The sequence below is a fragment of the Hafnia paralvei ATCC 29927 genome, assembly GCF_001655005.1.
GTDB classification, from domain to species: domain Bacteria; phylum Pseudomonadota; class Gammaproteobacteria; order Enterobacterales; family Enterobacteriaceae; genus Hafnia; species Hafnia paralvei.
Window position 1 is genome coordinate 1 of sequence record NZ_LXET01000054.1, and the last position, 57,671, is coordinate 57,671.

Sequence of the window (57,671 nt, forward strand, 5' to 3'; positions counted from 1 at the left end):
GCTAGCCCCGTGTATCTCGATCTCTTAATCGATCAGCATTACGCACTCCCCCTCCATTTTTGGTTAGGGGAATTGATCATTAATCAGCTAAATGGCTTGTCGCGGCCATGCGGAGCCTCTAAATCTTGCTTTGGCCCAATCGAAATGATCCCCGTTGGATTGATGGTTTTGTGGCTGCGGTAATAATGGTGACGAATGTGCTCCAGATTGACCGTCTCTTTCACTCCCAGTATCTGATAAATATCGCGCAGGAAACCGTATAAGTTTGGATAATCGCTGATGCGCTGCCAATCACATTTAAAGTGGGTGACATAGACCGGATCAAAACGGACTAAAGTCGTCCATAATCGAAGATCGGCCTCGGTCAAACGTGTCCCGGTTAAATAGCGCTGACGGGAGAGAATGTTCTCCAGTTTATCCAGCGAGGTAAATACCGCACTGACCGCTTCATCATAGGCATCCTGAGCGGTAGCAAATCCGGCTTTATATACACCATTATTAACAGTGTCATAGATCCAGCTATTTAGCTCATCGATATCAGTACGTAGTTCCTGCGGATAAAAATCACCAGGTTTAGCGCCAATTTCGTCAAACGCGGTATTAAACATGCGGATAATGTCTGAAGATTCATTACTCACAATAGTTTGCGTTTGCTTATCCCAAAGCACCGGTACCGTCACACGTCCGGTATAGTGAGGGTCAGCCTGTAGATAGAGCTGGTAGAGAAAATCGTGGTGATAAAGCTCATCGCCGGTCGCCGCAGGAAAATTGGTTTCAAACGTCCAGCCGTTCTCCAGCATCAGAGGACTGACAACAGAAACCGGAATCAGGCTTTCCAATCCTTTGAGTTTGCGAACCAGTAGCGTGCGATGAGCCCATGGGCAAGCCAAGGAGACATAGAGATGGTAGCGATCTTTTTCAGCGGCAAAACCTGACTCACCGTTTGGGCCTAAAGAGCCATCAGGAGTGATCCAATTACGGAATTGCGCGTTCGAACGCTTAAAACGTCCGCCGGTAGATTTAGTGTCATACCAGACATCTTGCCAGATGCCTTCAACGAGTTGTCCCATAAATCCTCCAGATGGATACTCGGCTCAATAAGCTCAAGTATGTTGTCATTTAAAAGCATAAAGGGGCATGTTTGCCCCTTTATCGTATTTCTAAATCATAACGCCATTTACTCTAAACAATTCGAGTGGCGGGTATTACCATTTTTTATTGAGCAAACGGTCAATACTAAATGCGCCAGGACCAGACACAGCCAGAACCAAATAGCCACCAGCGATGGTCAGGTTTTTCATGAACATCAGTTGGTTAACGCCGTCGGCAAAGTTCGAGTGGAACAGGAATGCGGTCAGCAAGGTAAAGCCCGCGGTAAACAGCGCCGTAGTTCGAGTCAAGAAACCAAACAAAATGGCTAAACCACCGCCCAGCTCTAACAAAATAGTTAACGGCAGAAGTGCCCCTGGGACGCCCATCGCTTCCATATATTGCTGAGTCCCTGCGTATCCCGTGATTTTGCCCCAACCGGCGGTGATAAACAGGATTGGCATCAAGATGCGGGCAGCCAGTAGTGCGATATTTTCTAGTTTGTTGCTCATTTTTAACTCCAGACAATTTTAAGGTGCCGCTTTAGCAGCTTTGTTCGGTATGAGGCGTGCATTCCATCTGGCTTAAAACCAAATCGTGGAGCCCGTGTCTCTCGATGGAGCTAATACTAGGACAAAGACTGAAAGAGTGTTAGCGAGTAAAATTGCTGGATTTCTTCAAAAAAACTGAAGCTAAAAAATTATAAGAAAATAACTAAATACAATAAGTTAAAATGTAGCAAGCAAGTAATTTCTCTAGTTACTAGTTGTTGGTGGGATAAAAGCACAGATATTTTGTGGGAAACTGCGGAGATTAAGCCTTGGGGTAAAAGGCGTTACGTATCACTTTCACTATGCCCCACACGCTAAATGCACGGCGAGTCCAGCGCGCCGTTTTAGCAGGATGGCGAGCGCCATAGAGTGCTAATAGACTCGATCCTAACAGCATGAACTTGCGTAACCGCATCACGGCGGAAACACGATGGTCAAATTTCGCAGTGAGCTGTAACCACGAACGACGTTCACCGGCCAAATCAAGACGCTGCTGCTGAATTTGACGCAGCAAGCGTGCTTTCTCCAAGGCGAGTTCCTGACGATTACGGCTCACTTGCGATCCTCTTCCAGTAGCTCTCTATCAATCTCAAGCTGGCGGCGAGTCGCCCCTAACAGCGTTGAGCGTCGAGCTTTGGTGATTGTCCAGATTGCCCCGATCAATGCCAGCCCCAGCAAAACTGCGGTGGTGATCCCCAACGCCATCAGACGATGGACAGGATCAATGGCTAAGAAGAGCAACACCAACAACGTCATTAAGCCAAAGGCGGTAAACAGCAGTGTGACGCCCGCCATCATCAGAAGTTGAATAACGTTCGCTTTCTCTTCTTCCAGCTCAACCACAGCTAAACGCAGCCGTGTTTCAACCATGCCAACAATAATGGTGACAATACGCTGAGCGGTACTCAGAACCCCGCGAGCGGGGCCCTGAGAAGTTGTGTTATCGGCAGGCATTAGCGACGAGCCAATAAAACGCCTAACACCACACCAACGGCAGCGCCGATGCCAACACCAGTCCAAGGATTATCATGAACATAGCTATCTGCACGATCTGCGATTTCTTTGGTTTGTGCAGCAACTTTCTCACCTGCCGCATTCAAGCGAGCGCGGCTACCTTGTAACGCACTTTCAGCTTTCGCACGGATTTTTTCCAGCTCCGCCTTCGGTTTGTCGGTGGAAGAATTCAGAACCTCTTCCAAGGTATCGGCGAGGGACTTCAGTTCGGCACGTAATTGCTCGGAAGTTGAATCGTTAGCCATTCCTAGACTCCTTAACTTTACTGATATGGTCTTTTAACATAGCGAGCTTTTTCCATGAGCGCAAAGGTAATTGCCACATATCCTTCTGCATCTGCCGTATTTGGTATGAAAAAACTCGGCGATTAGACACAGTAAATTACTGTCCCAGCGCCTGCTGTGCCTCTTTTAGCTCAGCACGAGCTTCGTCTAGTTTTTTCTCTTTTTTAGAAATTTTATCGGCTTTGCCAGTTTGTTGCGCTTCAACGAGTTCCTGTTGGCGTTCAGCGACTTTCTGCTGCTTTTCTTTCACGTTATTTTGCAGTTCAGAACGTAGCCCCGCTTCAGTACAGTGGCTCTTCACTTCGCTTAGCGCTTTCTGTAAACCAGCCACACGATGTGTGTTGTTGTGCTGCTGAGCATACTGGATCTGCTCTTCAATACTCTGCTGCTTGCTAGCACAGGTTACTGCCGAGGCGTTAGCCGCTGTACTCAGCAGGCCAAAAGTAGCAACGGTAATAGCCAAAATTGCAGTTTTTTTGAATGTCATGAAAAGTCCTTATTGAGTAGTGAACTGTCCCGCTCCGGGGACATATCCTTTCATCGTTAAAACAAATACTCGGATATAAATGAACCATTGAATGAGCGAAAACAGTGCTCGCTCGTTCACAACTATAACCCGTAATTATTAACGATTACTTATCACTTAGTTTAAATAATAGGTGCGTTACATCAAGATAGGAGCCCAAAAAATGGAAAAATCAGACAATACTGATAAATAAAAACAGAGCCATACGGCTCTGCTTTTATTGCTTAGCTGTTAAGTCTCGCTTGCCTGGGAGGATCCTTGACATCACTTTCGCTTGATTGAAACAGCGAGCGTCGATGGGTTTTATAGGCAATACTGTAGCCACGCGGCAGCACACTTTGCAGTACCTGCATCGCCTCTTCCTGCTGCTCTGGCTTCGCTAAATGAACCAGCAAACCGTTCGAGTCAGGCGTAATACTTTTGATACTAATGCCGTGCTCATCTAGTTTCTGATAAACAAAAAAACCATCCGGTGTCGCAAGCCCAGCCTGAGTCGCGCTAATTTGTAACGTTGTTTCTTTATGAGTTAGATGCGGGGCTATCCACCACGCAAATACGCCAATAATCAACGCTAAGAGCAATAAGGCACGTTTCCAGCCAAGCCGCTGAATAAGTAGCAGAGTCACGTTATTTCCTCTGCTCTGGCTGAGTCGTTGAATGTTTTTTACGCCATAGAACGACCAACGAGCCAACTAGACCAAACACCAACAGAACCAGTGGCAACATCATCAGTAGGAACATCAGTTGATCTTCATAGCGCAAGAACAGCGGTGTTTTACCCAACACATAACCCAATGTCGTCAAAATCATGACCCACAGGAAACCGCTCATCCAGTTAAAGAACTGGAAACGCGTACTGCTTAAACCAGATAGGCCAGCAATCAACGGCAGCAAAGTACGCACGAATGCCAGAAAGCGACCGACTAGCAGAGCCGATAAACCGTGTTTGTGGAACAAATGATGAGAACGCTGATGATAATGGGCGGGCAAATGGGAAAGCCACTTTTGCACTAATCGTGTATTTCCCAGCCATCGTCCCTGTATATACCCAACCCAGCAACCAAGACTGGCCGCGGTGGTTAACACACAGACCGTCATGGCAAAGCCCATGGTGCCTTTCGCAATCAGTACACCAACCAAAATCAGTAAACTGTCACCCGGTAAAAAGGCTGCGGGCAGCAAACCATTTTCCAGAAATAAAATGACAAATAAAATGCCGTAAATCGTCCACACTAGCGACGGGTTCGCCAGCGTCTCATAGTCCTGCTGCCACAGGGCATGTATTAATTCGTTAATCATATCCATCGAGTATTCCTAACTGAAAATTCGGAGGGTCCATCCGCCAGCTCATCTCATGGACGTCACAAAGGACGATGGAATTAGGGAGCTAGCTAAGTTTAACCAACGTACGCTTCGGCGTCAGGTTGGTCATACGTCAGCTTGCCTCTGTATAAAATATTACTCTCTTTCCAGCCACCCAGCCGATTTTGATGAGGGGGAAGTTGTAACGTTCGCAGCAGCGCCAAAGAAATTCCCTTGTCGCGATACTGGCGAGTCACATCAAAAAAGGCGGTGTCCGAATGTGCGGGTAGGGAGGCATCCGGAAGTGTAGGAGCAATCCGGCCCTGTTCTGAACAGGACTTCAAGTGAACCCGTAGCAGCGCGGTCAGCTTACGCGTATTGGATTTACGCGAAAGGCTACGTTCACTTTCACCAGTGAGTTGCATCACTGATATGGATGAGACATCTGTTAGCGATTGAGCAAAGTAGCTATCTACTTGAGAGAAATAGCAATTAGCGCTGTGCGAATGCCAAGCCGTTTGCTTGCCAGAGGCCATACTGGCCCAGCATAACAATAGGAACATCGTGGTGGCAGACGAAAGACGCTTCAATATTTTGTTGCTTCCAGATACATGCAGAAAAAAACTCGGCTAACTGTAGCAAAATCACCGTCAGGGAAACAGCAGAAAATGAGCAATTTCCACGACCAATTTTACCTTAATGATGGTCGTTAACAGTTGGTTTCAGTTGGGTTGAACAAATAGGTGCCGCCAAACACAGGAAGAAAAACAAGGTGGGGAATAAAAGGTAAAATGAAATTTGCCGTGTTTACATCAAAATACTGGGTCAACACGGCATTATTAGGTTTTTCACCCCGGCATTGAGCCACGAGTTAATAGTGCATATCCCGCCGCAACCGCGAGCATGCATAGCACTAAATTCAAGATCACGTTCAAAGCGGCGCGTAACCAGAATCCCTCAGTGAAGAGTGCGAACGTATCAAATGAAAAAGTGGAGAACGTCGTCAATGCCCCAAGAAACCCGACGGCAATCAACGGACGCCAATGTGGCGCAATCAGTGTTCCTGTGTTTAAAGCAGCCACCAGCACTCCCATGATAAAACAGCCAACAACGTTGACCGTCAGCGTTGCATAGGGAAACGATGTACCGAACCAACCACTGAACCAAGTGGTAATTTGAAAACGTGTAATAGCTCCCACTGCGCCACCAAAGGCAACAATTAATAACGTTAAGCCATAGCTCATAGCGAACTCCTCAAAAATAACGGATAAGGCGATTAACGAAGGCAACTTGATTAGCTACAGGGGAAAAATGCTTGCCCGGCAACCAAGCGCTATCGCACTGTAATATACCCGTCATACTTCAAGTTGCCTTTTTGTTGGCTGCGCTCGCTTGCCGCCTCAATGCCACTTGAATTACTTAAGGTATAACAGAGAAATAAAACTCAGACTTCTGCCAGGCGTCATCAGCGGAAAAGAGAGGACTCTTTCGGCGGTTTTTAGCTATGTAAGAGTTCAAATAGAAATCTTACAGCCAAAGGTGGAACACCATCACCTTACTAAAGTATAAGTTAAGCTCGTGACTCGACACAACCGCTTAACCCTACGGCTTATTTGCCGTTGGTAACGCCGTCCAAATGCACGACAGGATTTTCGGCGAACAGATAGCGATCGACGTTAAACTCGAAATCGTCCGTTGTCGCCTGAAAAAGCATTTGCTTGGTATTTTCTAAATGCTGCCACATCGCCACTTTTGCGCCGTAAGGATCTTTACGCATCAATGCCTTGAGGATCTTATCGTGATCCTCACACCAGCTGTCGATCGAGACATCATCGATGTGTTCATGCAATTTCAACCAGTATGGGTTGTGGATACGCTGACTCCACATTTGCTCAACTATTGTCGCCATTGCTGAGTTCTGCGTCGCCAAAGCGACCTGAACATGGAACTTCAGATCCCATTCCGAATCCCGGAAACGGTCTTCCTGCCGTGCATGCTCCTGAATCTCCATCAACGCCACGATATCTTGTTTGGTTACCTGAGTCGCCGCGAACTCGGCAATATTACTCTCGATAAGCTGACGCGCCTGTAAAAGCTCAAACGGTCCCGCACTCGCAAACTGAATATTGCTATTAGGTTGAATCAACGTTTTTGGTTGATTACTAATAACGTGGATACCTGACCCTTTACGAACCTCCACATACCCTTCCACTTCCAGCATGATGATCGCCTCGCGAACAACTGTTCGACTCACGTTCATCTCTTCAGCGATAAAACGCTCGGCTGGCAGTTTCTCCCCCACAGGATAAACGCCGGACTCGACGCGCTGCTTTAGCTCTGCGGCTAACTGTTGGTACAGTCTTCTGGGTTCTGTGAATTCCATTTAGGGTGCTCTATTAGGGTTGATCGGCAAATGTTGTGATACATACATTTATGAATCTGTTATACCACTTTTCCAATAATCTCACCAGAGACCCCATGCACACTCAAGTGAGAGATAAAACGTTGAGGTAAAAAAAATCCGCCGATAAACGGCGGATTTTTAGTCGGAGGCATCGTCATTAAACGCTATACGGTTGCTTTCTGGCGATTCGCTTCAATTTCAACTTCTTCCGCGGTACGGTTTTGCAATACAGTCCAAATAACTAACGCACCCAGTAGGTCAAATACAGCCAGCGCCGCAAACAGTGGACTAAAGCCGATGGTATCAGCCAAAGCTCCCACGACTAACGCAAACAGAGTACTTGCCGTCCACGCCGCCATACCGGTTAATCCGTTTGCAGTGGCCACTTCGTTGCGTCCAAACACATCAGAAGAGAGCGTAATCAAAGCACCTGACAGTGACTGGTGAGCAAAACCACCGACGCACAGCAGAGCAATAGCCGCATAAGGACTTGTGAACAGACCAATCATACCTGGGCCAATCATCAAGAATGCGCCCATGGTCACCACTAGCTTACGAGAAACAATCAGGTTCACTTTAAAGTACTTCTGGAATAACGGAGGCAGATAACCGCCTAACACGCAGCCAACGTCGGCAAACAGCATTGGCATCCACGCAAACATCGCGATTTCTTTCAGATTAAAACCGTAGGCTTTGAACATGAACAGCGGGATCCAAGCATTGAAAGTCCCCCAAGCTGGTTCGGCCAAAAAACGAGGCAGTGCGATGCCCCAAAACTGACGGTTACGCAGGATTTCCCATGCAGACATACGCTTCGCGTTATTGGTCTGGTGATGAGCTTCCTGACCGCTCAGAATATAGTCACGCTCTTCGTCAGACAGTTTTTTCTGATCTTTTGGATGCTTGTAGAAGATTAACCAGCAAATGGCCCAAATCAGACTCAGCGCACCCGTAATGATGAACGCCATTTCCCAGCTGTGTGCAACGATAGCCCACACCACTAACGGCGGAGCAATCATGCCCCCAATGGATGACCCTACGTTAAAATAACCCACCGCAATGGAACGTTCTTTCGCTGGGAACCATTCGGATGAGGCTTTAAGACCCGCAGGGATCATTGCCGCTTCAGCCATACCCACCGCACCACGCGCAATAGCCAAACCACCCCAGCTGCTAGCTAATGCGGTGCCCATACAGAACACGGCCCACAGGATGGCAAACAGTGCGTAACCCACCTTTGTACCCAACACATCAAGCACATAGCCCGCGACTGGTTGCATAATGGTGTAGCACGCGGAGTACGCAGCAATAATATAAGAGTATTGCTGAGTGGTGATGTGCATCGTGTCTTGTAAGGTCGGAGCAGCAACAGCAATGGCATTACGAGTCAAGTAACCCAGTACAGTTCCTACGGTAACCAAGGCTATCATGTACCAGCGTAAGCCTTTAATTTTACGCATTTAAACTCTCTCCCAGTATATCCCGTCACGTTTCAAGCTACGTCAGCGTTAACCGATGACCTGCATCTTGAAATGGCTTGGGCATAGAACTTTGCCTTGTGGAACGCCTTTGGCGAAATGTGCAAGGCCGCAATGAACCGCGCTTGTGGCTGCGCCGCGTAATAACTCTCCATATTGAAACGGTGATGGCGTTACTTACGTGGTACCCATCTACCTTATTCATCTGTGCTACAGCGCTAAAACTACAGTCTCAGATGGAAAGTTCGGACGTTCCTGTTCCGACTTTGAATTAACTTTTATGACTTGGTTAATCGACATTGGTCAAACCACTGCTCATGATTGGTTAGGGCAATACTCATTTCGCAGCGGTGGCTAAGATAACTTGTCATACAGATTTAAAAGTTGAGAGCCATCACAAAAACCATTTTTGGATTAAGGAATAATAAACCTATGCAGAATCCCTACTAAAAAGTGTCTACATAAGCAAAAGCACCAAGTGATAGTGCCGTTTTATCGCTTTCATTACGTTAAACGCGGAAAAAGTTCTGGACGAGCGCCATAATTGGTGTGATAACTTTAGCCGCAAAGAATAGCTCACTGAAGCTTTATGCTCTCGAGGAACCCGATGATGTCGCAATTTTTAACCGAAGATTTCTTGCTGGATACCGAGTTTGCACGCCGTTTGTACCACGACTATGCGGCAGAGCAGCCAATTTTTGACTATCACTGTCACTTGCCACCTGAGCAGATCGCTCAGGATTATCGGTTCAAAAACCTGTATGACATCTGGTTAAAAGGCGACCATTACAAATGGCGCGCGATGCGTACTAACGGCGTCGCTGAGCGCCTATGCACCGGCGATGCTAGCGATCGTGAGAAGTTTCAGGCATGGGCCGAAACCGTCCCTCATACCATCGGCAATCCGCTCTACCACTGGACTCATCTAGAACTACGCCGTCCATTCGGTATCACAGGCACGCTGCTTTCCGGCAATACGGCTGACGATATCTGGAATCGCTGTAATGCACTGCTGGAGCGCGACGAATTCAGCGCTCGCGGTATCATGAAACAGATGAACGTGAAAATGGTAGGCACCACTGACGACCCTATCGACGATCTAAGCCATCACAAAGCTATCGCGCTAGACCGCAGCTTTGACGTGAAAGTGTTACCGAGCTGGCGTCCAGATAAAGCATTCAATATTGATGCCGCCATTTTCCCTGAATATATGCAGAAACTGAGTGCGGCAGCCGACGTAGACATTCGCAAATTCAGCGATGTATGTGATGCTCTGAAAATTCGGATGGACCACTTTGCGGCTCACGGCTGTAAGGTGTCTGACCACGCGCTTGATGTGGTTATGTATGGCGAAGCAGATGAAACCACGTTAAACGGCATTCTTGCCCGTCGTTTGGAAGGCAAAATGCCAACGGAACAGGAAGTTGCCCAGTTTAAAACGGCGGTACTGCTGTTCCTCGGAGCCGAATACCAAAAACGCGGTTGGGTTCAGCAATACCACATTGGTGCACTGCGTAATAACAATTCACGCATGTTTGAAACGGTTGGGCCAGACATTGGTTTTGACTCAATTCACGATGCGCCAGTTGCCTTCGCGCTCTCGCGTCTATTGGATGCACAAAGCCGCTCTACTGGCTTGCCAAAAACTATTCTTTACTGCCTAAACCCACGTGATAACGAAGTGATCGGCACCATGATCGGCAATTTCCAAGGCGAAGGTATGGCAGGGAAAATGCAGTTCGGTTCAGGTTGGTGGTTCAATGATCAGAAGGACGGTATGCAGCGCCAAATGACCCAGCTTGCACAGCTTGGTTTACTCAGCCGCTTTGTTGGCATGCTGACCGATAGCCGCAGCTTCTTGTCTTATACCCGTCACGAATATTTCCGCCGCATCCTGTGCCAAATGATTGGCCGCTGGGTCGAAGACGGCGAAGCACCAGCAGATATTGAACTGCTGGGAAATATGGTGAAAAACATCAGCTTCGATAATGCGAAAAACTATTTTGCGATTGAGTTGTAAGAATCCTGGGGCGGTTTAGCCGCCCATTTTTTTAAAGACCCCATTCTTGTTTATTTTATATGTTGATGACCGCCATAACATGGCGGTCACGCTCTGAGGTAGCTCCTAAATGCAAACCCTTAATCGTCGTGACTTCCCTGGCCGCCAGCACCCTGACAAAGTTATCCAATTCGGTGAAGGTAATTTCCTGCGCGCGTTTGTGGATTGGCAATTAGATCTACTGAATGAGCATACCGATTTAAATGCTGGCGTAGTCGTTGTACGCCCGCTGAACAGCGATTTCCCCCCCTCACTGAGCACTCAAGATGGACTTTTCACCACCATCATTCGTGGTCTGAACGAGCAAGGTGAAGCGGTGCGTGAATCACGCATCATTCGCAGCGTAAACCGCGAAATCAATATGTATCAGGATTTTGATGCTTATTTGGCGTTGGCTCATGATGCCAATATCCGTTTCGTGTTTTCGAATACCACCGAGGCTGGAATTAGCTATGTGCCTGAAGATAAGCTCACGGATACGCCACCAGCCAGTTTCCCTGCGAAGCTCACTCGTCTGATGTACGAACGTTTCTGCCACTTTGACGGTGCCGCTGACAAAGGCTGGGTATTGCTACCGTGTGAATTGATTGACTATAACGGCGAAGCACTGCGCGAACTGGTACTGCGCTACGCGCAACAATGGGATCTGCCATCGCGCTTTGTTCAGTGGTTAGAGCAAAATAATACCTTCTGCTCTACTCTGGTGGATCGTATTGTGACCGGATACCCACGCGGTGAAGTTGAAGCTTTAACTGAAGAGTTAGGCTATCAGGATGCCTTCTTAGATACGGCTGAACATTTCTATCTGTTCGTGATCCAAGGACCACAATCGCTGGCACAAGAGCTACGTTTAGATGCATTTGCAAAAAATCATAAACCGCTGAATATCCGTATTGTTGACGACATTAAGCCATATAAAGAGCGTAAGGTTGCGATTCTTAATGGCGCCCATACGGCGCTCGTTCCCGTCGCATTTTTGGCAGGCCTGAACACCGTAGGCGAAAGCATGAATGACGTACAGGTGACAGAGTTTGTTGAAAAAGCGATTAGCCAAGAGATCATGCCAGTATTAGATCTTCCTGCCGATGAATTGAAATCATTTGCTGATGCCGTATTGAGCCGTTTCCGTAACCCGTTTATCCAACACCAACTGCTCTCTATCGCTTTGAATGGGATGACTAAATACCGCACCCGTATTCTGCCTCAGGTGATCGCTTATCAGCATAAGACGGGCAAACTACCACAGCGCTTGTGCTTTGCTTTGGCCGCGTTGATTGCTTTCTACCGTGGCGAACGTAACGGTGAAACTTACCCACTGCAAGACGACGCTCACTGGCTTGAACGCTATCGTACGGGCTGGGACGCTGTGCAAGCAGGTTCCCAAAACCTGAATGATCTCGTGCATACGATCCTGAGCGACGCCGATCATTGGGGTCAGGATCTGAATCAGATCCCTGAGATGACACAAACGATTGCTGGTTATTTGCAGCAAATCGATCAGCAAGGCATGCGTTCTGCCGTTTCATCATTGTCCGCAGTTGCCTAAGCAGAGCTGAATTAAATTATGCAAAACATGCAAAGCGTTATCAAAATTCATCCGTTAGATAATGTCGCGGTGGCACTGCGCGATCTGAGCGCGGGTGAAACCATCTGCGTTGAATCCCTTTCTATTGTGCTGCCAGCCGATATCGCTCGTGGCCACAAATTTGCGCTAACGCCGATAGCGCAAGGCGATATGATCGTCAAATATGGCCTGCCAATTGGCCATGCACTTACCGCAATCGCGGCTGGTGAACATATCCATTCGCAAAATGCGAAAACTAATCTCAACGATCTGGATCAGTATCAATATCAGCCGGACTTTGCCAATCTGCCAGCCCAAATGGCCGATCGTGAAGTACAGATCTATCGTCGCAAAAATGGTGACGTTGGGATCCGTAATGAGCTGTGGATCTTACCCACCGTAGGCTGCGTGAACGGTATGGCGCGGCAGATGTTAACCCGCTTTATGAAAGAAACGGGTGATGCTGAAGGCATCGACGGTGCGTATCTGTTCACTCATCCATTTGGTTGCTCACAGTTGGGCGACGACCACATCAATACCCGCACCATGCTACAAAACATGGTGCGCCATCCTAACGCCGGAGCTGTCCTCGTCGTTGGGTTGGGCTGTGAGAATAACCAAATTACCGCATTCCGTGAAACGCTGGGTGAATATGATGCCGAACGCGTGCATTTCATGGTGTGCCAGCAACAGGATGATGAAGTTGAAGCCGGTATTGAGCATTTGCACCAGCTATATCAGGTCATGCGCAACGATCGTCGTGAATCAGGCAAACTGAGCGAGCTCAAGTTTGGTTTGGAATGCGGCGGTTCTGACGGACTATCTGGAATTACCGCTAACCCGCTGCTGGGTCGTTTCTCCGACTATGTGATTGCTAACGGCGGCACTAGCGTGCTGACCGAAGTCCCTGAGATGTTTGGTGCTGAGCGTATTCTGATGAGCCGCTGCCGTGATGAGGCTACGTTTAAAAAAACCGTTGAGATGGTGAATAACTTCAAACAGTACTTTATTGAGCACAATCAGCCGATTTACGAAAATCCCTCGCCGGGCAACAAAGCGGGTGGGATCACCACTTTAGAAGAGAAATCTCTGGGCTGTACGCAAAAAGCTGGGCAGAGCCAAGTGATTGACGTATTGCGTTATGGAGAAAGACTCAAGGCACCAGGGCTGAACCTACTCAGCGCACCGGGTAATGATGCGGTAGCAACGAGCGCACTGGCCGGTGCCGGTTGCCATATGGTGCTGTTTAGTACCGGTCGCGGCACGCCATACGGCGGCTTTGTTCCAACGGTCAAACTGGCAACGAATACCGAAATCGCCACGAAAAAACCACACTGGATCGATTTCGATGCTGGACAATTGTTGCATGGCAAAACCATGGATCAATTGTTGATTTCATTCGTAGATATGATCGTCGATATTGCTAATGGTCATCAAACCCGTAATGAAATTAATGACTTCCGCGAGCTAGCAATATTTAAAAGCGGCGTAACGCTGTAGTGAATGACAAGTAGTGGGCTAAGTTAAACACAAGGTTATATGCGAGACTGAGCTTTGAGCGGCGTTCTTCTGAACGTCGCTTTGTTATTTAATAAAGGGATGAATTCATGAGTAGTTACGAGTGGTTTGCACAAGGCGTAGGCGTTGTGGCTTTTCTGGTTGGCATCACCACATTTTTCAATCGTAACGAACTACGTTTTAAGTATCAGCTCTCTATCTATTCCGCCATTATTGGTCTGCATTTCTTTCTAATGGGCGCCCACTCGGCCAGTGCCGCCGCTGAGCTCAATGCGGTACGAACGGTGATTTCAACCCGCACACGTAGCAACTGGGTCATGTTGGTCTTTATTGCACTCACGTTAGGGTTTGGTGGCTATAGTCTGCAACATGCGATGGAGTTACTGCCGATTATTGGCACTGTCGCCAGTACATGGGCATTATTTCGTACTCGAGGATTAACCACCCGCTGTGTTATGTGGTGCTCTACGGCTTGTTGGGTCACACACAATATCTGGCTAGGATCGATTGGGGGTTCACTGATTGAAGGGAGTTTTTTGCTGATGAACGGATTTAATATCATCCGTTTTCACCGTATGCAACGACGCGGGATCGATCCGTTTAAGGTAGAGAAGAAAGCGTAAGAACCTCCAGCCCGCTCATCGAGCTGGAGATAATTAGACTGGTTAAAGCGCCAAGAAGAAGCCAGCGATAGTTGCACTCATCAGGTTAGACAAGGTACCTGCCGCTACGGCTTTCAGACCAAAGCGAGCGATATCATGACGACGCGTTGGAGCCATGCTACCTAGACCACCCAGCAAAATAGCCACCGATGACAAGTTAGCAAAGCCGCACAGTGCAAAGGAAATAATAGCTTTGGTGTGGTCAGACAGCACCTGTAAGCCCGCCGCTGCAACTTCCGCATCGGCCTTCAGATATTCACCAAAGTTCATGAATGCCACAAACTCATTCACAATAATCTTTTGGCCAATAAAGGATCCGGCAATCTGCGCTTCGTTCCAAGGCACACCGATCAGGTAAGCAATAGGAGAGAATACCCAACCCAGAATGAGTTCCAGTGATAATTGTGGGTAATCAAACCAGCCGCCAATCCCCCCCAGCATGCCGTTGATCAACGCAATCAGCGCGATAAATGCCAACAGCATGGCACCCACATTCAATGCCAACTGCATACCTGACGCCGCACCTGATGCAGCAGCATCAATGACGTTAGCAGGACGATCTTCTTCCGCAATCAACTCCGCGGCATCAGTTTTGTCATGCGTTTTTTCCGTTTCAGGCACGATTAATTTAGCAAACAGCAAGCCCCCCGGAGCCGCCATAAATGATGCGGCAATCAGATACTCTAACGGAACGCCCATTTGCGCGTAACCCGCAAGAACAGAACCTGCCACCGATGCCAAACCACCACACATCACGGCGAACAGCTCTGACTGAGTCATGGTTGAGATATATGGGCGAACCACCAGCGGCGCTTCTGTCTGCCCAACAAAGATATTTGCCGTTGCAGATAGGGATTCAGTACGGGAAGTACCCAGTACTTTCTGTAAGCCGCCGCCCAGCAGGCGAATAACGATTTGCATAATGCCGAGATAGTAGAGCACGGCGATTAATGAAGAAAAGAAGACGATAACAGGCAGTACACGCAATGCGAATACGAAACCACCGCCACCAAAGACTTCAAACATTTTGTCAGACACCAGTCCACCAAAAATAAATGAAATCCCTTGGTTTCCGTAGGCAATAACGTTGGCGACGCCAGAAGACATTGCGCCTAATACATCGCGCCCAGCCGGAACGTAAAGCACGAAAGCGCCGATAACGACCTGAATAAGAAATGCGCCAGCCACGGTGCGTAGGTTAATAGCACGGCGATTGCTTGAAATTAGCACGGCAATCAGAATGAGTACCGCCATCCCCACCACGCTCATAATAAGTTGCATGGAATAGTCCCTGTAACGCGTTAGATTTTAGGTTGAATACCGACGTAAAACTCTCTCGCCGATGAGGGGCGATTATACCGATGGGGGAGGAAATATTGGTCAAGGCTGTCACAGTTTTATACAACTGGAAGCAACTAAAATCACGAAAAAGAGATATGCATCACATTATCACGCACACGTTTTCGTAGTCACCTTTGGGATAGTTAGCAAAGAATCTAAAATGATGCGGAAATGCCGAACAATCTACAGGTGTTTTGCCATATAGTCTCCGCAATCATTGCGGAGGGTTCCGGCCTTAACTCACATAGTGCTTCGAAGACTTTCCGTACACGTTCAGGACGATTTGGCTGACCTTGATAGCCAGAAAGTGGCATATCAGGAGCATCCGTTTCTAACAGCAGCGTACTTAACGGCAGCTCCGCTATGACCTGACGAGTTTTGTGCGCCCGATCGTAAGTGATCGTGCCACCCACGCCAATAAAGTAGCCGAGTTTAATAAAAGCCTGTGCCTGAGAAAGGCTACCAGAAAAACCATGAACAACGCCGCCGCGAGATAAATTCACCGCTCTAAGTTCACGAGACAACTGATCATGCGAGCGACGGGAATGCAATATCACCGGCAAATCATGGTGCTTCGCTAACTTTAATTGTGCCCTCAGTATGGCTAGCTGTCGCTCAAGCTGGGGATTATCCATAAATAAATCGAGCCCGATCTCCCCTACTGCAACCAACCTGTTTGGCTTGCTTGCTAATACATCAGAGAGATGTTCGACGTCCTGTTCGATATGCTGCTCGATATAAAGCGGGTGAAGCCCGACAGCGGCAAATAGCATAGGATGGAGATTCACCAGCGTTAGCACTCTTTGAAAGCGTTCTGCGCTGATGGTAGGTACAATAATATGACGCACTCCCTGTGCGTAGGCTAATGCAATGCTGTCAGACTCGTTCCCGCTGAACGGGGGAAAATCGAAATGGCAGTGGGTATCGATAAACCGAATATGGCGACCCATTTCATCCATACCCTCACTCATGACGTGCTGTCCTGCGACGTTGGCTTATCAGTGTGCTGCTGATTTGCTGGTGTCACGCTACCCTCAGGATCGGCTCCTTTTTGTCGGGTACTCTTATCCAGATGAACGCTATCAGGCAAAATCAGTGATTTCTCAGCGACCATATTTGTTTGTGGTTCCGGCAGTAAAATACCGGCTTTAGCCGCCGAATGGCTGGCTGCAACAATAGGCACCTCAGGCGCGATAGTATCTGAAGGCTGCAACAAACGGCGTGAAGCAAGTTTTTTGCTGGTATTGGGATGATTTTCCCGGGGCAATAACCAATGTCCGACGGTTGCCAAGAAATAGCGGCCGCAACGTCGTCCCAAATGGTAATCAGCATTCAACGCCGCGACCTTACTGCCGAGCGCATGGCTTGCTAATGGTTTCGGTGGATAGATTTCAAAGACTCGCACTTTTCCCGGCGGTTTCTCAATAAAACGTTGAATGCGGCGATAGCTTTTCTCGTGATACTGCAGCATTTTAACCATCTGCTGCAGGCTGCTTTCGCCTAGCATAGCTTCCATGCGTCGCATCCACTTGGGCGTATAAAACATTTGTGACGGAACGGTACGGATCACCACAATAGTATCAGCACCGCGTCGATGCGCTTCGCGTACGGGGATCGCATCACTAATTCCACCATCGTGGTAACTCACACCATCTAGCTCAACGCCCCAACGGTAAAATCCCGGAATGGCGCTGCTGGCCTTAATTACCTCAAGCCAGTTGTCGCGCTTGGCAGGAAAATAGGTTGGCGCGAAATCTTCACTGCGACTGGCACACATCAGCAATTGGCGATCGTCACCTAAGTGCTGCTCTGCGTAATCCATCGCCAGCGGGAGATCGTTGGCCGTCGCTTCGATCAACCAATCAAGATCGATCAAATGTCCCCCACGCACAAATCGCAGCGGATTAAAGAAATCAATGGAAGTGGTGTAACGTGTGATAACGCGTCGAGCATAGCCTGGCTGGCCACAGACAAACGCAGAAAGGTTTTGTGCCCCAGCAGAAGTGCCGAGATAGAGATCGAAGGGGTTAAAGCGCGCGCGTAGGAATTCATCCAGCACGCCAGCGGTAAATATTCCACGCTGTCCGCCGCCTTCACATACCAGCGCTATTTTTCCCGGCTGGTAGGGCTTGTACGCTAATGGCTCAATATTACCCAGCGTAATCGGTATTCTATATCCCAACCATCCATCCTCAATGAATCTTTACATCCTCCGAGGATACCCTGTCTTGCGCGATTCCGTAATCCTCTTGCAACAATCCGAGGAGGCAATCATTGTTGCCAGCAAGCCATTCACCGTCATGACCAAGCCATTCAGCCAGAGTAGACCTGACTTGACCGCGAATTTGCTTCCACTTACCAACAACAATGTCACCGTTCATATTTACAAACCTATTGCGCTTTCCATCAGACACGGATGGTGGGTTTGGTGTCGATACCCCAATGGCTCTTGTCGAAAAATTCTAACCATGAGCCAACAAGGGTATCCTTACCTAAGGACGACGTCGGCCTGTAAACAAGCTCACCAGGAACAGAATGATACCGACGACAAACACCACTTTAGCGGCCCAAGCTGCCGTACCGGCCAAGCCACCAAAACCTAATGCTGCTGCAATCAATGCAATGATTAAAAAGATAATTCCCCAACGAAACATATGCTCTCCTTACCTTGCCTAAATAAAAATTAAGAGCCTAACTGAAGGCGCTCTGCTCTTTTCTCAGTTATTTCTAAAGGGTAATCACTCCGAACGTACTTGGGTAAGTACGTTCGGGGAAAGCAGATTACTGTTTTACTGTCAGATCATTTTTAACGCTTTTTACACCCTCAATCGCGCTGGCAACGCTTTCGGCACGATCGGATTGGGCTTTAGTTTTCACCGTACCGGAAAGCTGTACCAAGCCATCTTGGGTTTCAACTTTCACGTTACGTGATGGAACCAAATCGTCGGCCAGCAGTTTAGCTTTTACTTCGCTAGTGATCGCCGTGTCGCTGGCATATCCTTTAACGCTGGATTTGGTGCTGTCTTTCACATGCAGCTTGTCGCTGACGGATTTAACACCCTCGACGCCTTTCGCCAGCGTCACAGCGCGCTCAGCCTGATCCTGAGAAGACACAAAACCATTCAGCGTCACTACGCCTTTGCTGGTATTGACGGAGATGTCGTTACTTTTGATGTCTTTGGCATCGACCAGCGCGCTTTTCACCTTGGCGGTAATGCCGCTGTCATCCATATAGCCATCGACTTTCTTCATGGAGCTATCGATTTTCGCACCGGTTGAGTCAGCCGCGCTTTGTGCTTTCTGCATTAAGGTTTCTTCTGCCATAGCACTACCGCTAACCAGTACGGAACCTAAAACAATCGCCATCATTGAACGTGCAAACTTGGTATTTTTCATCGATTTCTTCCTTTTGATTTCAGTAACGGCTGTACGCCGCGGACCGTATTGCTTTCGGCCCTTTTCACATCGTCTCATCGGAGACTCGCTGTGCTAATGCTTTAAAATGCAGCCAGAGACCACCTTGGCAAAGCTAGAAAAATTCCAAATCAGCAATTAACAAACAAACGATTAACAAATCATGTCTGGAAAACCATCAAAAACTTGGTTAATCACTCCTGAAAGTGAAGAGTCAATCGTTAGTCTGCTGATTCAAAATCAATGTGTTATATTTCCAACCTTGTTACCGTGGTGCATTCAATACTTAAGCCAAACTAATAAATTCATTTGGCGTTAGATGTCTTGCGCCGCTGGAATAACTATAGCCCAGTAACAAAAAAATGCAGTTTAGATCACAATAACTGACGTTTTTTTGTGCAAAAAAGCGGCTTATTAAGACGATTCTGCGAATTTCAGGCATAAAAAAACCGCACAAGCGTGCGGTTTTTGAACAAATTCAGCAGAAAAACTATGCGGGAAAAAGATTAATGCTCACGTGTCTTGCGGAATTTCACTTCTGGATAGCGTTCGCTTGCCAGATTGAGATTGACCATCGTTGGTGCGATGTAGGCTAAATTATCGCCACCATCCAGCGCCAGATTAAGCTCGTTCTTACGTTTAAACTCTTCGAATTTCTTCACGTCATCGCATTCAACCCAACGAGCCGTTGAGACGTTGACAGATTCGTAGATAGCTTCAACGTTGTATTCACTCTTCAGACGCGCTACCACCACTTCAAACTGCAGCACGCCGACCGCACCAACGATCAGATCGTTGTTATGAATTGGACGGAACACCTGTACGGCGCCCTCTTCTGACAGCTGAACCAAACCTTTCAACAACTGTTTTTGCTTGAGAGGATCGCGCAGACGAATACGGCGGAACAGTTCAGGGGCAAAGTTAGGAATGCCGGTGAACTTCATATCTTCACCTTGCGTGAAGGTATCGCCAATCTGAATAGTACCGTGGTTGTGCAAACCAATGATGTCACCAGCATAGGCTTCTTCAAGGTGTGAACGGTCACCGGCCATAAAGGTTAACGCATCAGAAATCACAACGTCTTTGCCAGTACGAACCTGACGCAGCTTCATACTTTTCTCATAGCGACCGGACACCACGCGCATGAAGGCCACTCGGTCACGGTGTTTAGGATCCATATTTGCCTGAATCTTAAACACAAAGCCGGTGAATTTCTCTTCGGAAGCGCTAACTTCACGCGTATCGGTTTTACGCGGCATTGGCGCAGGAGCCCACTCAACCAAGCCGTCCAGCATATGATCCACACCAAAGTTACCCAGTGCAGTTCCGAAGAATACCGGTGTCAGCTCGCCGTTCAGGAAGTCATCTTTATCAAACTCCGCGGCAGCACCCTTCACCAGCTCCAATTCGCCACGCAGCTGTTCAGCCAAATCGTCACCAACTGCCGCGTCTAAATCGGGGTTATCCAGACCTTTAACGATGCGCACTTCCTGAATAGTATGGCCTTTACCCGTCTGATACAGATAGGTTTCATCTTTATAGAGGTGATAGACCCCTTTAAATGATTTACCACAGCCGATTGGCCACGTAATCGGAGCGCATACAATACGCAGCTCGTTTTCGACTTCGTCTAACAATTCCATCGGATCGCGGATTTCGCGGTCGACTTTGTTCATGAAAGTCAGGATCGGTGTATCACGCAGACGGGTAACTTCCATCAGCTTACGGGTACGATCTTCGACGCCTTTCGCGGCATCAATTACCATCAGACAACAGTCAACCGCAGTCAGCGTACGGTAGGTATCTTCCGAGAAGTCCTCATGCCCTGGGGTATCAAGCAGGTTAACCAAACAGTCGTGATAGGGGAACTGCATCACGGACGTGGTGATAGAAATACCACGCTGTTTTTCCATCTCCATCCAGTCAGACTTGGCATGTTGATTGGAACCGCGACCTTTAACCGTACCTGCGGTCTGAATAGCCTGTCCGAATAACAGAACTTTTTCAGTAATCGTGGTTTTACCGGCATCGGGGTGAGAAATAATTGCGAAAGTACGGCGTTTAGCCACTTCGCGTGCATATTCACTAGGAGACATGTTTTTCACGTTCTATCGTTAGCCACCCTGCGCCAACGCCCATAATCAAGACGATTTATTGATACGCAAAGTGGGAATAAAAAGGGTTTAGCGCGCTATTTTCCCTGATTTAGACAGGTTAGACAACGCACAATCATGGTAATTATCTGAGGAAGGGGGTCAGCCCAGCGGCAGCGCCATAATGCGCGCATCTTCGCGCCCATCAGCGGTTGGGTAATAATGACGTCGCACCGACACTTCATTGAAACCTAGCGACTCATAAAGCGCTATTGCCGCACGGTTGGAATCCCGCACTTCGAGCCATAATGTCACAATGCCTTTTTCCTCCAGATCGGAAATCAATGCTTCTAGCAACCCGCGCCCCAGCCCTTTACGCTGCTGGGTTGGCGCAACGGCAATATTGAATAATGTCGCTTCATCTAGCACCACCTGCGTAATCGCAAAAGCAGCTAATACGCCATCACACTCTAGTTTCAGATTGTAGTAGCGTTCACCATGGTTACTGAGGAACGTCTTTTCAGTCCATGGAAATGCATGGCTTGCACGCTCAATCTCAAAAGCAGCGTTAAAATCGGCCTCGGTGAGTGGAGAGATCTCACCCTTGAGGGAAGAAATGTTGTTCATCATGACAAATTTGCTGCCATAGGGCGCGTTTCGCACCGGAGTTATGATAAAGCGCGCTGAGCGCCGGAGAGTGCAGCATCACGCCGTCACGTTCTGTGGTCGATGTTTCACCGAGCCACCAGACATGATATTTTTCGCTATCTCTTAGCATGGCGTATTGATCTGGCGTGAGGATCACCGCCTGTTCAGGCGATAACATCAACGCCTTGAGTACGTCACACAGTAATATGTCATCAGGAGAAATCGGCTCAGCCGATACAATTAGCAAGCGAGTCGAGCCAGATATGCTGACCGCAATCTCGCCATGCAGCGCAGTTGGACGCCGCAGCACCCACTGAGTAATACCAAGCTGCTGTAAAAGAAGATCGCGTCGGGAGGCCATACTGTCCTGCTTGTAGATAAAAAGAGACGTTAAGATGACTATCTGCGGCGTTATTCTAGCAAACCTATCGAACCTACGTCATTAAAGCTCTCCCCATCTTTACGTGACACTGCCTCTGCGTCGAATTTCCTCTCTATGCTGCCTTACTGCAACTCCACGTAATTTGGGTATATACTCCCCGCCTAGTTAACCTAAGGAAACACGTTTAATGTCATTATTTACCCCTGCCAGCGAAGTCATTCTGCGCCACAGCGAGGAATTCGAACCACGCCGAGTCCTCTTTGCAGGCGATTTACAAGATACCCTGCCAGCACAGTTTGAAGCGGCAGAGGTTCGCGTTCATACCAATCAATATCATCATTGGCAGCAACTGAGTCGTACCATGGGCGAACGTTGCCAGTTTGGCTTAACGGCAGATGCAGATTTAGTCGCTGATTGCGATACCCTGATTTATTACTGGCCTAAGAGCAAACAGGAAGCACAGTTTCAACTGCAAAACCTCTTCTCTCTAATGCCCGTTGGCACTGAGTTGTTTATCGTTGGCGAAAACCGCGCTGGCGTGCGTAGTGCAGAAGGCATTATCGAAACGTTCGGACCTCTGGTGAAAATTGACAGCGCACGTCGCTGCGGTCTGTACCATGGACGTTTAGAAAAACAGTGCGATTTCAATCTTGAAGACTGGTGGGAAAATTACCAGACAGGCAGCCTCACTATCGCAACCCTTCCGGGTGTTTTCAGCCGTGACGGCTTGGATATCGGCAGCCACCTGTTACTTTCTTCGCTTGAACCACACATGAAAGGCAAAGTGCTGGATGTGGGTTGTGGTGCAGGCGTGTTATCTGCTGCAATGGCCAAAATGTCACCCAAAGTTAAGCTGACGCTTACCGATGTGAGCGCAGCGGCGTTGGAGTCCAGCCGTGCAACGCTGGCTGCTAACGACATTCAGGGTGAAGTGATCGCCAGCAACGTTTATTCAGACGTGAATGGTCGTTTTGATATGATCATTTCCAACCCACCGTTCCACGATGGAGTGCAGACTAGCTTAACTGCGGCTGAAACCTTGATCCGCGGTGCGGCGAAACAGCTGCAAATCGGTGGCGAACTGCGCATCGTGGCTAACGCTTTCTTACCGTATCCACAGTTGCTTGACGATGTCTTTGGCTCACATGAAGTGCTAGCTCAAACAGGTCGTTTCAAAGTCTACTCAGCCCGTCTGGGTCGCACAGCTATTGCCAAGAAAAAACGCTAATGAATTCTACGACTGATATCCCTTGGGCTATCAGTCGTGCTCCCTTCCCCCGCCCAGCCCCATACCACCATTCATCGCAATAATTTCTGGCACTAACGCAATTTACAAAATAAATGTCCACATTTTCACCAAACACGCCCCAAACATACATCGATGGGGAAATAAGTGTTGACGTAACCGCGAAAATCTCTAGAATTCGCCTCCGTGGTTATGTTGCTGCAAAGCAATATAAAACGGTATGCGAAGGTGGCGGAATTGGTAGACGCGCTAGCTTCAGGTGTTAGTGTCCTTACGGACGTGAGGGTTCAAGTCCCTCTCTTCGCACCAAATAACCACGATGATTTATGCTTCACAGCATCTTGCGAAGGTGGCGGAATTGGTAGACGCGCTAGCTTCAGGTGTTAGTGTTCTTACGGACGTGAGGGTTCAAGTCCCTCTCTTCGCACCAAGCTGGTGAGCATATTTCAGCAATGTAATACGAAAAAGTAATCTGATGTGCGAAGGTGGCGGAATTGGTAGACGCGCTAGCTTCAGGTGTTAGTGTTCTTACGGACGTGAGGGTTCAAGTCCCTCTCTTCGCACCAACAGATTGTTTCTTTCTTATCCTGCCTTATCCTTGCATCTCCCAGAGCTTTAACGACTTCCCTCTCCTCTTTGTACACATGTATTTCAGTCGCCTCCCAGTAGTTAAACGCCAAAGTAATTGTAATTTAAAGAAATTGTCGCAAGTCCTCCCGCCAGAGCTAAACCGGACGGCAGTAAAATATAATCGCGCAAGCGTGGATTAAACAGCATAGCCAGCGTTGTTAGCATAGCTAGAACCATCATGCCTTTTAAAAAAGATAAATTCAGATTCGAGACGATTAGCAAGGGTAAAACCAATGTTGGTAGACTAATCCCCCAAATTCCGCTCAATGACCGCCATGCCCATAGACTTATCCCCCACACCACCAGCAACGCTATCGATACTATCAGCATAAATCGCACCATAGATGATAATAATTCCCAATATCATAGGCTGAGATTTTTTAATTTTCATCCATGAATTCTGTATGTGTACCTCACTCTCATCACGTACAAGAGCAAAAATGGTGTTTTTTTATCCACTTTGTCTCCTTGTAACCCACATTAATTACAAGCACATGACTTCTCCGATCAAAACTGTTACTTTTATGGCCGAATAAGAATAATCTCAGAAATTTTTTTTCTAATACTTAGAACATCACGTCATTTCAAATTCCTAATCCGAGCAATATTGACAGCCACGAGCCCATTTTTAATGAACGCAAAAAGTTACGATGAGTTATTAAATAGCAAAAGCCATATGACATTCCTTTTATTTATTCTGTTAAATGGTGCTACATCGTTTTATGCGTTGCTAAATCCATTACAAACAGATCCACCGTACACGATTGCAGGAGTCAGCATTTTTGCTTTTTGCCTACTTTCTGCCATATCTTTGATATGGCATCGTGAAAAATACTTGTTAAAACTCAATATTGCTGCACTGGTATTGGGGATACTGTGGTCATTTCATATTGCGGTAAAATATCGACATGTCGATGTAAGCGGGCATGAATTTTTATTAATCAATTTGTTCAGCGTTTTTTTTATTGCTGCGGTGACTCTTTCTGACAATTTATTGGCCTTTTGCCTAAATGCCATCCCTGTAGCGATTACCGTCATTATTTTAGAAGATTTCCATAATATGACGCGTATCTTATTCGTATTGGCACTGCCCATTATCGCGCTATCCCTTCACCGCGTTATAACTCGCAGGCGCGAGGCTTTCACACGTCAATTAGTAAACCAGCTTGAACGCGATAAGGCCCGTTTCAGCGATCTCAGCATGATTGACCCACTCACTACGTTACTTAATCGTCGTGGTCTAGAATTTCAATTTCATCACATGAGTAACGACTGTGCGACTGAGCACAAAGATTTTGTTGTGATGATAGACATCGATTTTTTTAAACTTTATAACGATCATTATGGACATCAGTATGGTGATACCGCATTGACGGCCATTGCTCAGATTATCAAGGAAGCCGTACGCAGCAGAGATTTAGCGGTTCGCTACGGCGGCGAAGAGTTTTTACTTATTTTACGCGATGCATCTGAGACATTAGCTATCCAAATCTGTGAACATATTCGTTCGCATGTGGAACAATTAGCACTGATAAATGAATATCAGCCAAATGGGTACAGCGTAGTCACCATTTCGGCTGGTCTTTCAGAGATGTACAATAATAATTTAGAGAATGCTATCGCTCGCGCCGATCAGGCACTGTACTTATCTAAGCAAAAAGGTCGTAATAGAGTTTCACTGCAAAAAGTAGCCTAGCTGTTTATATACGCTACGGATATGACCGCAGGTCAATCGCTCAAATATAGACAGCAGCACCGAGTCTTAAATAATTCTATTTTTCATAGTATCAAATAGAATTATTTCCAACTTTTCTATATCCGTAACGCTATGCAGCCAAGGGCACACTCTTAGCGCGCTAACCTTTATCCCTTTCTACCCTCACCGCATTTTTCGCTTCGCATTCTTGCGATTGATAATGGTTATCAGTATTATTGCGTTTTTATCCATGCTTTCTAGGATGCTTTGGTGAAGATAACTGCGCTGACTGAGTTCGATACCTACCTTCCTGCGGTATTTCCCGCTTTTCCGCCAGAAGCGGAAGAGTTAACCGCGCTTTTCAGCCAGCATTATCCTCATTTCCTGACAACGTTTTTGATTGATGAAACTGCGTCTAGCCATGATTTATCCGCTATGCAGTGGTCCGCTACAGGAACATACGCCAAGCTGATGTCGCGCTATCAACATGAACACTACGCCGAGTTTCCGGACAAAAGCCCAGAAGCCAAACCGTTAGAATCACTGTGGGCTCAGTGGTATTTTGGGTTGCTGGTGCCGCCCATGATGCTGCTGTTACTCCAGCATTCTGCGCCTTTAGATCCACATATCCGCCAGTTCAAAGTCCGTTTCCACGATAGTGGACGGCCTGAGGCATTTATCTATTATCCAAAATTGATGTCCGGCGAGACTCGCAATAGCACACCTCTGCAGAGGATCGTGTCACTGGTTGAACGTCATTTGCATCCGGCAGTCAATGCGATTGCACGGCAGGGGGTTTTAAACGCCAAGCTCATGTGGAGCAACATTGGTTATGTGATGCACTGGTATTTGGGGGAACTTCGCCCGCTTCTTGGCGACGCCACCTTTTCTCAGCTAGAACATGCGCTATTCTTCACTGCCGCATTTCCAAATGGGCAAGAGAATCCACTCTATCGTACTGTTCTGATGCGTAATGGTACTATTCAGCGCCGCACCTGCTGCCAACGCTATAAGCTGCCTAAAATGAAAGAGTGCGGTGATTGCCCATTAAATTTAGAGTAATTATTTTTGCGTTAAAAATGCCATTAAAAATAGCTGGCTTATTGATCAAGGTCAGGCTTATTGGTTATCTGTCGAGTATCCTATCCCCTCTTTAAATCAAGGGATTTGATTCGATGAATTGGTATATTAATGTATTGAAGAATTACGCGACGTTTAATGGCCGCGCTCGCCGTAGAGAGTATTGGATGTTTTCACTCTTCCATACGCTTATACTGGTACTCATTCTCTATATCTCCATGACATTTGAAACTGATGTTTCGGGTTTCACCGCTATTCTCTTCATACTGTATATGCTTGTCACGCTAATCCCACATCTAGCCGTTCTCGTCAGAAGGCTACACGATACCAACCAGTCCGGCTGGTTTTATTTTATTTCTTTCGTTCCATTTGTTGGACCTATCGTTCTGCTTATCTTTCTCTGTAAAGAAGGAACAAAAGGAGATAATCACTATGGGCTGGATCCAAAAATAGAACAGCTAAAAAATAATTTTATCATTCAATAACCCAGTTAAACTTAAGCATCACTTCATGTTGAAATAAGAAAAACTTCTTTAAAAAAAAACTATTATAGCCATGTTGTTTCAACTTATTCGCAAGGAAGTTTTAGACATGGAATGGTTTCTCAAAGTAGTAAAAGAAAATTACGCTAATTTCAATGGCCGTGCTCGCCGCAAAGAATATTGGATGTTTACCCTGTTTTCTTCCATTATCAGCATTGTATTATTTGTGTTAATGAGTATATTTTCAGATAGTATGCTGGTTATTATCTTTAGCATATTATCGATACTTTATTCATTAGTCATACTTATCCCAAGTCTGGCTGTCATCGCCAGAAGATTGCATGACACCAACCATTCAGGCTGGTTTTATTTCATTGCCCTGATACCGCTTGTTGGCCCTATCATCATGCTGATTACTCTTTGCAAAGAAGGTACTCGCGGAGACAACCAATATGGTGCCGATCCAAAAGCTGGTGATTTAGTCTAGTCAGTCTTGCATCGCTGAACTCTAGTTCATGCAACGGTTAACTAAGCTTTCTTTGATATAGGTTGATATCTTCAACCTATATCATCGTAACTCGCTCATATTTTGTATCCCCTCTTGTTAGTTTATCTCTTAGCCATGCAACCCCTCAGCTAAAACAGCATTTCCTTAGATTAAAAACACATTAAGATATTGCGTTTTAATGACACTAACTCATTAAATTCAATGATGTTTATAAGGTTAATCATGATAAACAATGATTAATATGTGACAAAGATCACAAAGAAAAATAGTTTTTCCTTTTTTCCCTGAATAAAAGCTACCAAAGCTAACGAGAATAATTATCATTCTGTATCGCATTTAACAAAGCGATGTCATTGACTGGATAACAACCAGCGATGGCCAGAGAGCTCACAATTAATTATTAGATTTTCGTGCTTTTCAAGCAGGGATCATTAGATGAAATACAATGCGTTTATTTGCTCTTCGTTAAAAGCCGCGTTACCCATCGGCTGCTTATTCCTCCCTTTGAGTGCCTTTGCGGCCACAGAAGCTGGTACAGCAACCTCTGGCAATGAAGACAAAATCGTCGTTAGCGCCAAATCCAGTCTTCCTCCTCTAGGAAGCTATGAAAACACCGGGACTAAATCAGATCTGACCGCTCAGGATACTCCTCAGACAATCAATACTGTTGAAGGACAAGAACTGGACGAGCGTGGGATTAGCTCACTCAACGAAGCATTGCGCTATGTGTCTGGTGTCACCACCGAAAACCGTGGCGGTGCAATCACCCGCTTTGACGAATTCACCATTCGCGGTTTTAAAAACAGCGAAAACTACCTCGATGGCTTACAACTGCCTTATAACGAATGGAACATTCAGGGCCAGGTAGATACCTACATGTTGGATCGCATCGAAGTGATGAAAGGCCCAGCATCCGTTTTATACGGTAACGCCTCGCCTGGCGGTATCGTGAATATGATCAGCAAGAAACCGCAGAAAATCCAAAATACCGACGTTGAATTTGATACCGGCAGCGATAATCGCCGTGAGGGAAAAATCGACTCTACCGGACAAATTGGCGACAGCGATGTCAGCTATCGTTTTGTCGGTTTAGCGGGCGCATCTGATGGACAGGCTGAAGGCTCCAAGAATGAACGTTATTTATTAGCGCCCTCGCTACGTTGGGATATCGACGATAATAATAGTCTGTTAGTGCAAGCGTTCCTGCAAAACGATCCTAAGGCGGGTGTATACACGTCCCTGCCGGGCGAAGGCACATTTAAATACTCGCCTTATGGCAAATTGCCTACGGATGTCTATTTAGGTGACCACAATTGGGAAGCGTACAAACGCAAACAAGAGTCTGTTGGCTACCAGTATGACCACCGCTTCAATGATGATTGGTCATTCACCCAGAAAGCCCGCTTCATGCACATCACGGCTTATCAGGAAAATACTTACAGTACTGGATTGGCTGCTGATGGCCGTACTCTAGGCCGTCGTATGTATATGACTGACGAAAGCATGGATTCCTTCAATATTGATAACCAGATTGCCGGTAAGTTTGATACCGCATTCCTGCGCCATAACGTATTGTTGGGCTTCGATTATCAGTGGCAGAACAACAAGACTGAATATCAAGATGCCGTGGCACCAAGCATCGATATCTTTGACCGCGACAACAGTGAAATTAATCGTGGCAATATTGCATGGGATCCCTCTCTGGCAACCAACGTGCGCTACAGCATGCATCAGAATGGTTACTACTGGCAGGATTCAATCGATCTCGACAAGCTAACGATTCTCGCCGGTGGTCGCTATGACCAATACGAAAAACGCACCTACGGCCTGCAATACGGTGCCGATACTGACGAAACCTTCAGCCAGAGTAAGTACACCCAGCGCTATGGCGCGATGTACCACTTTGATAACGGTATTTCTCCGTATGTTGCCTACTCCGAAGGCTTTGAGCCTTTAGCAGGACGTAACAAAAGCGGGGGTTCTTACAAACCTGAAACCAGCAAGATGTGGGAAGGTGGGGTGAAATTTGCAACACCAAGCCAAAACACTATCTTCACGGCTGCCGTGTTTGATATCAAAAAAGAGAATGCGCTAACCTCCAATCCGAACGGCGTTGACCCTTACGAGAAATACCAGAGTGGTGAAATTGAGTCGAAAGGCTATGAATTCGAAATTCGTACCTCGCCGCTAGAAAACCTGCTGTTAACGGCAAACTATGCCTATACCGATGTGAAAATCACCGAGGATGCCAACAAGTCACTGATTGGTAACCGTCCGGTACAAACAGCGAAGGATAACGCCAGCGCATGGGCTAACTACACCATTGACGACACTTTCCTTCGTGGTCTCACCATTGGTGCGGGTATTCGTTACATTGGCCGTATGGAAGCCAACCAGAGCAATACTGAGCAACTGCCAGCCGTGACGCTGTATGACATGGCCGCTTCATATGAGCTTGGTAACCTCACTCCAGCACTGGATAACGCCACGCTCAAAATGGCCGTGAACAACATCACTGACAAACGTTATGTTGCCAGTTGCTATGACAGCAATAACTGCTGGTTCGGCGCAGAACGTTCTGTGGTCGTCGGCGTGAAATATTCCTTCTAAGCACCTTCTAAAACAGGGATGCCGGATATACCGGCACCCTTTTATAAAAACTAAATCTTTTAAATTAACGTCATGGCGTCATTTAACGCCAGCTCCACCGCCCGTATCCGAAATCTAGAACGCTGGAAAAATGCTGAGCATCGATTTTGTACTGTTACCACTCGTGAATACCTAACTAAGGTAAGATCTATGACCCAGTTCTCCTTATCCTCTCAGACCGGCGCGGCAACGCAGCCTTACGATTTTATCGCCATCGGCATTGGGCCATTTAATCTGGGACTAGCCTGTTTGACTCAGCCGCTATCGCAGGTCAATGCGCTTTTTCTCGACCAAAACACGGGCTTTGATTGGCACCCTGGCATGATGCTGGAAAGTGCTCATTTGCAAACGCCGTTTATGGCCGATCTGGTGACGCTGGCAGATCCGACGCACCCATTGAGCTTCCTCAATTACATCAAACAACAGGGACGACTCTACTCATTTTACATCCGCGAAAGCTTCTTCTTGATGCGCAAGGAGTACAACCAGTATTGCCGTTGGGCTACTGAACGCCTGAGCAATCTGCGATTTAATACCAAAGTTGAACGTGTGGAATACGATCAAGATAGTCATTGCTATCACGTTCATTGCAGTGATACTCGCAACGGTCAGAAACTGAAGTTTGAAACTCGCCGCCTAGTTCTCGGCACAGGCCCTTCCCCTGTCATTCCCGACTGCTGCCAGCCAATGGCTGAACGCATGGTGCATTCTGGCCAGTATCTACACCACAAAGAGGAACTGCAAACCCGTCGCTCAATTACGGTGGTCGGCAGCGGGCAAAGCGCGGCCGAGATCTATTACGATCTGCTCTCAGAAATTGATAAATATGGTTATCAGTTAAACTGGGTCACGCGTGCACCTCGCTTCTTCCCGCTGGAATACACCAAACTCACGCTTGAAATGACGTCACCAGAATATGTGGATTACTTCCATCAACTGCCTGCCGAAAAGCGTGACCAGCTCAATATGCAGAGCCAACAGCTCTACAAAGGTATTAACAGCAGTCTGATTAACGACATCTTCGATCTGCTGTATATCAAACGTCTCGATGGGCACGTGAACACCCGCTTGTTTACCAACACGGCACTAACCGGCGTACAGAACACGACCAAGAGTAAAACCTTGAATCTGGCGCTACATCAGCATGAACAGGATCAACACTTCGCCATTAACAGCGAGGCAGTGATCCTGTGCACCGGATATCGCCACCAGCCACCCGCGTTTTTACAACCGATCCACGACCGAATTGCATGGGATGAAAAAGGCCGCTATGACGTGGCTCGAAATTATTCGATCGACACCCAGCACAATGAGATTTTTGTCCAAAACGCCGAGTTACATACGCACGGTTTTGTCACCCCCGATCTCGGCATGGCCTGCTATCGCAATTCATGGATCCTGCGAGAAATAACCGGCACTGAGCACTATCCCATTGAAGAACAGATTGCCTTCCAACAGTTTGCTGCTCCGCAAACCGGAGATTTGTTATGAGTTATGTTTTTGAACATCAGGTGGCTGACGTCGGGGATTTCGCACTTCGCCCGTTGGACGCCATTCAAGATGCCGAGCTTCTACATAGCTGGGTCAGTCAACCTTATGCACGCTATTGGGGCATGATGGAACAATCAGTAGAGCAGGTGCGAGATTTCTATCTGGATCTGCTCAAGCACCACCCTGACGGCGCGTTTATCGGCCTATATCAAGACAAGCCTGCGTTTTTATTAGAGAGATATCAGGCAATCCACGATCCGGTGGGTCAGTGCTATCCAGCACAAAGCAGCGATTATGGTATGCACATTTTAGTCGCTCCGGCGGATAAACCCCTCAGCGGTTTTACCTGGGCGGTCTTCCAGACCATCGTTGCCTTTATGTTCAGCGACGAGCGCGTAGCCCGTATCGTGGTGGAACCCGACGTGCGCAACGAGAAAATCCATCGCCTAAATAAACGTGCCGGATTCGTCTACCAACATCAAATCGAGCTAGCAAACAAAACGGCATGGCTGGCTTTCTGTGACCGTGACCAGCACGCCGCCGCTCTGCGCCATGATGCGCAATATCACTCAGTTTCCCGTCAGGAGACCCACGCATGACCGCTCATACTCAATTTTCTCATTTACCCGTATCTGAACAAAATCGTCACGTTATCGCGCATCTGACCCCAGAACTGTGGAGCAAAGCCAATCGCCTACACGTTCGCAAAGCCATTGCCGAGTTTTCTCACGAGCGTTTGATTACGCCAAAATGCATTCGTCATGAAGCGTCTCCTGAAGAACTTGCCGACTACCAGCTTGCTGCGCCACAGGGCGACGTGGTTTATCACTTCCGCGCACGTCGTCTAGCATTAGAGCATTGGGCCATCGATGCCGAATCTCTGCGTAAGACCCAAGCAGGCGTTGAGCAGGAATTAGACTCTCTGAGCTTTATCATTGAATTCAAAGATGTGCTTGGTATTCCTCAAGAAATGTTACCGACTTACATGGAAGAGATCACCAGCACGCTTTACAGCAGCGCATTTAAACATCTGCGTGAAGGCGTTTTGATTGAACAGCTACTGGACGCTGATTTTCAAACGTTGGAAGGCGCTATGATGGAAGGCCATCCCGCCTTTGTGGCAAACAATGGCCGTATCGGTTTTGACGCTTTTGACTATCAAGCCTACGCACCTGAAGCCGCAGCCCCCATCAATTTCGTCTGGCTCGCCGCGCACAAAAGCAAAGCCCATTTCGCCAGTATTGAAGAACTAAGTTATCAGCAATTGCTGGAAGAAGAGCTCACCCCAAGCGTGGTGGATGATTTCCGCCAACAGCTCATGGCACAAGATTTGGATCCTACCGATTATATATTCATGCCGGTTCATCCATGGCAGTGGCAGAACAAGCTGACAGGGATTTTCGCACCCGATATCGCTAAACGTGAGTTGGTTTATTTAGGTATCGGTGATGATAACTATCAGGCACAGCAATCGATCCGCACCTTCTTTAACACCAGCAATTCCCGCAAGCGTTATGTCAAAACTGCATTATCGATTCTGAATATGGGTTTCATGCGTGGCCTATCGCCGTATTACATGGCAACCACTCCGGGTATCAATGAATGGCTGGCCGAGCTCATCGATAATGACGCTTGCCTGCGCGACTATGGCTTCCGTATGCTGCGCGAAGTGGCCACCATCGGCTATCGCAATCACTATTACGAAAGCGCAGTAAGCGGTGATACGCCATACAAAAAAATGATGGCGGCACTGTGGCGCGAAAGCCCACTGGCGCTGATCCAGCCAAATCAACGCGTTATGACGATGGCGGCGCTGTTGCATCAAGATCGTGAAGGTAACGCTCTACTACCTGCAATGATTCAAGCTTCTGGCCTCGAGACGGGCGAATGGCTGAAACGCTATCTGCAAAGCTACCTTAGCCCGCTGTTGCACTGCTTATACACCTACGATCTCGCCTTTATGCCACACGGTGAAAACCTGATTCTAGTGCTGGAAAACCACACGCCAGTACACGTTTTCATGAAGGATATCGCCGAAGAAATCGTGGTGATGGATCCCGACGCCAATCTGCCGGAAAAAGCCAAACGTGTGGCGGTATTTGTTCCCGATGAGCTGAAGATTCTGTCGATATTCACCGATGTTTTCGACGGTTTCTTCCGCTTCATGGCCGCGATCCTCCACGAACAAGGCAGCTATCCTCAGGAACAATTCTGGCATCGAGTCGCAGAATGTGTGACTGACTATCAGCAAGCGCATCCTGAGTTAGCGGAGCGCTTCGCACGCTACGATATGTTCAGCCCTGCGTTTACTCACTCTTGCCTAAACCGCCTACAGTTAGCGAACAATCGCCAGATGATCAATCTCAGCGATCCATCGCAAAACCTGAAGTTTGCTGGTCAGTTAGATAACCCGCTAGTGGTTTTTAAATAACGGGTTTAAATACTGTAAAGCCCCCAAGCCCATAAAGGACGGGGGCTCGTCTTCTGGAGTCTTATATCCTAACCAATGGATATATATCCAAAATAATGGGAGTTGTATCAAGGTGGCAAGCGAGATAACCCCGAATCACTTATTCTAGTAAGTGATTCGGGGGAGCGGGCGCGGCCAACACATATGCAATTTCAAGTATGACGGATATAAATAACCGAGTAATCACCCGAGATGCCATCCTATATTGCTGCTTCTAAGCTCACTCGCCGTGCCGTGCTGTTCCCTCTCGCACTGGTACTTTTCGAGTTTGCGACCTATATCGCCCACGACATGATTCAACCGGGCATGATCCATGTCGTGCGTGATTTCAATGCTGACGTGAGCTGGGTTCCAACCTCATTAACTGCGTACTTATTTGGCGGCATGATGCTGCAATGGTTGCTTGGGCCGTTATCTGACCGGATTGGCCGTCGACCAGTCATGCTCACGGGTGTCATGCTATTCGTTGTCGCCTGTATCGCGACCCTGTTTACCAGCAACATTGAGCAATTTATCCTGATGCGCTTCATTCAAGGAATCAGTCTGTGCTTTATCGGTGCAGTAGGCTATGCCGCGGTGCAAGAGGCCTTCGACCAAACGCTCAGCATTAAGCTAATGGCGCTAATGGCAAACGTGGCTCTGATTGCACCGCTGATTGGCCCATTGGCAGGCGCTGCCTTCATCCAATTTGCGCCATGGAAAAGCATGTTTGCCGTATTCGCGCTAGTTGCTTTTGTCGCATGGTTGGGTCTGTGGAAAGGCATGCCGGAAACCGCGCAGTCTCAGGGAGAAAAACTACGTCTAAAGTCTCTCTTGGCTGATTACCGTCAGGTATTTGGTAATTTACGCTTTGTCTGCGGCGCCGCATCAATTGGCTTCTCTGCTCTGCCGCTATTGGCCTGGGTAGCTATTTCGCCCGTCATTCTTATCGATGGGGAAGGTCTGACGCCAGTCGCTTACGGCTGGCTACAGGTGCCGATTTTCATGGCGCTCATTGCCGGAAATTTAGTGCTGGCACGCATTGCCGGCAAAATGCCGATTGAAAAACCGCTTTGGCTTGGCGCTCCCCCCATCATTGCAGGACTAGCGCTAGCGGCTTTTGGCTCCGTGTTTACGCCGCATGCCTATCTTTGGACCATCGCTGGCTTAAGTCTTTACGCGTTCGGTACGGGTCTTATCAACGCAGGGCTTTATCGCCTAACACTGTTTGCCAGCAATATGCGCAAAGGTACCGTCGCGGCGGCACTGGGTATGACAACCATCGGTATCTACGCATTGGGAATCGAGCTAGCAAAACGTATTTATCTTTGGGCAGGAAGCGGCGTGTTTAATGTGTATGGGCTTATCAGCGGGTTGGTTTGGTTGGGACTGATGTGGATATTCCTGAGAAAAAAGCCTGATGCGCCAGCATAAAGTTAACATTCAATAACGCACAACTCCGTCGTTCTAGCCTTCGGGCAAATTTCTTCGAATGCCATTATTACAATATATGGGCGCGCACCTCGCGCGCCCAAACGATAAACAGGGTTCACTCACCGACGACGACGGATAGCATACTCAGCGACGCCATAACGATGCCGTCAACGGGGACACGGATTGGCTCTTCACCGTCCCAAGCACCTAGGACATAAAGCAGCGGCAGAAAGTGTTCTGGCGAAGGGTTGGATAATTCAGCTCCCTCATGCTGCATAAAGTTAACCAGTGGATGATCCTCACCTTTATACGCAAGGTTCTCACGCACAAAATTATCAAAGCTGAATGCCCACGGATAAGGTTCAGCGTCGCCTTGCCATTTCACCATACGCAGGTTGTGCACCACGTTTCCGCTCGCCACAATCATCACCCCCTCATCGCGTAAAGCCGATAATTTTTTACCTAAGGCAAAGTGATAAGCCGCAGGCTGTGTTCCGTCGATGCTGAGCTGAATGACTGGAATATCAGCATCAGGGTACATTTTAATTAACACGCCCCAAGTACCGTGATCCAATCCCCACTCACTGTGATCTAAATGCACCATTTCCGGTTCGAGCAATTGCTGAACTCGACGAGCCAGCTCAGGGGCACCCGGCGCGGGATATTGAGTATCAAACAACGCCTGTGGAAATCCGCCAAAGTCATGGATAGTGCGAGGTTGTTCCATCGCAGTAACAAAAGTACCACGTGTAAACCAATGGGCAGACACGGCAATAATCGCTTTTGGGCGCGGTAACGTTCGACCCAACTCGCGCCAAGCCGCCGTGTAATCATTTTCTTCCAGCACGTTCATCGGGCTACCGTGACCGAGAAACAACGCAGGCATACGAGAGGTCGTCATAACATTATCCTTTTCTTATCTACTGGAGGGCGCTGCCTCCGAATCCCTCTACAGTACTCACAATTCAGCAAATCGTCTGCCGGATAACCATGATGATGATTGTCAGTAAATTTGAATATTCTCTGCTTGCCAAAGTCTTTCGCCTCACGATGAGGTTGAGTTATTAATTCTATTGGTAATAACGTTGTATTCGCTATTTACTTACTGATAGGTTAAAACAATAATAGGAATCATTATCAACATGGAGGCGCTATGTCAGTTCCACTCATTCTGACTCTGCTTGCTGGCGGTGCCACGTTTGTCGGCGCGTTGTTAGCCATCGTCGGGCAAAAACCATCTAACCGGGTTTTAGCCTTTGCGCTCGGCTTTGCAGCAGGGATTATGCTGCTGATTTCGTTAATGGAAATGCTACCCGCCGCGCTAGATACCCAAGGCATGTCGCCTATGCTGGGTTACGGCATGTTTATCATTGGCTTAGTGGGCTATTTCCTATTGGACAGGATGTTGCCTCATCAACATGCTCACGACCTGATGGATGCGCCTAAAGCGGGAAAAACGCGCAACCTGCGCCGCACGGCTATGCTGCTGACATTAGGCATCAGCCTGCACAACTTTCCAGAAGGGATAGCCACCTTTGTCACCGCAAGCTCCGATCTCGAACTCGGAATGGGAATTGCGTTAGCCGTTGCTATTCACAATATCCCAGAGGGTCTTGCGGTAGCTGGACCCGTTTACGCCGCAACAGGTTCGAAAACTAAAGCGTTGTGGTGGGCAAGTATTTCAGGTTTTGCTGAGATTTTAGGGGGGCTGCTAGCATTCTTCCTGCTGGGACCGGCTATCTCTCCAGTATTCATGGCATCGATTATGGCGATGGTGGCCGGGATTATGGTCGCGCTGTCAGTCGATGAGCTTATGCCGTTGGCGAAAGAAATCGATCCGCAGAATAACCCGAGCTATGGCGTTTTGTGCGGTATGACCGTAATGGGGTTTAGCCTAACATTGCTTCAGAGCAGCCCATTAGGTTAATCCAGTATGAATAGCAAAAAGGACAGCCTAGGCTGTCCTTTTTCGTTTGGCTAGCAAGCATTTAGCTCGCTTTTTTCTCTTGAGACTGACGATATGCAACCAAATCGTCGATGGTCACAACGGGCATATTATGTTTGTTAGCAAACACAATCACCTCTGGAGCGCGAGCCATAGTGCCATCGTCGTTGGTCAGTTCGCACAGTACACCTGCGGAACGGAAGCCAGCCAAAGTGACTAAATCAATAGTGGCTTCGGTATGACCACGACGCGTCAACACACCGCCGTTTTGCGCACGCAGTGGGAATACATGACCTGGGCGATGCAAATCAGAAGGCTTCGCACCTTCTGCACTCGCCGCGCGCACGGTGGTCAAGCGGTCTTTGGCTGAAACACCGGTAGTAACGCCTTCGGCGGCTTCGATAGTCACGGTGAACGCGGTGCCGTAGTGGCTGGTGTTATTGCTGACCATCATTGGCAGATCTAACTGCAAACGACGCTCTTCAGTGATGCACAGACACACAATGCCGCTACCATGACGGATGGTCATCGCCATCTGTTCTTCAGTCATGGTTTCAGCAGGGAAAATCATGTCGCCTTCGTTTTCACGATTTTCATCGTCGAGCACCATCACACCACGTCCTTCACGCAGCGCAGTCAGCGCACGTTCAACACGTTCCATCGGAGTACCGAAATCGGAAAGTAAAGTCTGATTCATGGTAAAAAAACCTCATTAATTATATGGATTACCAGAATCAGGGCAGCTTTGAGGAGTGGCAAACGCAAGCCTACGGCCTACGCGCCTAATAACGCGAGTGGGATAAACCCAACAGGTATCGTTACTCTCTCCCATCCGGACTCTAACCGTCGGCTCTGGAATTACACCAGATCTGCTGTCCTTACACTTTGCAGCGTAAGCGCTCGCGGGCTTTTTATGATTTCGCAACGCCTTTAAAGGCATGCGTTATGCACAAATTTACCGCCGGTGGGGACTTCCACCCCGCCCTGAGAATAAGCAGGCCAACTATAACGCTAATGACTAATTTGGGCAATCGGCTTTCCTGATTATCCAAGAACGATCACAGAGGTTTATCCGTTAGCCAACTCGCATTACACTATGGACTTAAAGCATCAGCATGCCGCAGCTCAATATCATCGTCATTCGTTCTGATCGTGGTGTGAAGCCACAACGCATGACCATAACGACCAAGGAACACTCCATGATTGACCCGAAGAAAATTGAACAAATTGCTCGTCAGGTGCATGAATCTATGCCAAAAGGACTGCGTGAGTTCGGGGATGATGTCGAGAAGAAGATACGCCAAATCCTACAAGCACAGTTCAACCGTATGGATTTAGTCAACCGTGAAGAGTTTGACGTGCAGACTCAAGTTCTCATGCGTACCCGCGAGAAACTCGCCCTGATGGAACAACGCCTTTCTGCGCTAGAAGAAAAACTGGCGGCAACAGAGACGACGACCAAAGACGCGGAATAATCCAACTCGGCCCCAAAAGTAAAACGGAAGCTTAGGCTTCCGTTTTTTGTTTGTTCAATATGCAGGAGAAAACAACAGTACTAATACGAATCTAGGCACCCGCGACGGCGCGCTTCGGCAGGAAAGCCCACAGAGCGGCTAACATAACCATGGCGTACGCACTTTTCCATCCCACCATGTACAGCAACAGTAAGCATAATACTCCACCTATTGCCGCCATCAGGCGTGAACGCCCTTTCAGCAATCGACACCCCGCCAACATGCACAGTAGATAGATCATAATAAAAATACCATTGGCATAGATGATCAATTCATCTAAAGCGATACCTAGCGTGAAAATGCCAACCGCACATACCAAGCAACAGCCAAGAACCACATTTAACGCATTAACCGGCGCCTGACGTGCAGAAAGTTTCGCCAAACGACTGTTCTGCTTTAGCTGAGCCTGTGACCAAACTAAACGAGCAAAACTTTGAGTATAAATATTCAGGCTGGCAAAACAGGCGAGATAGCCAATGATACAGGCGACCCAAAGCGCTTTCTGTCCAAACAGTTGAACCACTATCCCCGGCAATGACGCAGCCGCTGCTTTTTCCGCGCCGAAAGCATTGAAGTGCAGTACGGCAACCGTACATCCCCAATAGACAATCCCAGCCAACAGCAAACCTATTATCAGCGCCCGCGGGAAATCACGTTCAGGATGCTTAAATTCAGAAGCCAAATGAGCAAAGGCTTCTAAGCCCACAAAGCACCAGAACATCACTGCCAAAGCGGAGAATAAATTACTAGGGCTAACATCAGACGGTTGAGGGAATGGAATTTCGGCAGGAGAGATCCCCCCGCGCCACCAAATAGCAGCCACAAGTGCCACAACCAGTGCAGCAATCAACGTCTGAAGGTTAGCGCTGGAACCGGCGCCTCGTGTACCGAGAAACCACACCGCGCTCAGAGTTCCGACCTCGACCAACAGTAGCTGCCAACCATGCCAGCCGAACATGGCCTGCCAAAAGCCTGCTGCAATTTGTAATGCCGCAGGCAAACCAACGGGGATAACCGAAAGAAATAGCCAGCCCGTGACTCGGGCCATATGCGGCCCAAATGCCATACCGACGAAATGGGCAGCGCCGCCAGCGCTAGGAAAATGACGCCCTAGCGCGGCAAAACCAATAGCAATCGGAAAAACGAGCACAATCAGAATGGGCCAAGCCCATAAACTATCATCGCCCGCCACTAATGCCGCCAACGCAGGAACGGCAAATACTCCCGTTCCTAACAATGACGTCGACAGTAGCCCCACGCCCTGAGCCAATCCCAGCTCTTGCTTTAATCCACTCACAGTGTGTTCCGATTGTCGTGCGTCAGGCCTTTACTCGTGCCCCTGACGAATGGTTTTTATAATATTGGTGGTTGAGCAGCCATCTTCAAAGTTCAGCACACGCACTTCACCACCTGCAGCAATAACCTCTTTGCCACCAGCAATATCTTCCGGCTTATAATCGCCACCTTTGACCAGCAGGTCTGGCAAGATTTCAGAGATAATGCGCTGCGGAGTATCTTCTTCAAACGAGATAACCCAATCCACCGCTTCCAACGCCGCCAGCACAATCATACGCTGCGCCAGCGCATTCACCGGACGCTCTTCGCCTTTTAGTCGTTTGGTTGATGCATCGCTGTTAACCGCGACAATCAGGCGATCGCCAAGCTTACGCGCATTAGCTAAATAAGAGACATGTCCCGCGTGGAGAATGTCAAAAACGCCGTTGGTCATAACGACTTTTTCACCACGCTGGCGAGCATTAGCGACGGCCACTTTTAGCTCGTCTTGACTCATTACGCCAAAGCCCGTCTCGCTGCGTCCACGAATGGCATTTTCCAATTCAATCGGAGAAACCGTTGACGTCCCCAGCTTGCCAACCACGACACCGGCGCCAGCATTCGCCAAGAAACAGGCTTCTTCCAATGAAGTGCCTGCGGCAATACACGTTGCCAACACACCAATAACCGTATCACCCGCACCGGTTACGTCATAAACTTCCTGCGCCTGCGTCGGCATGTGCAAAGGTGGCTGGTCGTGCTGCAGTAGCGTCATGCCTTGCTCAGAACGCGTCACCAACAACGCCGTCAGCTCAAATTCACGCATCAGTTGTAACCCACGTTCGACCAACTCTTCATCGGTTTTGCAGCGGCCAACAACGGCTTCAAATTCAGACAGATTTGGCGTTAACAACGTGGCACCGCGGTAGCGCTCAAAATCGGTACCTTTCGGATCAATCAGCACAGGTACATTCGCCGCACGCGCTAATTGAATCATCTGCTGGACGGAGTTCAGAGCGCCTTTCGCGTAATCGGATAAAATTAGCGCACCTAATTTTGGCAATACGTGCTGAATTCTGTCGAAGATCGGTTGAGGATCAATACTGCTAAAGCCCTCTTCAAAATCGAGACGAATCAGTTGCTGGTTACGCGATAAAACACGCAGTTTTGTAATTGTCGGATGCGTCGGCACAGAGACAAAATCGCATTTAACATTCACTTCACCCAGCTTCGCGCTCAGCGCTCTGGCCGCATCATCGATGCCGGTCAAACCCACCAAACGGGCGTTTGCACCAAGGGATGCAATGTTCATGGCCACGTTAGCCGCACCGCCAGGACGCTCCTCAACGGTATCCACTTTTACGACAGGCACTGGCGCTTCCGGTGAAATACGGCTGGTGGGTCCATACCAGTAGCGATCTAACATTACGTCACCCACAACCAGTACGTTGGCATGACGGAAATCAGGTAGGGTTACTTTCATCCCCAGACTCCAAAACAGACTAAGATGGCGGCGATATTATCACAAGCGCCGTTATTTCTATTACAATAGGCTCTCAATTCATTGACCGAGGTTCTGGTTTCTCCGTTATGGCTGACAATCACGTTTACCCGAAATTCGAGCGCGAACTACTGCACCCACGTTACTGGTTAACTTGGCTAGGGCTCGGAGTGCTATACATTTTAGTCCTCTTGCCCTATCCGTGGCTGTTTAAATTAGGAACGTGGTTAGGCAGAACTGCGATGAAGTTTATGAAACGCCGGGTAAAAATTTCTTTGCGTAATTTGGAGCTCTGCTTCCCTGAAATGTCAGAGTCTGAGCGCAAAAAAAGAGTTGCCAAAAATTTTGAGTCCGTAGGTATGGGGCTTATTGAAACCGGCATGGCTTGGTTTTGGCCAACGTGGCGAATTAACCGCTGGTGTAAAGCCGAAGGGCTAGAGAACATCACCAAAGCACAACAGGAAGGAAAAGGTGTTTTGCTGATTGGTTTGCATTTTCTCACGCTGGAATTGGGCGCTCGCATTTTTGGCGTTCACAATCCCGGCGTCGGTGTTTATCGCCCGAACGACAACAAAGTTGTCGACTGGATGCAAACTTGGGGACGTCTACGATCTAACAAATATATGCTGGATCGAAAAGACGTTAAAGGCATGATCCGAGCGTTGAAAGAGGGTGAAATTGTCTGGTATGCGCCAGACCACGATTACGGCCCCCGCAGCAGCGTATTCGTGCCACTATTTGCCGTAGAACAGGCTGCGACCACCACCGGCACATATATTCTGGCACGTATGGGAAAACCTGCGATTATTCCGTTCAATGCCATTCGAGCCGAAAATGGCAGTGGCTACACCATGATTATTCAGCCACGTTTGGAAGATTTCCCGCTAGAAAACGAAACCGTAGCGGCAGCAGCGATGAATAAAGTCGTTGAGCAAGAAATTTTACGCGCGCCGAATCAATATATGTGGATGCACCGCCGCTTCAAGACTCGCCCGAAAGGAATGCCTTCGCGCTATTAGCAGCCAGATAATTAATAGCTAAAGAGATACACGGCAACGGTTTCAAGGACGAAGCCACTAATACCCAAAGACTAAGAAATCCATCGCCCCAACAATGTCATCTCGGCAATAATTCAAGTCATCGACTTGCTCACCCAGTTGGGACAGGGCAACCCCCGACATCTGCGGCGTCATCAACAGCACCTCTTGTCCTTCAATCTTAAAGCTCAAGATCAAACGTTCTTGCTCAGCCAACGGCGATGATGGATTTCTCAATCCCAGCGGGATGACCATTCGAGTAGACAGAGATGACAAAAAATCGTGCTGAACATCCAGAAGATAGGGAAAGCGCTTTGCCGACGCGCGATCCCGGTTTGCATATACGCAAAACTGGCTCATCAGAAAGACCTCAGGCCATCACTGAATACGCCATGCTCTTCCACATCCTGATTGTACGCAGCAATGCTTTGACGATTATTTGCCAGCCACTGCTGTTGCCCTTTGGCAATCACTGCCCGTTGCAGTGCATCCTCCATCACTGCAGATAAATTGATATTGAGTGCCTTTGCCTGCTGTATCAGTCCTTGATCGATGCTCACATTAACCGCCTTTTTGCTGCCCGTTAGCAGTGTTTTACGTTTCATACTAAAATCTCATGCGCATAAATTATGCGCATTATAGAACAACAAAAAGACAAATGAATAAAATTTGCGCACAACTTCTCAAAGATTATATTTTCTCACCCAGCCACTTGGCCCAGCTTTGACGAACCTGCTCACGCTCGGCAACAAACATATCCAACCCAACCGTTCCTGACTGCTCTTGCAGAGCCAAGTGATGGATCGCATCACGCATCGTGACATATGCTTTGGTCAGCGCCGCGGCCTCATCATCAGGCATGATGTTGTAGTTTGCCATCAACTCGAAAATACGTACGTTATCAGACCAGCGAGTAAGCCGAGGTTCTTGGGCCGCGTAGTTCAACACGAGATATTGTGCAATGAACTCAATGTCAGTGATGCCGCCTTCATCTGCTTTAATATCAAACATCTCGCGATGCTTGCCCCCTAAATGTTGGCGCATTTTTTCGCGCATCTCACGCACCTCGATCTTCAGCGTATCGCCGACTCGAGGGCGGCATAGGATCTCATGTCGAATGGCGTCAAACTGCTGATGGATTTGTGTATCGCCGTAGACTGGGCGGGCGCGCACCAAAGCTTGATGTTCCCATGTCCAGGCCTCGTTACGCTGATATTCTGCGAAAGACTCCACGGTACTAACCAACATTCCCGACGCCCCCGATGGGCGCAGGCGAGCATCCACTTCGTATAAAATGCCAGAGGACGTTCGGGTACTGAACAGATGCATGATGCGCTGCGCCAAACGCAGATAGAACTGACGCCCGTCAATGCTACGTTCTCCGCTGGTCATCACATCAGAAGGGCAGTCCAACAGGAAAACCAGATCCAGATCAGAACTGTATCCCAACTCCCAGCCACCGAGCTTACCGTAGCCAAGCACCGCAAACCCACGCCCTTCTCGTCCTTGCAAGTGAGTCGGTTGACCATAGCGCGCAACCATATGAGTCCATGCCTGTTGTACTACGGCATCAATCATCGCTTCGGCCAAATAGGTGAGATGATCGCTAACTTTCATCACCGGCAGCGCACCAGATATATCACTAGCAGCAATTCTTAGTTGATGTGCATGCTTAAACTGGCGCAACGCCTCAAGATTTTGCTCTTCATCATCGGCGGGAACACGCATCAAATATTGGCGCAATTCATCTTGGTAAGCATCCTGCGGCACGGGTTGATACAGCGTGTTGGGATCAAGTAACTCATCCAGCAACAGCGGATAACGAGCCAACTGCGTCGCCACCATCGGCGATGCCGCACACAGGCGGATAAGCTGGCTCAGCGCAGCGCGATACTCGACCAACAGTTCCAGATAAGTGGTGCGCGTTACGATATTTAATAACAAAGGTGTTAGACGTTGCAGTACACGTACAGCATCTTCTCGGGCACAAACTTCACCTAACAACTCTGGCATTAACTGGCCCAGCACTTCTCGACCACGCGGACCGATGGTGCGTTTATCCACATCATTACGAAAATCATTGATGCATCTGAGCAGTAACTGACGCGATTCGCCCTCTAACTGCGGAGTAAAAGGGTCAAGCTCGCTTTCATCAAGCGAATCCTGCCAGAGCGCAGCAAACTGCTCGCTAGGTGCCGTCTCACCGCCTTCATTCCCCTCGTCATCGCCAATAAGCTCGTTAAAAATTAAACGAACACTGCGCATATGCTGATCTCGCTGTGCCATGAGTTCCGGCCAATCACCAAACCCCATTCCCCACGCTAAACGTGCCCGATTCAGCTCATCTGTCGGTAACGTTTGGGTTTGTTCATCATTGATAGCCTGCAGAAGATTTTCCAGACGACGCAAAAACAGGTAACTGCTGAGTAAAGATTCAACCTGATCCGGCTGGAGCAGACCAAGCTGGCCGATAGCACGTAAAGAAGGCTGCAATGCCCGTTGTTGCAAACTGGGCTCACGGCCCCCGCGGATCAGTTGGAAAACCTGGGTGATAAATTCAATCTCACGAATGCCTCCCGCACCAAGCTTAATGTTATCTTTCAAACCCCTGCGCCGCACTTCACGGGCAATCATGCTTTTCATGTTTCTCAGCGACTGAATCACGCTGAAATCAATATAGCGGCGAAAGACAAACGGGCGCAAAGTACGGCGTAGCTCTTGGCTGTAGGCATCTTCGCTGCCGCCCATCAACCGTGCTTTCACCATGGCATAACGTTCCCAGTCGCGCCCTTGCTCCTGATAATAATCCTCCAGCGCAGCAAAACTCAGCACCAAAGGACCACTGTCGCCAAACGGACGCAACCGCATATCAACGCGGTAGACAAATCCGTCTACCGTGGGCTGATCGAGCGCTTTGATCAAACGCTGTCCCAAGCGGGTAAAGAACTGCGCGTTATCTAACTCACGCCGTCCTCCCTGAGTTACGCCGCTTTCTGGATAAGCAAAAATCAGATCGATATCCGAGGAGAAATTTAGTTCTCCACCGCCCAATTTCCCCATACCTAAAATCAACAGCGGCTGTGGCTCGCCCTGAGAATTACACGGTGTTCCCCATTCGGCACAGCATGTTTGATAGAGGCGATCGCGAGCAGTAATAATCAGTGTTTCAGCCAGTTCGCTTAGTTGGCGCAACGTATCGCTCGTTTCACACAGATTAAGCGATTGCATCCATGAAATACGCGCCAGCATATGTCGGCGAAACAGCCGTAGTCCGCGCATTAGGCTGGCTTCATCGAGAGCGTTTACTAATTGTTCGTCTAACCAATTAGCATAATTTTGCCACTCGTTAGACGTTGGAGGGGTGTCATGCAGTTGCTGCCACCATTCGGGATGCGTAATGAAATTTTCACTCATGAAGTCGCTTAGCGCGAGAGCACAAAGCTCCTCAGGAGAGGAAACGGCCAAACGCTCCGAGATTTGCGTGGCCTGAGCCTGCAACAAAGAGGGAAGCGGGCGGGAAGCAAACGCAGACATAGACACTCCCTTGAACATTCGCCTGTATTCAGGCGGAAAACGGTGCAGAACTCTCCTTCTTTGCTCTCTCCAGCGCTCACTGGAGAGGAGGCGTATGACTCAATGCCAAAGAAGGAGCGACGAATCAATGAGTACCATTCAACCAAAATACGGGCTGATCCATGGCATGCTTACGGGTAGATTCAATATATGCTTCCTGTTTCTGGATGATGGCTTGTTGCAGCGTCTGCCAACCAGATAAATATTGCGCAACATCCTCATCGGGATACGCACCTGACAGCACATGAAACGACAGCAGCTGGCGAACCAAACGCGTATATTTATCCTGATATTCGCCGCCATGATGCACATGGTCAAAGGCTTCCTTCAGCTCAGCACCGGCACGACCTAACATGATGTCGGCAAAGCGCTTGAAGGACGCATTCAATTTAGTTTGAGTTTTCTCATTCACATAAGAGCGCCAGCCTGCGGTCGCTATCCAGCAAGTAAGTGCTAACTGGGTATTCAGATACAACGGGCTAAAACAGACCTTTTGTGCATCTAAACGCGGCGTCGCCAATTGTTCTTCCAGCGCGGTCAGCCCCGCACGCAGCTCAGTGCTTGCCTTACGCGGTACTAATCCACCGAACAGCACAAAAATCTGTCGCAGCAGTTCAACCGCTTCAAGTACGGTTTTCTGCGCTTTACGGTCACCCTGTAACCAAACTTCCTCGTTGGCTTGCCAGTGACGTAGTGCGAAGGTAAAAGCGTCGGTCATGCCCTGTTCGACGCTGGCTTTAGGCGCCACTTTCAGTATTCCAAGCGGAACAATTTCACGCTGCGGATTGCCTTTTGCCAAATGATAACCCCGCGCGGCTTTACTTAAACTGCCTAAGCGAAGTCCCCCTTCGGCGGTAATCTCCTGCGCAAAGGCCAGCAAATCTTCGCGGCTACCCGATTTCAGCTCCAGCTCAATCTCATATAGCGGCTCGCTCAGCTCGCCGGCTTTGACCTCGCCTTGATCCAACGCAACCTCTATCTCGCTGGAACGGTAAGTAACCACCCACTTTTCACGCGCAAAATGCGTGCTAAATACGGGAGATAGCGCAGCTTGCAATGCATCAACATCGCAACCCTTCGGCCAAACTTCTGGTGGAAGCAGACGAATATCTAAATCGGCGCCTTTCAGTTCAACGTTAAACTCAGGTCGCTGGTGCAGGCCACCAATGGTTTTCCCCGCCGTTTTGAGCGTCATCTCATAGCGATCGCCATAGCCACGAACGCGTAATCCCATGTCATAGCCACGTAACGTGTTTTCAGACGTCTCATAATAGATATTGGTCAGTTTTTGAGCCGCCGTATGTACATTTGGCCACGGGGCCAAACGCACAGATAGTTGTTCCGCGACTTCTGGCGTAGCGATGAATTTTAGTTCGATTTCTACGGTCATAGCTTCGGTCATAGTTTCATTCACATTAAGGTTTTACCGAACTATATCAATAAGTTCAGTTTGAAATACAAAAATTGTGTGCAACACAAAACACATCAGTTAACATGCGCACCCTTCTGACAACTTTTGCGCAGAAAACCATCAAAAGGTGCATGAGTGATGCCAGTAAATACTATTTTAGGATTGTTTGCCAAGTCTCCCCTGAAACCGCTTCAGGAACATGCTAGCCGCGTGCATGAATGCTGCTCGCTGCTGGTACCTTTCTTTCAAGCCACCGCTCAACAGCAGTGGGATGAAGCCCAACATATTCGTGAGCTGATTTCTACTCTGGAAAAGCAGGCTGACGTGCTTAAACGGGAAATTCGCCTCAAGTTACCGCGCGGCCTATTTCTGCCGGTTGACCGCTCCGACATGCTTGATTTAGTCACCCAGCAGGATCGTTTGGCCAATCGCGCCAAGGATATTGCGGGTCGTGTCATTGGTCGCAATTTGCAGGTACCACAGCAAATGCAGGCAGATTTCATGGTCTACCTACAGCGTTGCCTAGATGCTACCACGCAGGCAAATAAAGTGATCCACGAACTGGACGAACTTTTAGAAACTGGCTTCCGTGGACGCGAAGCATCCTTAGTAGAGCAAATGGTGATGGAGTTAGATCACATTGAAGATGACACCGATCATCAGCAGATCCTACTGCGTCAAGCATTGCTCGTCCTCGAACCACAGCATAACCCTATCGACGTGATGTGCCTGTATCAGGTCATGGAGTGGATTGGCAGTCTTGCCGACGAATCTCTGCGCGTCGGTTCTCGCCTTGAGATGATGCTGGCTCGCGGCTAACCCTTGGTTTCTTATTGTTAACTTTAATCTTTTATATTTTGGACTCACATAAATGGCAATTATTGCTGACCACGGCACTTTGCTGATCCTCATCGCTGCATTTTTTGGCTTGCTGATGGCGATTGGTATCGGGGCTAATGACGTTGCAAACGCAATGGGCACCTCCGTTGGCGCCCGCGCTATCACCGTCCGTCAGGCGATTATTATCGCCATGATATTTGAATTCGCCGGTGCCTATTTGGCCGGTGGTGAAGTCACGCAAACCATTCGTAATGGCATTATTGATACTAGCGCGTTTAGCGCTCAGCCGGACGTGCTGATATTCGGCATGATGTCATCGTTGCTAGCCGCTGGTATCTGGCTCATCTTAGCCTCGATGATGGGCTGGCCGGTATCAACGACCCACTCCATCATTGGTGCAATTATTGGTTTTGCCTGCGTATCCGTTGGGCCTGATGCCGTCGAATGGGGCGGCGTGAAAGGCATTGTCGGCAGTTGGATCATTACGCCTCTCATTTCGGGCGTAGTGGCCTACGGTATTTTCCTCAGCGCTCAGCGCCTGATCTTTAATACCGATAAACCGTTTGCCAACGCCCGCCGCTATGGCCCTATTTATATGTTTTTGACGTCGCTGGTCATTTTGCTAGTGACCATCAAAAAAGGGTTAAAACACGTTGGATTACACCTGACCAACGGCGAAACGTGGCTTATCTCTATCGCCCTCTCCGTTCTGGTGATGGTTGGCGGCTACTTCTACCTCGCGCGGAAATCCTTCGTCGATAATGCCGATGAAGAAGACCATTTCCGCGGCGTAGAAAAAGTATTTAGCCTATTAATGGTCATTACCGCCTGCGCGATGGCTTTCGCCCATGGCTCCAATGACGTCGCCAATGCGATTGGACCACTTTCCGCCATCGTTGCGATTGTGCATGACCCCATCGCACTAGCGTCTACCTCACCTATTGTTTGGTGGATATTACCACTGGGTGGAATTGGCATCGTGATTGGTTTAGCGTTGATGGGACGTCGTGTTATGGAAACCGTAGGCAGCGGCATCACCGACCTCACGCCAAGCCGTGGGTTCGCCGCGCAGTTTGCCACCGCGTCTACCGTGGTTATCGCATCAGGGACTGGGCTGCCAATCTCAACCACGCAAACGCTGGTGGGTGCCGTGTTAGGCGTAGGTTTTGCTCGCGGTATAGCGGCGTTAAATCTCAACGTTGTACGCAACATCGTCGCATCGTGGATCATTACGCTGCCAGCCGGTGCTGGATTGTCGATCGTTCTGTTTTATATTTTGCAGGCGCTTTTTGGCTAATCTGCACTTTTAGTTAATCCACCACTGAAAGCCAAATAAATAGATAAAACCACAGGTCTGATAAGCAATTATTAGGCCTGTTTATTTTTAGCGGCTGGCGTGGAACGTTGTCGCTGCCAGCGTTAGAAGTCAGAAAGTTCCCATTTCGGATTTTTCATTGCGTCGCCACACTGTTCCCCGTAGTATTTTGTCTCTTCATCCACTTAAAAATGAAAATCAGATGCATAAATTTCGCTTAGTTTGTTTAACACTACTCGCCGCCTGCTTTACGCTGAACGCTCATGCTGAAGAGAAGCGCTACATTTCCGACGAACTGAATACTTATGTCCACAGTGGCCCAGGTAACCAGTATCGTATTGTCGGAACACTGAATGCGGGTGAAGAAGTTGAGCTGCTGAGCGTTAATGCAGATAACAAATATGGTCAGGTGCGCGACGCTAAAGGCCGTACCGTGTGGCTACCGATGGAACAACTGAGTACCGAACCCAGTTTACGTAGCCGTGTTCCAGAGTTGGAACAGCAGGTCAAAACCTTAACGGACAAGCTAACCAATATCGATAACAGTTGGAACCAGCGTACCGCCGAAATGCAGCAAAAAGTCGCTAACAGTGACAACACCATCAACGGCCTAAAATCAGAGAATCAAAATCTGAAAGAACAACTGGCTAGCGCCCAAAAAAAGATGAGCGTCATCGATACCCAATTGGATGATAAAAAACGCGCCATCTTCATGGAGTGGTTCCTCTACGGCGGCGGCGTCGCAGGTGGTGGCCTGCTGCTAGGCCTGCTTTTACCGCGCCTAATCCCGCGCCGGAAAAAAGATCGCTGGATGAACTAATCACTCATGAAAAAAACGCCGCTTGCGGCGTTTTTTGTTTCTGCACTCGTAAGGTTTGTCGTAACCTATAGTTAACAAATCATCTGTTCCAAACAATTGTTTTATTCCTTTCATATCTTGAGTGACGATAACGTTGCAGCAAATATGTGGGGTATCTCTGAGGAAGTAAGTTTGAAGATTTTCTTGGTCGGCGGAGCCGTACGCGATAAACGATTAAATTTACCGGTTTATGATCGCGACTGGGTGATTGAAGGTGCAACCCCAGAAGAACTTATTGCGCAGGGGTTTGAGCAAGTTGGGAAAGATTTTCCCGTTTTTCTACACCCAAAGTCTCACGAAGAATATGCGCTGGCGCGTACAGAGCGTAAATCAGGCCATGGTTACACTGGTTTTGTCACCTACTTCGCTCCCGATGTGACGCTAGAGCAGGATTTGCTGCGCCGCGATCTCACCATAAACGCCATGGCTGAAAGCGCTGATGGCACGCTTATCGATCCCTATGGCGGCCTAGACGACCTAAATAACAAAGTGTTACGCCACGTCTCGGATGCGTTTCATGAAGACCCACTCCGCGTTTTGCGCGTCGCTCGTTTTGCTGCTCGCTTTGCCCATCTAGGATTCCATGTTGCAGCAGAAACCATGGCGTTGATGACGCAAATGACCACTGACAACGAGTTGCAGAATCTCACTCCAGAGCGCGTCTGGCGTGAAACTGAAAAAGCATTGATGACGCAAAGCCCGCAGATCTATTTCCAAGTGTTGCGCGACTGCGGTGCGCTGGCCATTTTATTTCCGGAAATCGATAATCTGTTTGGCGTACCGGCTCCAGAAAAGTGGCACCCGGAAATTGATACCGGAATACATACGCTAATGGCGCTTGCAATGGCCGCTAAACTCACTGAAGAGGTTGATGTACGGTTCGCCACGCTAACGCATGATTTAGGCAAAGGCCTAACACCGCCTGAGCTCTGGCCACATCACCATGGACACGGCCCTGCGGGCGTGAAACTGGTGGAAGCACTTTGCCAACGTATGCGCGTTCCTAATGCCGTTCGAGAATTAGCAAAAATTGTGGCTGAATATCACGATCTTATCCATACCGTGGAAAAATTACGGCCAGTCACTCTGCTCAAATTATTTGATTCTATTGATGTATGGCGCAAACCTCATCGTTTGGATCAAATGATTATGACCAGTGAAGCCGATGCGCGAGGCAGAACCGGTTTTGAAAATAATCCCTATCCACAGGGTGATTATCTGCGGGCAGCCTATAAAGTGGCCGAAGGTGTATCTGTACGAGACGTCGTGGATGCGGGATTCAAAGGGCAGCAAATTCGTGAAGAGTTACAGCAACGCCGTCTGCATGCGCTAAAAACGTGGAAACAAGAAGCTTCGTCTCAAGAAGACACAAATAGTCGCTAGAACACCAGATCAAAAAGGCCTCGGTATAAACCTGAGGCCTTTTTTCATCTCATCAGAAATCCCTTACAGGAACACCATATAGACCACTGCCGCAACGATAAAACGATAAATCGCGAATGGTACAAAAGAGATACGTTTAATCACGCTGAGGAAGGTTTTAATCGCAATCAGCGCCACGATAAACGCCGTGACGAATCCCACCGCAAACATGGGCAAATCAGCCACTGAGAGAAACGGCAGACTTTTATACAGCTCTAACGCCGTTGCGCCCATCATCATTGGTACAGCCAAAATGAAAGAGAATTCAGACGCAGCAAAACGGCTCACGCCCATCAGCATACCGCCGGAAATAGTGGCTCCTGAGCGGGAAAAGCCAGGCCAAAGCGCAAGACACTGAAAACAACCGATCATAAACGCCTGACGATAGGTAATATCATCCAGCCCTACCGCTCGCGGCTGCTTCGGCTTGAGCCATTCTGCGGCCAACAGTAGAAAACCGCCAACAACCAAAGCATACACAACGGTACGTGGCGCAAAGAGCGTCTTAATCGCATCGTGAAACACTAACCCCATCACCACCGCAGGGATCATCGCCAGAATAATATGCCCTAGCGTTAAATGCCCCTGAGTTTTTCCTTCATGCAAGGGAGGCTGACCAAAGTGGATGCCGATCAAACCAAACAAGCGACGCCAGAACATCACTACAACGGCTAAAATCGAGCCTAGCTGAATGATAACTTCAAAGGTTTTCGCTTTATCACCTTCAAATCCCAGCCAGTGCCCGACAATAATCATATGTCCCGTTGACGAAACGGGCAAAAACTCGGTAACACCCTCTACAACCCCAAGAATAAACGCATTGATCAGCAAATGCAGATCCATAAAAGCACTACCCTTTTTAAACGCGCAATAAACGCAAAAAAGTGACGCTATTGCGCCACTTATGATGTAAGACTGTGACTAGGCTAAATCAATAAAGTTTCGCCAATATGACATAAAAATCACACTGTTCTCACAAATTAAATCCGCTTTCCGCGTTCAATCTGTACGCCAACGCTTTTGGCGTGGGCAACCGCCCCTGGCTTACTCACTTTAATTCGTACCCAAGGGCTATTAAATCTATCCATCAGCATCACAGCCACTTCTTCCGCAACTCGCTCAACCAAAGCAAACTGATTCGGCTCAACATGCTTGATGACGGCTTCACTGACATCGGCGTAACTTAAACAGTCAGACACATCGTCACTCAGCGCTGCTTTGCGATTATCCCACGCCAGCTCTATATCAAATACCAGCTTTTGGCGAATGGTTTGCTCCCAGTCATAAACACCAATTGTGGTAATGACGGTTAATTCTTCAATAAATACGATGTCCATCACGTGATTCTCGGTTTTTGCCTTTGGTTGGATACCACTTCTGTTTGAATGTGCGTATTATCCACAGATATGGTTGTTAAAACGACCCTTAACCTTTATACCCTTTTATGTCTTTTGATGTAAAAAACAACGAACGTAAGACGGAGCTGAGTTATGAGTGCGACTGCGTTAGGCATGATTATTCTCGCATACCTGTGCGGCTCCATTTCCAGCGCTATTGTCGTCTGTCGAGTGGCGGGTCTACCCGATCCACGTGAGAACGGCTCTGGAAATCCGGGAGCCACCAATGTGTTACGCATTGGGGGCAAAACCGCCGCCGCTGCTGTGCTAATTTTTGATGTGCTCAAAGGTATGCTACCCGTTTGGCTAGCCTATAAATTTGACGTTGCACCTCTTTACCTTGGATTGACCGCAATAGCGGCCTGCCTAGGCCATATCTACCCGGTATTTTTTCATTTCCGCGGTGGGAAAGGCGTGGCGACAGCATTCGGAGCCATCGCACCTATCGGTTGGGATCTTACCGGTCTCATGACCGTAACATGGCTGCTCACCGTGTTGCTGAGTGGTTATTCTTCACTTGGCGCAATCGTCAGCGCGCTGGTTGCTCCGTTTTATGTATGGTGGTTCACCCCCCAGTTTACGTTTCCGGTTGCAATGCTTTCCTGCTTAATTCTGATGCGTCACCACGACAACATCCAACGTTTGTGGCGCGGACAAGAAAGCAAAATCTGGAAGAAACTCAAAAAGCCAACAAAAGAAGCCGACCCGACTTCTGAAGACTCGGCTTCTGAGAAAAAGCATACCGACCAATAGCAAAATGGCGACCTACAGGTCGCCATTTTCAGATTCACATATTGCTAGCTATCAACGTTACACCGCTGGCAGCTCAGCTAAAGGCCAACGTGGACGAACGGAAACACTCAGGTCGGCATTTACACCGCTCTTCAGTCGAACCATTCCGGCGTACGCAATCATCGCGCCATTGTCGGTACAAAACTCAGGGCGAGCATAAAAGACTTCACCACCGCGCTTTTTCATCATTTCGGCCAGACGAGCTCGCAGCGTACGGTTAGCGCTAACCCCACCGGCCATCACCAAACGTTTAAATCCTGTTTGCTCTAATGCACGTTTGCATTTAATCGCCAGTGTATCAACTACGGCATCTTCAAATGCGCGTGCAATATCTGCACGCGTTTGCTCGTCGGCCTCATTATTACGGATAGTGTTCGCGGCGAAGGTTTTCAAACCGGAAAAACTGAAATCAAGGCCGGGGCGATCGGTCATTGGGCGAGGGAAAACAAAGCGTCCGGCCTCTCCCTGCTGCGCCATCTTCGATAACATTGGGCCGCCTGGGTAGTCTAACCCCAGCAGTTTAGCGGTTTTATCGAAAGCTTCACCGGCGGCGTCATCAATAGATTCGCCTAACAATTCGTATTGCCCCATACCGGTTACGCTGATGAGCTGGGTATGCCCGCCAGAAACGAGTAGCGCAACAAACGGAAACGCAGGAGGATTATCTTCCAGCATTGGAGCGAGCAAATGGCCTTCCATATGATGAACAGGAACCGCAGGTAAATCCCATGCAAATGCCAACGCACGTCCCACGGTCGCGCCTACCAATAACGCACCAACCAGACCTGGCCCTGCGGTATATGCGACGCCATCGAGATCTTTTGCCGTTAAATTGGCTTCTTTTAGGGCCGCCTGAATCAGGGGAATGGTTTTGCGCACATGGTCGCGAGATGCCAGTTCAGGGACAACGCCACCGTAATCAGCATGTAGTTTTATCTGGCTATACAACTGGTTAGCCAAAATACCTTGTTCATCGTCATAAATGGCGATACCGGTTTCATCACAGGATGTTTCGATGCCCAGAATGCGCATGGCGGCTCCAACAACTTTTCTCCAACAACTAAGGTGGCGCATAATAGCACAATTCAGCTATACTGTTCCGCTTTCGTGCTGTGGCAAATTAACCGACTAAAAACCACCTGCTATCCTTGCTGTAACAAGTCAACGTAACAGTTGGATAGTGAAAATCCTGTGGACATTAGCGCATCATTGCTTTACAAAGCGGTGCTGTTCGGATTAAAATTCCGCACCATTTTTGAACAGCTGACACTAGGTCAGCGAAAAGACCGATTTATATCGAGGTGAGAGGCACATGCCGGTAATTAAAGTACGTGAAAACGAGCCGTTCGACGTAGCTCTGCGTCGCTTCAAACGTTCATGCGAAAAAGCGGGCGTTTTAGCTGAAGTTCGTCGTCGTGAATTCTATGAAAAACCGACTACTGAGCGTAAACGCGCTAAAGCGTCTGCAGTAAAACGTCACGCCAAGAAACTGGCTCGCGAAAACGCACGTCGCACCCGTCTGTACTAGTTTGTTCGGGGTGAAAGCCCCAACAAATGGTTCACAGACCATGTTGTTGTCTGTCGTAGTAGTGTTTTAAGAAGCTCTATTTTGATGTGCAGCAACATACGAAGGCCGTGCCTTCCGAAAGGAATGCGCGGCTTGTTCTCGTTTATAGGCTGAAAAATTGTCAACGCTGCTGGCGGTTTTGCAGTCGCGCAAACAGACTAATAATGTAAGGGCTTATGGCAGGACGAATCCCACGTGTATTCATAAATGACTTGCTAGCTCGGACCGATATTGTCGATCTGGTCGATGCGCGTGTGAAATTAAAAAAGCAGGGCAAGAACTACCATGCCTGCTGTCCATTCCATAACGAAAAAACGCCTTCATTCACCGTTAACGCGGACAAACAGTTCTACCACTGCTTCGGCTGTGGGGCACATGGTAACGCCATCGATTTTTTGATGAACTACGACAGACTTGAGTTTGTGGAGAGCGTCGAAGAACTGGCTACTATGGCAGGCCTAGAGATTCCTTATGAAGCAGGAACCGGCCCCAGCCAGATCGAGCGTCACCAACGTCAAAATTTGTATCAGTTGATGGACGGCCTAAGCGATTTCTATCAGCAGGCTTTACGTCAGCCGAGTAGCCAATCGGCGCAGCAATATTTGATGCAGCGCGGACTGAGCCAGGAAATTATTGATCACTTTGCTATCGGCTATGCCCCTGCTGGTTGGGATAACGCACTCAAGCGTTTTGGCCGTGATCCTGCTAGCCGCACTGCGCTTAATGATGCGGGCATGCTGGTCAATAATGATAATGGCCGCACGTACGACCGTTTCCGCGACCGCGTGATGTTTCCTATCCGCGACAGACGCGGGCGAGTTATTGCTTTCGGTGGCCGTATTTTGGGTGATGGTACGCCTAAATACCTTAACTCCCCTGAAACCGATATTTTCCATAAAGGCCGCCAGCTATTTGGCCTGTATGAAGCACAGCAGCGCCACCCTGAATTGGCTCGCCTGCTGGTTGTTGAAGGTTATATGGATGTGGTGGCACTGGCGCAGTTCGGCATCGATTATGCCGTAGCCTCGCTAGGAACCTCGACCACATCAGAACATATTCAGTTAATGTTCCGCACCACCGATACCGTGGTGTGCTGCTACGACGGCGATAACGCCGGACGTGAAGCCGCATGGCGTGCGCTGGAAACCGCGCTGCCGTTTCTATCCGATGGTCGGCAGTTGAAGTTTATGTTCCTGCCCGATGGTGAAGACCCGGATACGCTGGTGCGC

At 48.4% G+C, this 57,671-nt stretch carries 56 protein-coding genes, 3 tRNA genes and 1 riboswitch (1 of these 60 running past the window's edge); of the genes, 27 read left to right on the plus strand and 32 right to left on the minus strand.

The features are described from left to right. Positions 1-83: 83 nt before the first annotated feature. From M988_RS17130 to M988_RS17185, 12 genes are all read right to left on the minus strand, one after another. Positions 84-1,070: a glutathione S-transferase family protein gene (locus M988_RS17130; protein ID WP_064575103.1), complete on the minus strand. Its 987-nt coding sequence runs from the start codon at positions 1,068-1,070 to the stop codon at positions 84-86. A 135-nt stretch (positions 1,071-1,205) separates the two neighbouring features. Continuing rightward, positions 1,206-1,601: a DoxX family protein gene (locus M988_RS17135; RefSeq protein ID WP_004846785.1), complete on the minus strand. Its 396-nt coding sequence runs from the start codon at positions 1,599-1,601 to the stop codon at positions 1,206-1,208. A gap of 301 nt (positions 1,602-1,902) precedes the next feature. After that, on the minus strand, positions 1,903-2,196 hold the full coding sequence (locus M988_RS17140; RefSeq protein WP_008814998.1) for a YqjK-like family protein: 294 nt from the start codon (positions 2,194-2,196) through the stop codon (positions 1,903-1,905). Further along, entirely contained in the window at positions 2,193-2,594 is a 402-nt protein-coding gene (locus M988_RS17145) for a phage holin family protein (RefSeq protein WP_039187959.1), read from the minus strand. The genes M988_RS17140 and M988_RS17145 overlap by 4 nt, the downstream gene beginning before the upstream one ends. After that, complete coding sequence (locus M988_RS17150; protein WP_004846778.1) at positions 2,594-2,899, minus strand: ElaB/YgaM/YqjD family protein; 306 nt, start codon at positions 2,897-2,899, stop codon at positions 2,594-2,596. The genes M988_RS17145 and M988_RS17150 overlap by 1 nt, the downstream gene beginning before the upstream one ends. Positions 2,900-3,035: 136 nt before the next feature. Then, positions 3,036-3,425 (minus strand): DUF1090 domain-containing protein, encoded by a 390-nt coding sequence (locus M988_RS17155; RefSeq protein WP_008814996.1) that lies wholly within the window; start codon positions 3,423-3,425, stop codon positions 3,036-3,038. A 263-nt stretch (positions 3,426-3,688) separates the two neighbouring features. Continuing rightward, entirely contained in the window at positions 3,689-4,090 is a 402-nt protein-coding gene (gene mzrA / locus M988_RS17160) for an EnvZ/OmpR regulon moderator MzrA (RefSeq protein ID WP_004846770.1), read from the minus strand. Position 4,091: 1 nt separating this feature from the next. Further along, positions 4,092-4,769, minus strand: a complete 678-nt coding sequence (locus M988_RS17165; protein ID WP_008814995.1) for a DedA family protein — start codon at positions 4,767-4,769, stop codon at positions 4,092-4,094. A 92-nt stretch (positions 4,770-4,861) separates the two neighbouring features. Continuing rightward, a complete protein-coding gene (locus tag M988_RS17170; RefSeq protein ID WP_039187958.1) occupies positions 4,862-5,356 on the minus strand; it encodes a hypothetical protein in 495 nt (164 codons plus the stop codon). A gap of 258 nt (positions 5,357-5,614) precedes the next feature. Next, the gene (gene crcB, locus M988_RS17175) at positions 5,615-6,010 is read right to left on the minus strand and encodes a fluoride efflux transporter CrcB (RefSeq protein ID WP_008814993.1); all 396 of its coding nucleotides are present in this window, start codon (positions 6,008-6,010) and stop codon (positions 5,615-5,617) included. 365 nt (positions 6,011-6,375) lie between these two features. Continuing rightward, complete coding sequence (exuR, locus tag M988_RS17180) at positions 6,376-7,149, minus strand: transcriptional regulator ExuR (protein WP_008814992.1); 774 nt, start codon at positions 7,147-7,149, stop codon at positions 6,376-6,378. A gap of 185 nt (positions 7,150-7,334) precedes the next feature. Continuing rightward, on the minus strand, positions 7,335-8,630 hold the full coding sequence (locus M988_RS17185) for an MFS transporter (protein ID WP_004846755.1): 1,296 nt from the start codon (positions 8,628-8,630) through the stop codon (positions 7,335-7,337). Positions 8,631-9,258: 628 nt separating this feature from the next. Between M988_RS17185 and uxaC the strand changes: the two genes are divergently transcribed. The 4 genes from uxaC (at position 9,259) to M988_RS17205 (ending at position 14,412) form a co-directional block, all read left to right on the plus strand. After that, on the plus strand, positions 9,259-10,668 hold the full coding sequence (uxaC, locus tag M988_RS17190) for a glucuronate isomerase (RefSeq protein ID WP_039187957.1): 1,410 nt from the start codon (positions 9,259-9,261) through the stop codon (positions 10,666-10,668). Between the two features lie 109 nt (positions 10,669-10,777). Beyond that, a complete protein-coding gene (locus tag M988_RS17195; protein ID WP_039187956.1) occupies positions 10,778-12,253 on the plus strand; it encodes a tagaturonate reductase in 1,476 nt (491 codons plus the stop codon). Between the two features lie 27 nt (positions 12,254-12,280). Then, positions 12,281-13,771, plus strand: coding sequence for a UxaA family hydrolase (locus M988_RS17200; protein WP_064575312.1), 1,491 nt, complete (start codon positions 12,281-12,283; stop codon positions 13,769-13,771). 107 nt (positions 13,772-13,878) lie between these two features. After that, entirely contained in the window at positions 13,879-14,412 is a 534-nt protein-coding gene (locus M988_RS17205; protein ID WP_061059216.1) for a YgjV family protein, read from the plus strand. A 42-nt stretch (positions 14,413-14,454) separates the two neighbouring features. On the opposite strand, the gene M988_RS17210 is transcribed toward M988_RS17205, so the two are convergent. From M988_RS17210 to M988_RS17250, 8 genes are all read right to left on the minus strand, one after another. Further along, on the minus strand, positions 14,455-15,720 hold the full coding sequence (locus M988_RS17210; protein ID WP_172635526.1) for a NupC/NupG family nucleoside CNT transporter: 1,266 nt from the start codon (positions 15,718-15,720) through the stop codon (positions 14,455-14,457). Between the two features lie 227 nt (positions 15,721-15,947). After that, positions 15,948-16,763: a TatD family hydrolase gene (locus M988_RS17215; RefSeq protein WP_020303473.1), complete on the minus strand. Its 816-nt coding sequence runs from the start codon at positions 16,761-16,763 to the stop codon at positions 15,948-15,950. Then, positions 16,760-17,974, minus strand: coding sequence for a patatin-like phospholipase family protein (locus M988_RS17220; RefSeq protein WP_008814986.1), 1,215 nt, complete (start codon positions 17,972-17,974; stop codon positions 16,760-16,762). The genes M988_RS17215 and M988_RS17220 overlap by 4 nt, the downstream gene beginning before the upstream one ends. A gap of 310 nt (positions 17,975-18,284) precedes the next feature. Continuing rightward, positions 18,285-18,446, minus strand: a complete 162-nt coding sequence (locus M988_RS17230) for a DUF1328 domain-containing protein (RefSeq protein ID WP_004846733.1) — start codon at positions 18,444-18,446, stop codon at positions 18,285-18,287. Positions 18,447-18,573: 127 nt separating this feature from the next. Continuing rightward, a complete protein-coding gene (gene osmY / locus M988_RS17235) occupies positions 18,574-19,188 on the minus strand; it encodes a molecular chaperone OsmY (protein ID WP_004846732.1) in 615 nt (204 codons plus the stop codon). Positions 19,189-19,712: 524 nt separating this feature from the next. After that, positions 19,713-21,302 carry a peptide chain release factor 3 gene (gene prfC, locus M988_RS17240; protein ID WP_004846728.1) on the minus strand — a complete coding sequence of 530 codons (1,590 nt, stop codon included), beginning with the start codon at positions 21,300-21,302 and terminating at the stop codon, positions 19,713-19,715. Positions 21,303-21,461: 159 nt separating this feature from the next. Continuing rightward, a complete protein-coding gene (rimI, locus tag M988_RS17245; RefSeq protein WP_008814985.1) occupies positions 21,462-21,929 on the minus strand; it encodes a ribosomal protein S18-alanine N-acetyltransferase in 468 nt (155 codons plus the stop codon). Continuing rightward, positions 21,898-22,308: a DNA polymerase III subunit psi gene (locus M988_RS17250; protein ID WP_061059219.1), complete on the minus strand. Its 411-nt coding sequence runs from the start codon at positions 22,306-22,308 to the stop codon at positions 21,898-21,900. Before M988_RS17250 ends, rimI begins: the two co-directional genes overlap by 32 nt. A 208-nt stretch (positions 22,309-22,516) precedes the next feature. Here M988_RS17250 and rsmC point away from each other — a divergent pair, with 208 nt between their 5' ends. From rsmC to M988_RS17270, 4 genes are all read left to right on the plus strand, one after another. Further along, complete coding sequence (gene rsmC, locus M988_RS17255) at positions 22,517-23,557, plus strand: 16S rRNA (guanine(1207)-N(2))-methyltransferase RsmC (RefSeq protein WP_064575105.1); 1,041 nt, start codon at positions 22,517-22,519, stop codon at positions 23,555-23,557. A 240-nt stretch (positions 23,558-23,797) separates the two neighbouring features. Then, positions 23,798-23,884: transfer RNA gene (locus M988_RS17260), tRNA-Leu, on the plus strand. 34 nt (positions 23,885-23,918) lie between these two features. Continuing rightward, positions 23,919-24,005: transfer RNA gene (locus M988_RS17265), tRNA-Leu, on the plus strand. Positions 24,006-24,054: 49 nt separating this feature from the next. Further along, a tRNA-Leu gene (locus tag M988_RS17270) sits at positions 24,055-24,141 on the plus strand. A gap of 103 nt (positions 24,142-24,244) precedes the next feature. Here the strand turns inward: M988_RS17270 and M988_RS17275 are convergent. Next, positions 24,245-24,535 carry a DUF1435 family protein gene (locus M988_RS17275; protein WP_039187953.1) on the minus strand — a complete coding sequence of 97 codons (291 nt, stop codon included), beginning with the start codon at positions 24,533-24,535 and terminating at the stop codon, positions 24,245-24,247. Positions 24,536-24,836: 301 nt separating this feature from the next. On the opposite strand from M988_RS17275, the gene M988_RS17280 reads away from it, so the two are divergent. The 9 genes from M988_RS17280 to M988_RS17320 all read left to right on the plus strand — a co-directional run bounded on the left by M988_RS17280 (position 24,837) and on the right by M988_RS17320 (position 35,994). Then, positions 24,837-25,901, plus strand: a complete 1,065-nt coding sequence (locus tag M988_RS17280; protein ID WP_008814982.1) for a GGDEF domain-containing protein — start codon at positions 24,837-24,839, stop codon at positions 25,899-25,901. Positions 25,902-26,171: 270 nt separating this feature from the next. Next, positions 26,172-26,963, plus strand: a complete 792-nt coding sequence (fhuF, locus tag M988_RS17285) for a siderophore-iron reductase FhuF (RefSeq protein WP_008814981.1) — start codon at positions 26,172-26,174, stop codon at positions 26,961-26,963. 113 nt (positions 26,964-27,076) lie between these two features. Continuing rightward, complete coding sequence (locus M988_RS17290; protein ID WP_008814980.1) at positions 27,077-27,466, plus strand: DUF805 domain-containing protein; 390 nt, start codon at positions 27,077-27,079, stop codon at positions 27,464-27,466. Between the two features lie 106 nt (positions 27,467-27,572). Further along, on the plus strand, positions 27,573-27,950 hold the full coding sequence (locus tag M988_RS17295; protein WP_064575107.1) for a DUF805 domain-containing protein: 378 nt from the start codon (positions 27,573-27,575) through the stop codon (positions 27,948-27,950). Positions 27,951-28,406: 456 nt separating this feature from the next. Further along, the gene (locus M988_RS17300) at positions 28,407-30,581 is read left to right on the plus strand and encodes a TonB-dependent siderophore receptor (RefSeq protein WP_064575109.1); all 2,175 of its coding nucleotides are present in this window, start codon (positions 28,407-28,409) and stop codon (positions 30,579-30,581) included. Positions 30,582-30,770: 189 nt separating this feature from the next. Continuing rightward, positions 30,771-32,111 carry a lysine N(6)-hydroxylase/L-ornithine N(5)-oxygenase family protein gene (locus M988_RS17305; protein WP_008814977.1) on the plus strand — a complete coding sequence of 447 codons (1,341 nt, stop codon included), beginning with the start codon at positions 30,771-30,773 and terminating at the stop codon, positions 32,109-32,111. Next, positions 32,108-32,710 (plus strand): GNAT family N-acetyltransferase, encoded by a 603-nt coding sequence (locus M988_RS17310; RefSeq protein WP_061059223.1) that lies wholly within the window; start codon positions 32,108-32,110, stop codon positions 32,708-32,710. Before M988_RS17305 ends, M988_RS17310 begins: the two co-directional genes overlap by 4 nt. Next, complete coding sequence (locus M988_RS17315; RefSeq protein WP_064575112.1) at positions 32,707-34,542, plus strand: IucA/IucC family protein; 1,836 nt, start codon at positions 32,707-32,709, stop codon at positions 34,540-34,542. The genes M988_RS17310 and M988_RS17315 overlap by 4 nt, the downstream gene beginning before the upstream one ends. 231 nt (positions 34,543-34,773) lie before the next feature. Beyond that, on the plus strand, positions 34,774-35,994 hold the full coding sequence (locus tag M988_RS17320) for an MFS transporter (protein ID WP_064575115.1): 1,221 nt from the start codon (positions 34,774-34,776) through the stop codon (positions 35,992-35,994). Positions 35,995-36,109: 115 nt separating this feature from the next. Here M988_RS17320 and ygiD read toward each other — a convergent pair whose 3' ends face one another. Continuing rightward, positions 36,110-36,895, minus strand: a complete 786-nt coding sequence (gene ygiD, locus M988_RS17325; protein ID WP_061059226.1) for a 4,5-DOPA-extradiol-dioxygenase — start codon at positions 36,893-36,895, stop codon at positions 36,110-36,112. A gap of 252 nt (positions 36,896-37,147) precedes the next feature. Here ygiD and zupT point away from each other — a divergent pair, with 252 nt between their 5' ends. Further along, positions 37,148-37,921 (plus strand): zinc transporter ZupT, encoded by a 774-nt coding sequence (gene zupT, locus M988_RS17330; RefSeq protein ID WP_008814972.1) that lies wholly within the window; start codon positions 37,148-37,150, stop codon positions 37,919-37,921. Positions 37,922-37,982: 61 nt separating this feature from the next. On the opposite strand, the gene ribB is transcribed toward zupT, so the two are convergent. Continuing rightward, positions 37,983-38,636, minus strand: a complete 654-nt coding sequence (ribB, locus tag M988_RS17335; protein ID WP_004846689.1) for a 3,4-dihydroxy-2-butanone-4-phosphate synthase — start codon at positions 38,634-38,636, stop codon at positions 37,983-37,985. Between the two features lie 119 nt (positions 38,637-38,755). Continuing rightward, positions 38,756-38,935, minus strand: a riboswitch (FMN riboswitch). Between the two features lie 203 nt (positions 38,936-39,138). Here ribB and ubiK point away from each other — a divergent pair. Next, positions 39,139-39,414, plus strand: a complete 276-nt coding sequence (gene ubiK / locus M988_RS17340) for a ubiquinone biosynthesis accessory factor UbiK (RefSeq protein ID WP_008814971.1) — start codon at positions 39,139-39,141, stop codon at positions 39,412-39,414. A gap of 91 nt (positions 39,415-39,505) precedes the next feature. On the opposite strand, the gene yjeH is transcribed toward ubiK, so the two are convergent. Together yjeH and hldE are read right to left on the minus strand one after the other, a co-directional pair. Further along, positions 39,506-40,750, minus strand: a complete 1,245-nt coding sequence (gene yjeH / locus M988_RS17345) for an L-methionine/branched-chain amino acid transporter (protein ID WP_064575124.1) — start codon at positions 40,748-40,750, stop codon at positions 39,506-39,508. Positions 40,751-40,780: 30 nt separating this feature from the next. Further along, positions 40,781-42,211 carry a bifunctional D-glycero-beta-D-manno-heptose-7-phosphate kinase/D-glycero-beta-D-manno-heptose 1-phosphate adenylyltransferase HldE gene (gene hldE / locus M988_RS17350; RefSeq protein WP_008814969.1) on the minus strand — a complete coding sequence of 477 codons (1,431 nt, stop codon included), beginning with the start codon at positions 42,209-42,211 and terminating at the stop codon, positions 40,781-40,783. 107 nt (positions 42,212-42,318) lie between these two features. Here hldE and M988_RS17355 point away from each other — a divergent pair, with 107 nt between their 5' ends. Beyond that, positions 42,319-43,248, plus strand: coding sequence for a Kdo(2)-lipid IV(A) acyltransferase (locus M988_RS17355; RefSeq protein ID WP_064575126.1), 930 nt, complete (start codon positions 42,319-42,321; stop codon positions 43,246-43,248). Positions 43,249-43,305: 57 nt separating this feature from the next. Here M988_RS17355 and M988_RS17360 read toward each other — a convergent pair whose 3' ends face one another. The 4 genes from M988_RS17360 to M988_RS17375 all read right to left on the minus strand — a co-directional run bounded on the left by M988_RS17360 (position 43,306) and on the right by M988_RS17375 (position 48,229). Next, a complete protein-coding gene (locus M988_RS17360; protein ID WP_008814967.1) occupies positions 43,306-43,626 on the minus strand; it encodes a CcdB family protein in 321 nt (106 codons plus the stop codon). Continuing rightward, positions 43,626-43,871 carry a type II toxin-antitoxin system CcdA family antitoxin gene (locus M988_RS17365; protein ID WP_008814966.1) on the minus strand — a complete coding sequence of 82 codons (246 nt, stop codon included), beginning with the start codon at positions 43,869-43,871 and terminating at the stop codon, positions 43,626-43,628. Before M988_RS17365 ends, M988_RS17360 begins: the two co-directional genes overlap by 1 nt. Before the next feature lie 85 nt (positions 43,872-43,956). Further along, positions 43,957-46,800 carry a bifunctional [glutamate--ammonia ligase]-adenylyl-L-tyrosine phosphorylase/[glutamate--ammonia-ligase] adenylyltransferase gene (glnE, locus tag M988_RS17370; protein WP_074388459.1) on the minus strand — a complete coding sequence of 948 codons (2,844 nt, stop codon included), beginning with the start codon at positions 46,798-46,800 and terminating at the stop codon, positions 43,957-43,959. 124 nt (positions 46,801-46,924) lie between these two features. After that, positions 46,925-48,229: a CYTH domain-containing protein gene (locus tag M988_RS17375; protein WP_211271692.1), complete on the minus strand. Its 1,305-nt coding sequence runs from the start codon at positions 48,227-48,229 to the stop codon at positions 46,925-46,927. Between the two features lie 159 nt (positions 48,230-48,388). Here M988_RS17375 and M988_RS17380 point away from each other — a divergent pair, with 159 nt between their 5' ends. From M988_RS17380 to M988_RS17395, 4 genes are all read left to right on the plus strand, one after another. Continuing rightward, positions 48,389-49,069 carry a TIGR00153 family protein gene (locus tag M988_RS17380; RefSeq protein ID WP_008814963.1) on the plus strand — a complete coding sequence of 227 codons (681 nt, stop codon included), beginning with the start codon at positions 48,389-48,391 and terminating at the stop codon, positions 49,067-49,069. Positions 49,070-49,121: 52 nt separating this feature from the next. Further along, a complete protein-coding gene (locus M988_RS17385; protein WP_004846673.1) occupies positions 49,122-50,387 on the plus strand; it encodes an inorganic phosphate transporter in 1,266 nt (421 codons plus the stop codon). 220 nt (positions 50,388-50,607) lie between these two features. Then, positions 50,608-51,225 (plus strand): TIGR04211 family SH3 domain-containing protein, encoded by a 618-nt coding sequence (locus M988_RS17390; RefSeq protein ID WP_004846672.1) that lies wholly within the window; start codon positions 50,608-50,610, stop codon positions 51,223-51,225. 171 nt (positions 51,226-51,396) lie between these two features. Continuing rightward, a complete protein-coding gene (locus M988_RS17395) occupies positions 51,397-52,647 on the plus strand; it encodes a multifunctional CCA addition/repair protein (protein WP_064575130.1) in 1,251 nt (416 codons plus the stop codon). A gap of 63 nt (positions 52,648-52,710) precedes the next feature. On the opposite strand, the gene bacA is transcribed toward M988_RS17395, so the two are convergent. Together bacA and folB are read right to left on the minus strand one after the other, a co-directional pair. Then, a complete protein-coding gene (gene bacA, locus M988_RS17400; RefSeq protein WP_020303470.1) occupies positions 52,711-53,529 on the minus strand; it encodes an undecaprenyl-diphosphate phosphatase in 819 nt (272 codons plus the stop codon). Positions 53,530-53,666: 137 nt separating this feature from the next. Next, positions 53,667-54,023: a bifunctional dihydroneopterin aldolase/7,8-dihydroneopterin epimerase gene (folB, locus tag M988_RS17405; RefSeq protein ID WP_004846669.1), complete on the minus strand. Its 357-nt coding sequence runs from the start codon at positions 54,021-54,023 to the stop codon at positions 53,667-53,669. A gap of 153 nt (positions 54,024-54,176) precedes the next feature. Between folB and plsY the strand changes: the two genes are divergently transcribed. Further along, positions 54,177-54,836: a glycerol-3-phosphate 1-O-acyltransferase PlsY gene (gene plsY, locus M988_RS17410; RefSeq protein ID WP_008814960.1), complete on the plus strand. Its 660-nt coding sequence runs from the start codon at positions 54,177-54,179 to the stop codon at positions 54,834-54,836. Between the two features lie 57 nt (positions 54,837-54,893). Here the strand turns inward: plsY and tsaD are convergent, their stop codons facing one another. Beyond that, a complete protein-coding gene (gene tsaD, locus M988_RS17415) occupies positions 54,894-55,907 on the minus strand; it encodes a tRNA (adenosine(37)-N6)-threonylcarbamoyltransferase complex transferase subunit TsaD (RefSeq protein WP_008814959.1) in 1,014 nt (337 codons plus the stop codon). Between the two features lie 280 nt (positions 55,908-56,187). On the opposite strand from tsaD, the gene rpsU reads away from it, so the two are divergent. Together rpsU and dnaG are read left to right on the plus strand one after the other, a co-directional pair. Beyond that, the gene (gene rpsU / locus M988_RS17420; RefSeq protein WP_001144069.1) at positions 56,188-56,403 is read left to right on the plus strand and encodes a 30S ribosomal protein S21; all 216 of its coding nucleotides are present in this window, start codon (positions 56,188-56,190) and stop codon (positions 56,401-56,403) included. A 215-nt stretch (positions 56,404-56,618) separates the two neighbouring features. Next, positions 56,619-57,671, plus strand: partial view of a DNA primase gene (dnaG, locus tag M988_RS17425; protein ID WP_004846663.1) — the 5' portion only. The gene runs 696 nt beyond the window's last position; only the first 1,053 of its 1,749 coding nucleotides appear in the window; its start codon is at positions 56,619-56,621; its stop codon lies off the right edge, out of view.

Bases quoted from the DNA above. Each gene is read 5' to 3' on its own strand.
- M988_RS17375 (WP_211271692.1), bottom strand. From the start codon at position 48,229: ATGACCGTAGAAATCGAACTAAAATTCATCGCTACGCCAGAAGTCGCG.
- uxaC (WP_039187957.1), top strand. From the start codon at position 9,259: ATGTCGCAATTTTTAACCGAAGATTTCTTGCTGGATACCGAGTTTGCA.
- M988_RS17215 (WP_020303473.1), bottom strand. From the start codon at position 16,763: ATGAGTGAGGGTATGGATGAAATGGGTCGCCATATTCGGTTTATCGAT.
- exuR (WP_008814992.1), bottom strand. From the start codon at position 7,149: ATGGAATTCACAGAACCCAGAAGACTGTACCAACAGTTAGCCGCAGAG.
- M988_RS17150 (WP_004846778.1), bottom strand. From the start codon at position 2,899: ATGGCTAACGATTCAACTTCCGAGCAATTACGTGCCGAACTGAAGTCC.
- ribB (WP_004846689.1), bottom strand. From the start codon at position 38,636: ATGAATCAGACTTTACTTTCCGATTTCGGTACTCCGATGGAACGTGTT.
- M988_RS17390 (WP_004846672.1), top strand. From the start codon at position 50,608: ATGCATAAATTTCGCTTAGTTTGTTTAACACTACTCGCCGCCTGCTTT.
- M988_RS17195 (WP_039187956.1), top strand. From the start codon at position 10,778: ATGCAAACCCTTAATCGTCGTGACTTCCCTGGCCGCCAGCACCCTGAC.
- ubiK (WP_008814971.1), top strand. From the start codon at position 39,139: ATGATTGACCCGAAGAAAATTGAACAAATTGCTCGTCAGGTGCATGAA.
- M988_RS17135 (WP_004846785.1), bottom strand. From the start codon at position 1,601: ATGAGCAACAAACTAGAAAATATCGCACTACTGGCTGCCCGCATCTTG.
- bacA (WP_020303470.1), bottom strand. From the start codon at position 53,529: ATGGATCTGCATTTGCTGATCAATGCGTTTATTCTTGGGGTTGTAGAG.
- M988_RS17310 (WP_061059223.1), top strand. From the start codon at position 32,108: ATGAGTTATGTTTTTGAACATCAGGTGGCTGACGTCGGGGATTTCGCA.
- tsaD (WP_008814959.1), bottom strand. From the start codon at position 55,907: ATGCGCATTCTGGGCATCGAAACATCCTGTGATGAAACCGGTATCGCC.
- crcB (WP_008814993.1), bottom strand. From the start codon at position 6,010: ATGAGCTATGGCTTAACGTTATTAATTGTTGCCTTTGGTGGCGCAGTG.
- M988_RS17385 (WP_004846673.1), top strand. From the start codon at position 49,122: ATGGCAATTATTGCTGACCACGGCACTTTGCTGATCCTCATCGCTGCA.
- prfC (WP_004846728.1), bottom strand. From the start codon at position 21,302: ATGTCTCCTAGTGAATATGCACGCGAAGTGGCTAAACGCCGTACTTTC.
- M988_RS17165 (WP_008814995.1), bottom strand. From the start codon at position 4,769: ATGGATATGATTAACGAATTAATACATGCCCTGTGGCAGCAGGACTAT.
- plsY (WP_008814960.1), top strand. From the start codon at position 54,177: ATGAGTGCGACTGCGTTAGGCATGATTATTCTCGCATACCTGTGCGGC.
- M988_RS17275 (WP_039187953.1), bottom strand. From the start codon at position 24,535: ATGCTGATAGTATCGATAGCGTTGCTGGTGGTGTGGGGGATAAGTCTA.
- M988_RS17145 (WP_039187959.1), bottom strand. From the start codon at position 2,594: ATGCCTGCCGATAACACAACTTCTCAGGGCCCCGCTCGCGGGGTTCTG.
- M988_RS17205 (WP_061059216.1), top strand. From the start codon at position 13,879: ATGAGTAGTTACGAGTGGTTTGCACAAGGCGTAGGCGTTGTGGCTTTT.
- rsmC (WP_064575105.1), top strand. From the start codon at position 22,517: ATGTCATTATTTACCCCTGCCAGCGAAGTCATTCTGCGCCACAGCGAG.
- M988_RS17155 (WP_008814996.1), bottom strand. From the start codon at position 3,425: ATGACATTCAAAAAAACTGCAATTTTGGCTATTACCGTTGCTACTTTT.
- M988_RS17365 (WP_008814966.1), bottom strand. From the start codon at position 43,871: ATGAAACGTAAAACACTGCTAACGGGCAGCAAAAAGGCGGTTAATGTG.
- M988_RS17230 (WP_004846733.1), bottom strand. From the start codon at position 18,446: ATGTTTCGTTGGGGAATTATCTTTTTAATCATTGCATTGATTGCAGCA.
- M988_RS17355 (WP_064575126.1), top strand. From the start codon at position 42,319: ATGGCTGACAATCACGTTTACCCGAAATTCGAGCGCGAACTACTGCAC.
- M988_RS17185 (WP_004846755.1), bottom strand. From the start codon at position 8,630: ATGCGTAAAATTAAAGGCTTACGCTGGTACATGATAGCCTTGGTTACC.
- M988_RS17360 (WP_008814967.1), bottom strand. From the start codon at position 43,626: ATGAGCCAGTTTTGCGTATATGCAAACCGGGATCGCGCGTCGGCAAAG.
- M988_RS17305 (WP_008814977.1), top strand. From the start codon at position 30,771: ATGACCCAGTTCTCCTTATCCTCTCAGACCGGCGCGGCAACGCAGCCT.
- rpsU (WP_001144069.1), top strand. From the start codon at position 56,188: ATGCCGGTAATTAAAGTACGTGAAAACGAGCCGTTCGACGTAGCTCTG.
- rimI (WP_008814985.1), bottom strand. From the start codon at position 21,929: ATGATGAACAACATTTCTTCCCTCAAGGGTGAGATCTCTCCACTCACC.
- M988_RS17250 (WP_061059219.1), bottom strand. From the start codon at position 22,308: ATGGCCTCCCGACGCGATCTTCTTTTACAGCAGCTTGGTATTACTCAG.
- M988_RS17295 (WP_064575107.1), top strand. From the start codon at position 27,573: ATGGAATGGTTTCTCAAAGTAGTAAAAGAAAATTACGCTAATTTCAAT.
- M988_RS17300 (WP_064575109.1), top strand. From the start codon at position 28,407: ATGAAATACAATGCGTTTATTTGCTCTTCGTTAAAAGCCGCGTTACCC.
- M988_RS17380 (WP_008814963.1), top strand. From the start codon at position 48,389: ATGCCAGTAAATACTATTTTAGGATTGTTTGCCAAGTCTCCCCTGAAA.
- zupT (WP_008814972.1), top strand. From the start codon at position 37,148: ATGTCAGTTCCACTCATTCTGACTCTGCTTGCTGGCGGTGCCACGTTT.
- M988_RS17210 (WP_172635526.1), bottom strand. From the start codon at position 15,720: ATGAGCGTGGTGGGGATGGCGGTACTCATTCTGATTGCCGTGCTAATT.
- glnE (WP_074388459.1), bottom strand. From the start codon at position 46,800: ATGTCTGCGTTTGCTTCCCGCCCGCTTCCCTCTTTGTTGCAGGCTCAG.
- osmY (WP_004846732.1), bottom strand. From the start codon at position 19,188: ATGAAAAATACCAAGTTTGCACGTTCAATGATGGCGATTGTTTTAGGT.
- M988_RS17290 (WP_008814980.1), top strand. From the start codon at position 27,077: ATGAATTGGTATATTAATGTATTGAAGAATTACGCGACGTTTAATGGC.
- M988_RS17280 (WP_008814982.1), top strand. From the start codon at position 24,837: ATGAACGCAAAAAGTTACGATGAGTTATTAAATAGCAAAAGCCATATG.
- M988_RS17200 (WP_064575312.1), top strand. From the start codon at position 12,281: ATGCAAAGCGTTATCAAAATTCATCCGTTAGATAATGTCGCGGTGGCA.
- M988_RS17320 (WP_064575115.1), top strand. From the start codon at position 34,774: ATGCCATCCTATATTGCTGCTTCTAAGCTCACTCGCCGTGCCGTGCTG.
- M988_RS17130 (WP_064575103.1), bottom strand. From the start codon at position 1,070: ATGGGACAACTCGTTGAAGGCATCTGGCAAGATGTCTGGTATGACACT.
- ygiD (WP_061059226.1), bottom strand. From the start codon at position 36,895: ATGACGACCTCTCGTATGCCTGCGTTGTTTCTCGGTCACGGTAGCCCG.
- folB (WP_004846669.1), bottom strand. From the start codon at position 54,023: ATGGACATCGTATTTATTGAAGAATTAACCGTCATTACCACAATTGGT.
- M988_RS17315 (WP_064575112.1), top strand. From the start codon at position 32,707: ATGACCGCTCATACTCAATTTTCTCATTTACCCGTATCTGAACAAAAT.
- hldE (WP_008814969.1), bottom strand. From the start codon at position 42,211: ATGAAAGTAACCCTACCTGATTTCCGTCATGCCAACGTACTGGTTGTG.